Consider the following 57671-nt stretch of genomic DNA (forward strand, 5'->3'; position numbering starts at 1 on the left):
TGTCCGACTGTGAGATTTTCCGCTTTGGCAACAAATTTCTTTTTCTCATAATCATCCATTGCCTGACGGAGCAGCTTTTCAGTTCCACTTTTGCTTTCTGTTCCAACGCATTCTTTCTGAACAAGATTGCCGCTTGCGTCCTCTACATAGAAGCGGTAGTACCATTTCTTTCCTTTTTTTCTTACAGATCCTTTTGCCATAATCGTATGTCTCCTTTCGATATTAGACAATCGGAACTGATGAAATGCTTCGTGCGTGTAAGTATATCATAACTCCGGTTGTCTTACTATACCGATTCGGAATCTTCGTATAAGACTTCTGATAAAAGATTTGCAAGCCTTTGTTCTGCTGTTTTTTGTTTCTTGGAATAGAGCCTTACAATGTCTGCCATCTCATTAAAAGCATTGATGGTAGGAGTGATTTCCCTTAAGAACATAATCTCATTATATTCATCATTCGATTCAAACCCTATTGTTTTGGCAATATCCGTCTGACCAGCATTTCCCTTGAAGTTTTTGCAGGCGAACTGGAAGGAATCCAAAAACAGACCATATTGTTTTAACATCAGCAGTAATAAATCTTTTGAAAAAGCATCTTCTTCTTTGGTAAGGGCAAGCGGTAACTGTTCCAGAATATCTCCCATCGCATCACGAATCTGTAACTCTCTCTTATCCGTAATGTCGGTTTCATATTCATCTGTTTCCCCTTTGAGCCATTCCACAGATACATGGAGTGCTTCCGAAAGACCTTCCAGCACCATTTTTTTCGTATTGTCAATCGAACCATTCTCATAACGCAGGATTGTAGAAGCGGTAACACCCATCTTTTCTGCGACATAAGGCTGTGTCAGATTCAATTCCAGACGGCGCTGTTTTACTCTGCTGCCTATCAGCTTGCGTAGTTCTTTATCTTTCATGCTGACTGCCTCCTTTTTCGGTATGTATGAATTATAGCATTGTTTTTCTGTAATTGCAATATGCAACTTAAAAATTATTTTTAATATTTCGTAACGCTTGACAAAAATATATGAAAAGGATATACTTACATCACAAGAATTGCATAATGCAATTTATAAGGAGGTGATTATATGACGCAAAGAAAAATTGCATTATCCATCGAAGAAGCTGCTGACTATACGGGAATCGGCAGAAACACCTTAAGACAGCTTGTAGAATGGAAGAAACTTCCAGTATTAAAGGTTGGTCGCAAAGTCCTGATTAAAACCGATATTCTGGAAATGTTTATGGAAGCGAATGAAGGTCGTGATTTGAGGGATAGAGGAAATGTAAAAGCCGTAACAAGAACTGCGGCAAATTAAAAAGGCGGCTTCCAAAGAAACCGCCAAAGGTTCTATCAGACCGAAGCCATGATATACCTACACGCAAGAAGATTATACCATGTGCTTCTTCTGATACGCAACCGAGAACTTATGTTTGCAAAAGAAAGGGGAATGTAATCATGGCAAAATCAACAAAAAGTTATGAAGAACGAATGCTTGAAATGGAAAAGAAGGAACAGGAAAGCCTTGAAAAGGCGAAAAGATATGCAACACAGAAGAAAGAACTTCTGAAACGAAAGAAAGCCGAAGAAAGTAAAAAACGAACCCATAGGCTCTGTCAGATTGGCGGTGCAGTGGAATCCGTTCTTGGTGCACCTATTGAGGAGGAAGACATCCCAAAGCTGATTGGTTTTCTGAAAAGGCAGGAAGCCAATGGGAAGTTTTTCTCAAAGGCAATGCAGAAAGAAGCCAATACCGATATGGAGGAAGTGTAATGGCGGAGGGGATGAGTTTTTCATTCCCTTCATTGCTTTTTCATGAAGGGCGCACTTATGGACAACCAGAGGTCGTCCCAATAAGTTTGCCACAAGTGGCAACCGGTCTGCGCTCACGCTTGCCGGGCTCGTTCCGTCGGCGGGGCTTTCAGCCAGACCTGCTCATGCCGCAGGAGGCACTCTTCGCCAGAGGGGCGCATTCCATGCAGACTGCTATGCGCAGGGCACTCTTACGCAGAGGGCGTTCCGGCAATGCTGCTTTTTCTAAAATTGAAAGCAATGTTGCCGGAAATCTATGCCGGATGTGCAGAAAGGAGGAATCCAGACATGGCGATTTTTCATTACACAATCAAAATAGTCGGACGAAGTAAAGGAAAATCTGTTATCTCCGCTTCTGCATATCTCAATGGGGATGTGATGAAAAACGAAGAAACCGGGAGTATCAGTTATTACACTTCTAAAAAAGAAGTGGTCTACACCAGTCTGATGATGTGCGAAAACGCACCTTCTGAATGGCAGATAGTACCAGAGGAAAATATAAAACGCTTTCAAAAGTCTGTCCGATACAAAAGGTCAGAAGATAAAGAAGCTGCTATAAAAAAATTTAAAATCACATTTCAAAAACAGAGGTTATGGAATGAGGTATTGAAGATTGAAAAAAGTGCGGATGCCCAACTTGGCAGGTCATTTGAATTTGCCCTTCCAAAAGAATGGAGCAGACAAGAACAGATTCAATATACAGCCGACTATATCCAAAAAACATTTGTGGATAAAGGAATGTGCGCTGATTGGAGTATCCACGACAAAGGGGATGGCAATCCTCATGTCCATCTGCTTCTGACTATGCGCCCTTTTAACCCGGATCATTCTTGGGGAAAGAAAGAAGTCAAGGATTGGGAATTTGTCAGAGATAAAAACGGAAATATCGTGATTGATGAATCCCATCCGAACTGGTGGCAGGATAAGAAAAACCCTGACCGTCATGGAATCCGTATCCCTGTATTAGACGAAAACGGAATCCAGAAGATTGGTGCAAGAAACCGCTTGCAATGGAAACGGGTGCTGACCGATGCTACTGGATGGAACAATCCAAAAAACTGTGAACTATGGCGGAGTGAATGGGCAAAGGTATGTAATGAACATCTGCCTTTGCAGAATCAGGTCGATCACCGTTCTTATGAAAAACAGGGAAAACTCCAGATTCCTACCATCCATGAAGGCGCTGACGCAAGAAAGATTGAACAAAAGTTTCTTGCCGGGCAGGAAATAAAAGGTTCGTGGAAAGTAGCGGAAAATCAAATCATAAAACAACAAAACACGTTATTGCAAAAGATACTGGACACCTTTGGGAAAGTATCGGGTGCATTATCATTATGGAAGGAGCGATTAAATGACATTAGAAGAAAGCCGGGAAATTATACCCTTAATGGAATCCATGATTGGGCAAATCGAAGAACAGCAGACCTTAATGGCAGAAATGATTCTGGAAATGCAGAACCGGGACACCCAACTCTCTCTTATGCAGGAACAGAATCAGAAATTGCAAAAATTAAACAGCGAGTTATCCGGGCTGCTCAACATTTTGCCAAATACCGAGGAACTGCTTTCCAAGATGAAAGAACAGAAAACGAAGATAGAACTTTTGGAAAACGAAAATCAGCAATGGCAGAAATTGGCACAGAAGCTGAACAGCGAAAACAGTTTATTACTGAAACAGAACACCGAATTGCTGAACTGGAACAGCAGATAGAGAAAGGACGTGATATAGATGAACGAATCCAGAGAATTAAAGAACGCCGAACAGTTGGAAGAGCTTCTGCTCCTGACCGAGGAGATACAAGAAGAACTGGAACAGAAAGACCAGCTTATCGTGGAACTGAAGACGCAGCTCAACGAATCTCTGATCTTGAACGAGAAATTAAACAAAGAGAACAGAGCCGGGAATATTCAAGCATTAAAGAACGACTTGAAGCTGGCAGACAGAGCATTGCGGAACGAGAAAGAGAAGCTGCGAAGCGCAAACGTCATGATCGGGGAATATCAAAATAAAATACGCTGTTTAACACAACAACGGGATTATGCCCGGACACATCAGAAAATCGTAGAGATACCGGTAGAAAAGCCGGTACTCTATGAAAAATGTGAATCCTGTGACCGGACAGCCTATCAGAATGAAAAAGCGAAATACGGAACACAAAAAGAGCGACTTGCCGGACAGTATAAAGCAAAAACGGTAATGTTCCAAACAACCTTGTTCCTTCTTGCATGGTATTCGCTGACAACCACTCTTTTTCAGGCAGTACAGTCCGATGTGTTCCTTTCCGATTGTAAATCATTCTTCCATGATGCAGCGTCATTCCTACAAACTTTTATCGGTTGGACAATTGATGCCGGGCAATCTGTGGCACAGATTAGCACAAAAATTCCAAATCCTTTTATAGCCGGAATGGTATATTGGTTATTTCTGATATTGGTTGTCGGAATATGTGTGGCAGGGACAGGGATACTGGCGATACTGATAGAAATAAAGGTTATAGAATTATATAAGAAAAACTGTTGGGATGTTATTACTCTACTGATGATACTGACAAGTACTGCTGTCATCATTTATTTTGGAGAAGCAATTAAAAAAGCACTTTCCGTAAATCTTCTATTGCTTTTCGTACTTTCTCAGGGAGTATATCTTGGAATCAGATGTTATTTGAAAAATCGGTTAGGTACCAAGCAATATTGGTGAAAACATGCTAAAAAACGTATAATAGCAGGGGATAAAACATCGTCCCCTACTATTATATAAACAGCGAAGTTTTACCCATCTCTCTCTTTTGAAAGATTCGCTACTTGTGGAACCGAGATATAAGGTTTCGCCTGTGTTCTTTGGTGTATCACTACCACATTTCTCTGTACCGATGTAATCTTTCTGCATACGGAAGCAAGAGATACAATATTCCTTATTTTAAAACATAATTACAATTCCTGTTTGACAAGAACGATCATCATAGAAGGATTGTATTTGTCCCCACTCATAATAATATTCGACGCCTGTCATACTCTTTTTACTGGGAGTACCTAAGCATTTCCTTAAAAACCTATTATTTTCTTCTTGCAACTTTTCTAAGACTGTACCATTCATTGTCTCATATTTCGTAGAATACTTTTTGTCTGCTCGAACCAATTCAATCTTTTTTACTTTTCCATGTCTTCCATAGATTGTAACATAAAACTTCTTATAAAGCCATTTTAAAGGTTTCTTAGAAATCAATATTGTATAAGAATACTCTGTTTGAGCAATCTTAAAATCAATTTCTTTAAATAGGGAAATACTTCCTTTGGGAGTAATTTTATATCCCCCTATTTTTAACATATCTTCCTTTAGCTCATCCTTTATTTGGATAATCTCCATACTTACTATAAAAACAACATAGCCTTCACACACTACAACGGTAACTATTTTTGCCCATAGCACATCTGGAACAAACATGTTCCAAGCTATAACAGGAAGCAAAGCTACTCCTACCGCAGTCACCAGTAGAAGCACCCTCCAAATATAATTTTTCTTTCTTTTTCCTTCATTAGTTAAATTTTCATCATAATAAAGATGACCTGGGGCTTCGAATGAGTTTAATAGAAATTCCTTTAAAAATGACACCAGAACCGCTCCCCAAGAAGATTTCTTTTGTTCCTTCATATTACCCAATCTCCTCTGCTATATGATTATTTTTCATTCTATTTTTTACTTAACTTATACATTAGCAAGATTTTTAGTTATTCTTCTAACAATATTTTTATCCCCGCTTTTTCTGCTTTATGCGAAAAGTCAACAGCAAATCCCCATCCCATCTCTGCAAATTGCCATTTCTTCGTTTTTTTGTAATTTTATAGATTTCAACTGTAGACACTTTATTTAATTCAGGATATAACTTCTTAAGTGTAAGTATTTGTTTATTTCTGCTTATTTTTTCATTCCATATAATTGTTAATTTAACCTGTTTTCTTTCAAAAAAACCCACCTTACATAAATCTGCATAGCAGGCTTCTGGTATTGATATATCATTGTTTTTTAACATTTTTCTCCTTTATTTAATTTTATAAAAAACTTCTAAGCCCTATTAAAAGAAATATGAAGCCTATTAGAGGAACAGGTATCATACAAATGAGAAACACATTAAATTTTTTCCTTGCTTCATCAGTATTTTCTTCTTTTGTTACTTTTGCTTTTTTCATAACTATAAAAGGGAATATCAGTAATAATAATCCTCCAACTACTGCTAACAATATTTTCATCTTATATATTCCTTCCTTATCTTTAAATAAATATTAATCATGTATCGTACTATATTCCAATCCTAATGCACTTTTTCTTCTACAAATTCTTTTACTATCGCCTATTGATGTATTTTCATATTCACTGTTTGAAACAGTATATATTTCTCTTTTACCATTACAACTTACATATAACTCTCTATCTCTAGTTTTACCACTGCTAATCTTTTTGTCTGTTACAATTGCAATTTCATGAGTTGCCCCATCAAATGTAAATAAAAAATTTATTGGGAAGCTAATTGTAAATGCGATTATAAAAGCAGCAAATACAACTGAAAGTTTACGTCCAAATTTCTGTGGTACATCTGTTTTTAAAGATTTAATAATAAATGGCAGTGCAAGTAAAGCAGTAATAATTGCCGTAATCTTCATATAGTTTCCAAATTCATAATTAAAGAGTTTACTCGTATTCAGGGATAAAAGCATTGCTATTGCTGCACCCATAAATGGTAATTGATACGCCAGTTCTTGTCCTTTTTTTGTGGTGACTTCTATAAATATATATGGATAATATTTTATATACACTGCATATGTAATCATCAAAACCATTATAAATATAACTAACATTGTTTTGCCACCAATAAAAAATGCTACCGCATCAGCAATTATTAGAATCCAACCTAAAGCTTTTAAAAATTGCTTTGTTTTTTTACGCTTTTCTTTTTCTATTGTTTTTGACATATTTTTGATAGTTGTATTCTCATTACATATAGATTTATAGAAATTCTTTTCTATCCAGTTTAAAGCAGGTACATACTTTGATACATCTTTGTTCTGTTCAACTAACTCACCAAAATCCACAAGATCTATTTCATGTTTTATAAGTGTATCATATAAAATATCATAATTTACATACACTTGCTCCAGAGTAACAAGTCTATTGTACATCTTATCAATTAATATGACATCTGTTCTACCATTTAATGGAATCATTAAAATACAACGAATATCATTATATTTTATATGCTGAGTTTTCTTAACCAGATAGCTAAATACAATTTCATCTTCATTTACTACAATTATTTGTTTCTTGTATGCCAAAATTAAAGCAATACCTAAAAATACAAAAGGCATAAAACATATCGCAACCCCCATATTTCCTGTAACAAATGTTACCAGTACGATTATTAAAAAAAGAACTGTTGTTACTATTCCTAAATTTTTTACAAATTTACTTAATCTAATGACATTATCCATAAACTCAATCTCCCTATATGATTCACATTTTTCATTTTTTACGTTCTAATTTCTTCTTATCCTTTTTTATTTCTGCAATCTTTACTTGCAGCCAGTCCACATTTCTATTTCGGGCAGAAATTTTAGCGATTTTTTTCTGATTTTTATATAAAATAAGAGCTTCTCCAAATAAATTCTTTTTTCTTTTCATCTGGGTAATATCCGTTAATCTTATTTTACAGTTCTTCCTTAAAAATCCATTTCTATATAGCCATCCATCCTTGACAATTGTTTTGTCCATTAAAAAATAGAAAAATATACCTCCCGGTACAAGAGAGAATAAAAGGAAAACAAAAGCTGTTTCTTTTGCATTGAATACAAGTATCACACTATTGTAAACCAAATATAAAAAGAAAATGCCTGGCAGAACATAGTGGCTTTCTTTTGGTCTTATGATGCACTTTTTATCTCTACAACTCAACCATGTTTCTTGTGAAATTTTATGCTTAGACAGACTATTTGCAAACAATGATGCGCTTATGTTTTCATCAAATTTGAATATTATTTTGTCCCCTGCATATATTTCCAATGTACCATTTTCTTTATGTACACTTCTTGTTATATCTGAAAATTTATAATATTTTTTTCCAAAAAACGACCGGTATTCAATTACATCATGATTTATCTTGACTCTCCACAGGAACAAATGCAGGGTACAGATTCCAGAAAAAGCAATCAATATTCCATACGCCACTATAACTGAAAAATCCGCCTGTCCGTCTATAAAACCATACAAAAGTAATCCTGAGAAAAATATAGTTCCAACCAAAAATAAAATTCCCAGCCATCCTTCTTCCTGGATGCTATAATTATTTTCATCTATATTCTTTTCATAAAAATATTCATTTTTCAACCTCCCATTTTTTGACAGCAAAATACTTTACCAGGTGAAAAACTCCTAAGATAGAACCCAAAGAACAAAAATAGGAACAAAGGCTTGCAATTCTAATCATGGCTGTATATTCAACGCTGCTACTAAGTACTTTTGCGACACCCATTCCAAGCAATACAAAACTAGTAATACACCATCCTCCAGCCAGCTTTTTGGAAGAAGATGGATTGTAGATATCTTTTTTAATCAAAGTTATTATAAGAAAAATGTATGCAGCGATTACCAGTATGTAAATGATAACGAGTATGGTTAGATACCTCTTATAATATTCTTCTTTCATAGTTGTCAGCATGAGGATAGTTGCTGCCCAACAGAACAAAATAGAAAACGTCAGACTTTGTATTCCAATGATCCAAAAAACCTTTTTCCCTGTCACTTCTGTTCTTGAAAAACTAAGAATCACGAATCCAAGATAAACAATAACTAAAAATACTTTTGAAAAAAACGGTGATGGAGCTGATTCAGATAAAAAGAAAAATAAAAATACTAGAAACAAGATTGCTCCATCTAATTTGTAGATTTCTTTCGGCTTAATCACATCTTCTATACCGTATAGTAAAAAACTTTTTGTTTGTTCATTAATCTTTTTCATTCTCGTTTTCCCCTATCATTTCTTTATTCTTCCTCTACGGATATTTCCACATTTGCATGAAGCACCTTTTCCAGATATAATAAAACAAGCCGTCGCCCTTCTTCACATTTTCCTATCTTAGAAATATTCCTATACAGCAGATATAATGGAAACATAAATAAAATCAAACATTCTGTTAAAATCAATAAATCTCCCTGAGAAAAAAAACAATGCAAATAAAATCACTATGAGCAGAAAAAATAGTGCAGCTTTTTTTATGTATGGCAAAAGCACAAACGTACCTTCCAGCATTACATCTCCCCCATAGCTTTTTATATGTGTCTGGAGCATTTCCCAGCCACCGCCTGTCATACTTCCTGCTGCATATCCGATACATAAGGTATTATCCTCTTCTTTGTAGGCTGCAAGTGCCATATCTCTATAAGCCTGGTTTGAAATACATAATGGTTTTGTAGTCTTCTTAATCTGTTCCAATAAATATTCTTTGGAATAAGGAAAATATATTTTATAATATTCTTGCATATGCTTTCCTTTCTCATAAAAAGGTTTTCTAAAGTTCAATACAATACAAATTTTTTACATTAGTTTCCATCATTTATAAGCTGAACCATTTCCATAGAGATATTGTATTCTTTGCAAAATCTGTTTATTGTCCAATTATTAAAGAGAAGAAAACTCTTCGTCACATAAATATTTGCTTTTGAATGATGTATTAAATTGAAAATACTTTTTATATCATAACAGTTAAAACTGTAGGCAGGAGACATTCCTATCTGCCCATTGCTTATATTGATATCATATCTTTTTTGTATAACACTTGGATATGCCAAATAAATTGTAATATTGCATATATATTTTTTCTTCCCATTTTCTTTTATGTATAGGTATGGTTCTCCCAGTCCAATATCATATATTCCTTTAGGTCTGGAGGATAGTGTAAAAACTAATGAATGGATATCCGCATACAAAATTTTTCGTTCCCTAAATCCATATGTTATTTTTTGATCGAATAGTTTATAAGTACGTTGTTTTATAAAGTAATAAAACAATAATAAAAAAATCACAAAAAGTATGGTAAAAATCAGTGCTTTTTGAAAACTCACTTTAAAATCAAAGGAAAACAAAAGTTCGGTTAAACAAAACGATATTGCTGAACAACTAATAATACTAACTATAATGTTGAACCAAGTATTAAATTTTCCATTTCCAAAGATATAATCATAACTTTTATTCTTCATTATAACCTCGTATATTTTTTAATATAGAAAAACTGCATCACAATATCGAACCAAAATATAAAAATCAATTTTATCTCTTTATCATAATTATATACATCAACTAACCACATTGTAAAGCAAAAAGCAAGCCATTTTCAGACTTGCTTTCCACCAGATTACTGCACCTTATTGCCAAATCATCTCCTTATTCAAAATTCCCTTTTCACACTCTTGTATAGTATTTATTTGCTACCCATTCCATCTGTTTATCTGCCTTCAACTCTTCCTTAATCCCCTGTGTCTATTTCATTTGCTCTACAATTGACTATTATTCCAGCGATTATATAAAAACCATAACCAATACAAAATATGGAAACGGTGCTTCTAACTATACCGCTAAAGCCTTTCGCCATTATCCCGAAAATAGTACTCCAGCAGACATAAAAAACTCGACCCCCTTGTAAAATGGGCATCAGAAGTTTTCTACCCGTTATTCTTGTTCTATAATTCAAGTGAATCTTCTGAATCTATCCACATCTGTAAATTGCCATCGAGATATAATCTTGCATATTCTAAAGGCTCATCCACAGCCAATGAAGTAAGCGCACATTCTGATCCATATGTGGTTTTTAAATCTTTTTCAGCTCCCCAGCAATCAATGCGAAGCATATATCCAACACTTGTGTAAACATCAATACTATCGTGTTTTATGTTGTATTATGCATAAATTGTTCTCATCGTATCTTATCTCTATTTTCTTTTAATAATCAGTTATAGAGTTAAATATCGAAAACATTTCAATCAGTTCACCATGTCGTTATTGTTATACTGTGTTATGAAATTTTCTTTCCCTTATTTTTTCCCATATTAAGATTCATGAAAGCTAATGGGAGAATATAACACAAAGGAAAGAGTAAGGGAAAGCTCACTTGCTACAAACTTAGTATTTTCAAGGGTTTGCGAAGAATTTGATAATCAAATATAACAGTTATTAAATTTCCTAAAATAAGTGCAATATCAACTGATATTTATCGCAATCGGTCTACCCATTCTGACTGCCTGCCGGATGAGATAGTCAATCCCTTCCATCAGCTCCGTCGTCCGCGGAAAAGAATTTTCTCCTGCATTCCCCATCTTTACAACAAGCAGATCACTTTCATAGGCTACCCCGCGGTTCACGCCCTCCGATACCGTCCCATTTCCCGCCGCAATTCCGAGCACTGCCGTTCCATGTCCACTGACATCTCTGGATGGAATAAGGCGCCTGCCTTCGGTTTCCCCAAGTGCAAGCGCCTTATCAATTTCTTCTTTCGTATATTCCGTTCCTTTTGTGTAGCCTTTCGGAGGATTTCCGGGTATGCTCTGATCCCACAGATATAGTATCCTGCTGCTTCCATCCTCGTTTCGAAAATCCGGATGAAAAAAATTCACTCCCGCATCCACAATGCCGACCAGTACTCCTTTTCCGGTAAGACCATTTTTCCCTTCCTGAACCGGCAGAATGCAGCTCGCTTCTCTGCCCTGAAAGGTTTCAAAATACAGTCGTTTAGGTTTTTCAATAAATTCAATCTGCTCCCGGGCAGAATACACCTTGATTTCCGACTCCGGTAAAGTCACTACTGCATAACCTCCCAGCAGTGGCACCATCTGAATTCCCTCACCGCCAAGTCCGCTCTCCGGACCACTGTACTTCACGATCACATCCCATAATCTTTCCGATGAATCATATCCGACATTCAAATTTTCGGATTTTGCACGTTCCTCTGATGTCGCATCCATCGCAAGATTCAAAAGGTTATCTATTTTCTGATCCGGCATAACTGATCCATTCACTTAAATATTTACTTATATAATACACAATGTCTCATAATGTTGTTCTTTGCTCTGGTGGTTGCGTGGGTCTGATCATTGGATTTTTCGGCGATATCTTCTACATCTACAAAGGAGTTGTAAAACTTCTTTATGCTGTTGCTTTTTTGTCATCTGTTTTTTCAAACAGTTTCTTAACGCCCTGAATTGCAACCAGTACACCAAGGATCAGCAGTAATACCGCAAAAACAAGCTGCAGAGTATTTCCAAAATCAAGACCTGTTGTTACAAGTGCTTTGGTAAGTTTTGTGATGGTCATGCCAAGTGCTGTAAAGGTAACAGCCATCATGAATACCATCGGGATCCAGAGCATGCAGCCCTGACGTTTTGTTTTCTTTAAGAATACGGCGCAGGCTACAAGTGCAAGTACCAGAGTGATGATTGTTGCAAAGTATTTGTTTGTTACTACTTTTAAGAACGGACTCATGTTTTTCTCATCTGTATCGGAATCAAGGAAAAATTCCTGAAATGACAGACGTCCTACTCTGGCTACAGAGTCAAGAGATGTCAGTGCAAATGCTGATACTGCAAGGTTGATCAGTGTAAATACAAGTGAATGCGGCAGACCTACTACAGAAAGGAAGTTTGCGATAGCTCCTGCAAAAATCTGTGGCTGTGTTGTAAGTCCCTGTGCTGCTGCCTCTCCGTTGGCAAAAGATGCAACTGCAATCAGTGCGATAACGGCAAGCATGCTTTCCATAAGCATGGCACCGAATGAAACAGGAAGCATATTCTTTTCATTTTTGATCTGTTTGGATGCGGTACCGGAAGATACCAGTGAATGGAAACCGGAAACTGCACCACATGCGATTGTTACAAACAGGATTGGGAACATATACTGTCCGTCTACGTTAAAGCTTGTAAATGCTTTGAGGTTGCATGAAGGATTTGCTACAAATACACCGATGACCGCACCGACGATCATAAAAATCAGCAGATAGCTGTTCAGATAATCACGTGGCTGAAGCAAAGCCCATACCGGAGCGACACTGGCTACCAGAATGTATGCAAAAATGATGATATGCCATGTATCAAGGCTTACATACATCGGGAAATTAAGTCCGAGTACGATTGCAACTACAAGTAATACAATTGCAACTGCTGTATTGATCCATTTATTAAACTTTGTATATTTAAGGAAAAATCCAAGTGCAACTGCTTCCAGGATGAACAGCATGGAAGTTGTTGCAACAGCTCCGTTTGCTGCTACTCTTCCATTTCATATGCCGGAGTTTTAGCTTTTGGGACAATGCCCCATTTGTTTTGGAGATAACGGCCATACAGAAGATATGCTCCACCGAGCACTACAATGGCTATTACCATCATTAAGATTCCACTCATAATCTCTGCCCTCTTCTTTCTTATGTAATAATTTATATTTGCTTCACAGGTATCTCCTGTTCCACAAAAAAACGCCTCTGCTATCCTTTCGGATAACAAAGGCGGAATCTTCCGTGGCACCACTTTGTATTATCATATTTATCACAAAATACTTTCTGCCGCTTCTCAGCAACTGCGGCTCTCTGTAATCCGGTTTCCTTTTGTGATCTGTCCTGATCTATGCATTTCTCTTTTTTATTTATCTAGTGTTTTACTCCTTTTTTCCAAAAACATCAACCTCATTTTTAAATATATTCCACAATTTTATCCATGCCTTTTTGTTCACATTGTATGTATCTAGGCATCTGTTCAGCATCTGCTTTCACCCCAGTGCCACATCCAGGATCATCATCAGCGAAAATCCAACTGCAAAGAAAATGGTACCGATATTCGAGTGTTCTCCGGCGGACATCTCCGGAATCAGTTCCTCTACCACCACATAGATCATCGCCCCCGCCGCAAAACTTAAGAGATACGGCAGTGCCGGCACGATCAGTCCCGCGGCCATGATTGTCAGTACTGCGCCGACCGGTTCCACGATTCCAGACAAAACACCTCCCGCAAAAGCCTTCATCTTACCCATTCCCTCAGAACGAAGCGGCAGGGAGATAATTGCGCCCTCCGGGAAATTCTGGATTGCGATTCCAAGCGACAATGCAAGCGCGCCCATCAATGTGATGTGTGCATTTCCGGTCAGATACCCCGCATAGACAACACCAACTGCCATTCCCTCCGGAATGTTGTGCAGCGTTACAGCAAGAACCAGCATGGTTGTTCTCTGCAGATTACTCTTCGGTCCCTCTGCTTTATCAGTTTGTTGATGCAGGTGCGGAATAATATGATCCAGAAGAAGCAAAAAAAGCACACCCGCCCAGAATCCGGCTGCCGCAGGAATAAACGATAATTTTCCCATTCCCCCGGCCTGCTCGATTGCCGGAATCAGAAGACTCCACACAGATGCAGCTACCATAACACCTGCTGCAAAACCTGTCAGGCACCTCTGCACCCACTGGTTCAGATCCTTTTTCATAAAAAAGACGCAGGCTGCACCGGCCGATGTCCCAACGAACGGAATCAATATTCCGTAGAACATATTCATATCCATATATATCCTCCATATTTATAATATCTTATGCACAGTGACACTATTTGCTCTGTGTTAGTTTATTCTAACTTCATTTATGAACAGTATAACAATTTTATATATCTTACGCAATTGCTTATCCTTTAATGATAAAAAATATTGACAAGCCATTCTGCATTTGTTATAGTTGGAGCAATTAAGTTACGTGAGGGAGTAATTTGCACGAACGTGTGATTTGTCAACATACTGGTACCTGTACCTGGCAAATCTTAATGAATGAGACTCATGTATGTCATGTTTTATGTACAGATTCTAATCTGTATTTATTCATGGCATACGTGGGTCTTTTTGTGTATTCAGATACTTTCTTACCCAAAAGAAAAGGAGATTTTATTATGGCACTGTTTGTTGAATTATTTTTATTAGGTGTTGGGCTTTCCATGGACGCCTTTGCAGTCTCTGTCTGTAAGGGACTCGGAATGAGAAAACTCAATAAAAAGCAGGCTCTGATCATCGGTCTTTATTTCGGCGGATTTCAGGCGCTCATGCCGCTTATCGGCTGGCTTCTTGGCAGTCAGTTCCAGCAATATATCACCAGTATTGACCACTGGATCGCTTTTATTCTGCTTGGCTTCATCGGTGGCAAGATGATGGTCGAAGCTGTCCGTGAATGGAATGAAGAAGAAACCGTTGAGGTTATGGATGCACCGATCGACCACAAAAACATGTTCGTTCTGGCTGTTGCCACCAGTATCGATGCACTTGCAGTCGGAATCACATTTGCCTTCCTGAACACTCCAATTATTGAGGCGATCACAATTATCGGAATCACCACTATGGTTCTCTCTATCATCGGTGTGATCGTTGGAAACTTTTTTGGAGGCAGGTACAAAAGTAAGGCGGAATTTATCGGCGGCCTGATTCTGGTTCTTCTGGGACTGAAAATTCTCCTGGAGCATCTCGGAATCCTGACTTTCTGATAAACACGATTTTCCACCGGTCAGATTATTTAATACAATAATCTCTTCGTTTTCGTAATTTCATTTGTTCATTTCAGTCACAGCTACTTGACATTTCGATATAAAGTGTTTATTATACTAACATATTTATTTGGTATGTTTGTATGATTTATTCAGTTAAGCAGTGTGATCTCATGAATATCTTATGCTTTGGCGATTCAAACACCTGGGGATACAGACCAGACCGAAAAGGCCGTTTTGATGAGAATACAAGATGGACCGGCCTTTTGCAGCAGAAACTCGGGCCCGAATATCATATTATAGAAGAAGGACTTTGTGGAAGAACGACCATCTTTCATGCTCGGTACCAATGACTGCAAAAGTCACTATCGCGCATCTGCCAGCCTGATATCCAAAGGTCTTGATCAGGTAATCCGCAAAGCACGCCTGAATGCCTCGCAGCATTTTGACCTGCTGGTGATCTCCCCGATCCATCTCGGACATGGTGTCGGCGAACCCGACTTCGATCCGGAATTTGACGAAAATTCTGAGGTTGTTTCCAGAAATCTTGCCGCTGAATACCGCAAGGTTGCACTCCAGAATCATGCGGCTTTCCTGAATGCCGCAGATTATGCCCTGCCAAGTATTACTGACAGAGAGCATCTGGACGAAAAAGGACATGCGGCAATGGCGGACGCAATCTATGATAAAATCATCGCCCTTCAGAAAGGACTCTCGAACGTAATCTGAGGAGCTGCCAACGGCAGCTCCTCCTTTTTTAATCCTGTTTTACGTTGAATGCTTTCATTCCAGGATATACTGCGCTTGCGCCAAGTTCTTCTTCGATGCGGAGAAGCTGATTGTATTTGGCAACTCGCTCGGAACGGCTCGGCGCACCGGTCTTGATCTGGCAGGTATTGAGTGCAACTGCAAGGTCAGCGATCGTGGTATCGGCTGTTTCACCAGAACGATGTGAAGAAATTGCAGTGTATCCTGCTTTGTGTGCCATCTTGATTGCTTCCAGTGTCTCAGATACGGAACCGATCTGGTTGAGCTTGATCAGAATTGCATTACCTGCACCAAGTTCGATTCCCTTTGAAAGTCTTTCGGTATTTGTTACAAACAGGTCATCGCCGACAAGCTGTACTTTGTCGCCAAGTCTTGCGGTAAGCTTCTTCCAGCCTTCCCAGTCTTCTTCATCCAGACCGTCTTCGATGGAAATGATCGGATATTTGTCGCAGAGTTTTGCCCAGTGCTCGATCAGCTCTTCAGATGTATATTCTGTTCCGGCCTTCGGAAGTTTATAATAGCCTTTGCCTTTTTCGCTCTTCCATTCGGAGGAAGCTGCGTCCATCGCGATCTTGAAATCTTTGCCTGGTTCGTATCCTGCTTTCTTTACTGCCTCGAGAATTGTCTCGATCGCTTCCTCATCCGATTTCAATGCCGGTGCAAAGCCACCTTCATCACCAACGGATGCGGCAAGTCCGCGCTCTTTCAGGATGGATGCCAGTGCATGGAAAACTTCGGCACACCATCTTAAGCATTCTTTAAAAGAAGGTGCACCGACCGGCATGATCATAAATTCCTGCACGTCCAGTCCGGATGACAGCGCATGGCATCCGCCGTTGACAATGTTCATCATCGGTACCGGAAGACGGTTGCCGGACACTCCGCCAAGGAAACGATACAGCGGGATCTCAAGTGCGGTTGCGGCTGCTCTGCAGCATGCGATAGATACGGCAAGAATTGCGTTTGCTCCAAGTTTTGATTTGTCTTTTGTTCCGTCTGCTGCGATCATCGCTGCATCAACTGCGTAAATATCACTTGCATCCAGTCCTTCGATTGCTTCATTGATCACAGTGTTGATGTTTTCAACTGCCTTCTGCACACCTTTGCCAAGATAGCGTGCTTTATCTCCATCACGGAGTTCCAGAGCTTCGAACTCACCGGTAGATGCGCCGCTCGGTGCGGTTCCTCTGCCTACAGTTCCGTCCAGCAGATAAACTTCTGCTTCGACTGTCGGATTTCCTCTGGAATCCAGAATTTCTCTTCCTGTTACTTTTTCAATTTCAAGGTACATGACCATTCCCCTTTCTGCTGCTTTTCAGTCCGGACGCCGGTTCCTGGTCGATACCGACACCCGCTTGATTCATTTATACACGAGTTTTATCAATCTAACTCTTTTAGTTAGTATAGACTAATTTCATTAGCCATGCAAGATTTTTGTATCAATATAATTGAGAATATACTTCAATAACAGAGCAGACAAATCCACTTCAAACTCCCTGAATCCATCCCAAAATCCGACAAACTTTAAGTGGCTATCACACAAAAAAGGACACCGACATTCTCTCAGAAATACTATGAAAAAATGGGTATCCTTCTTGTAATCTGTTCTTATATCGCATATTGCAGCAGCCAGCAGATGCACGGCAAAGTTACGATTCCACAGAGCGTCGTGATAAAAACGCCCCCTAGTGCATATTCTCCATCCATTCCTGACGCGTTCGCCATCATCACAACCGCAGTCATCGTCGGCATTCCGGTAATCAGTGCCATTGCAAGTCGTATCTCCGCACTGACCGGAAAAAATCCGAGAACAAAGAACATCAGGAGCGGTGCAAGCAGCATGCGCACAAGCACAATTCCATACAGCGAAAGCTCTTTCAGATATTTTTTCAGCGGAAGCTCCGCAAAAATACCGCCTATGTAGATCATCGCCAGAGGAGATGCTGTGGCACCGATTTTTTGAAGCCCGGTATCGAGAAGTGCCGGAATCCGCACACCCGTCAGCATCAGGAGCATCCCGATCAGGATTGCCACTGTTGCCGGATTGATCAGCTTTTTCAGTTCAAAACCGCCGCTTCTGGTTGGTGTTGTGAGCTTCACACCCAGCGTCCAGAGCATAAGCTGATCAAAAACCATAAATACAGAAACGTACAGAATCCCATTTCCCGGAAAAACACTGGAAATCACCGGGACTGCCATGAATCCGATATTTCCGAACAGCATCATCGCCTGACAAATTCCGGCGCGGTCTTCGGACAGATGAAAAAATTTCATCATGCCGAAGCTGACCAGGAACATCACGGCATAAAATCCCGCCGCGATCAGCAGGATTGACCAGGAACCGGTCAGAATTTCTTTGTTTACACCATCGATGATATTGATAAAGATCATGACCGGCAATGCCATTTTGATCACAAATTTTGAAATGGGCTCCAGTGTTTCTCTGTTGAGTACCTTTGTTCTGACAAGTATCACACCCGCCAGAATATAGATTACAAACAGTCCGATCTGCTGAAGCAATATCTCAAATGTAGTCATTGGACACACTCTCTTTCTTTCTGGAAAGGATCAGGATCACGACAAACGTGAGCATCTCAGAAGCAAGGAAAGACAGCCAGACTCCGTTCATTCCAAGTATTCTGGAAAGTACGATCGCACAGAGTACAATGGCGATTACTCCACGCATCAGAGAACCGATGATCGCCGGACGCGCATTCGCTGTTGCAGAGAAATACGCGACAAGCATGATATTTACTCCGGCAAACAGAAACCCGAGGAAATACAGCTGCAGGCCGGTATGTGCGTATTGCAGCAGCATGACATTATTTTCGCTGTTAAAGATCGCAACGAGCGGATCTGTAAACAGCCAGATCAGAGCAATCATTACGATTTCTATCGTAATCGTGCTGTTCATGCCCCAGCGAAGATATTTTCTGACATGCTCACTTTCTCCCCTGCCGAAGCTTTCACTGATCAGCGGCTGCGCGCCCTGTGCAAGGCCATTGAAAATGCACATTCCGACAATGGAAAGATTTGCTACGATTCCATAAGCGGCCACACCAACGCTGCCTGCAAGTCCAAGGATCAGCATATTAAACACAAATGCGATCACGGCGGAAGAAATTTCTCCCACGAACGCGGATACACCGAGCTGACAGCATGAGATCAGATGTCGGACAGACATTTTCTTCCATTTGAATCCGATGTGACAGTTTTTTCCAAAATAATGCAGCATGCAGACGGACATCGTAACGATCGGACAGAACGCTGTTGCAAGTGCCGCTCCGGAAAATCCAAGACCTGCCGGAAAAATAAAAATATAGTCAAAAACGATATTCCAGACACTTCCGGCAAGAGAGCCGGCCATTGCAATTGATGTCGCATTGTCATTTCGGGCAAATGCCGTGACGGAATAATTCGACATAAAAAACGGTGTTCCTATGAGGATGATACGCAGATAGGTCTTGCCGAGTGCAACAAGTCCGGCATCCGCGCCGAGCAGTGCCAGACATTTATCGGGAATAAAAATTCCGAGCAGGACAAACGGGATGCTGATCAGGACGCTCCAGGCAATTGCCTGTGTAAAGTAATAATCTGCTCTTTCACCCTTTGCTTTGCTGATGCCATATCGGGTCGCGGAGCCGATACCGATCATCGAACCAATTGCATAGATAAGACCATATACCGGGAGAATCAGGTTGAGAACCGCCAGACCATCCGCCCCGGCATAGACGGAAATAAAAAAGGTGTCTGCCAGAACATAGACGGAAACACCGATCATACCCGCAACACTCTGAAATACATATTTGGAAAATCGTTTTAACATTTATAAATTCCTTTATCTTCTTTCAATTTTATTAGCTTTTCCATTATAAAGAAGATTCTGATAAAAAACAAGAAGTCCCGGGGAATAACTTATACTATTCAGTAGAGAGTATTCCGCGAGGCGTTTTGGAATGCATTTTGACTCGTAACTGTGAGGATACTGAACAGTTACGAAATGATTCTTATTTCCTTCCAAGCTCCCAGAAGGCAACTGCACTTGCAGCAGCTACATTGAGAGAATCAACACCATGAGACATCGGAATTTTCACGGTATAATCGCAGTCTGCGATTGTGTCGGATGCCAGGCCATCCCCTTCTGTGCCGAGGACGATGGCAAGTTTTTCTTCTGCATGAAGCTGCGGATCGTCAATACTGAAAGAATCATCCCGCAGTGCCATTGCCACGGTCTTAAAGCCGAGTACGCGAAGAGTCTGCATGCCTGTATCCAGCCAGAAAGTTTTTTTATCAAAATAAGTCCACGGAATCTGAAAAACCGTGCCCATGCTCACACGGGAAGCACGGCGGTAAAGCGGATCGCTGCAGCCGCCGGTCAGAAGGATTGCATCCATGTGGAGTGCTGCCGCGGAGCGAAAAATCGCACCGATATTAGTTGGATTTACGACATTTTCCAAAATTGCTATGCGTCTGGTATTCTGGCAGATTTCCTCGACAGTCGGAAGGGTGCGGCGTTTCATGACGCAGAGCAGTCCTCTAGTCAGAGCATAACCGGTCAGTTTTACAAGGATTTCATATTCTGCTGTATATACAGGGGTCTGCGAAAAACGTGCCAGAAGTTCTTTCGCCTCGCCCTCAATATCCTTATGCTCGACCAGAAATGAAACCGGTTCATAGCCTGCGCTACACGCACGCTCAATCACCTTCGGGCTTTCTGCAACAAAAAGTCCCGGAAACGGTTCGTTATACCGCCGGAGCTGTACCTCTGAAGTCCTTGCATAAATATCCAGCTCCGGTGCATTAAAATCATTGATTTCTATGATGTTGTTCACGATGCTCTCCTTTAAAATTCCCTAACTTTTACTTTTAGTTTTTCAGCAAAATCGCAGTTCATTCAGCGCTCCAGATCAGGTGACACTTTGCTGCAAGCTCCTGTTCTTTTTGCTGCGCTTTGTCCGGCTCATCCTGATAATCCCAGAGAGCAAATGCCTCTTTTATATTTTCCGGATCTACATAATAAACATTTTCGATACCGGTCGGCAATGAAGTTTCATCAGTGGCTGTATCCGGCAGGCGGTCATGTGCCTTCTGAAACTCATCAAGATCAAACATTAAATTCTCTGCATCCTGTGCAGATGGGTAATTTTTACGTATCCATGCCGTCTCGGAAAGCATGTAAAACATGTTTTTCTGGTCTACGGATAAGATAGCTGTCTTATGTCCGTCCGGATCAATTTTGCTGTAAATTTTTCCATCCCTTAAGGTCATTCCGGCATCTTCCCAGGATATATAAGTCTTTTTGTCATAATACCAGTAATGCCCGATTCCACTCGCAAGCAGCACAAGTACTGCTGCTAAAATAATGGAAATAATACGTTTCCGACGGATACGTCTGCGGATTTTTTTTAATGGTGCAATCTCAGTACGGTGGTCTGAATTCCTCTCTGCATTTTCTGAAACAGTCCGCAACTGATTCTCCTTTTTCATCTCATCCAGCATTTTGCGGCAGGCTGCACACTCTTTCAGATGTTCTTCTACAAGCTGTCTGCTGTCCTCACTGACCATATCATCAATATAAAGCGGAAGCAGATCTTCAATAATATTACAGGTGATCTTCATCGTCTAATTCCTCCCTGATTTTTTTGCAAGCACGGTGATAAGTAACTCTCGCCCAGCTTTCACTTTTGCCAAACAGATCTGATATATCACTAAATGACAGTTCTCCAAATACCCGGAGGGAAAAGACTTCTTTGTACGGTTCCGAAAGTTTATGCAGAACTTTGTGGACACGAAATGCCGTTTCTTTGTCCGAAAAATCCTGAATAAAATCCGTAGAAAATACATCTTCTGACAACTCATTCTGCGCTTCCGGTACGTATTTTTTGTTCTTTTTCAGATAGTCATAATATGTGTTTTTGGAGATCTGGCAGAGCCATATCCGAAGGTCACATTCCCCTCTGAAATCGTCGACTTTTTTCAGTGCTTTGAAGAATGTTTCCTGTGTAAGTTCCTCTGCAATGTGGGTATTGTGTGAAAGCGAGAGCAGATAGCGGTATACGACTGTGAAGTATTTTTCGTATACTTCCTGAATATTCAGCATTTGTTTCTCCTCTCTTTGTACTCTTGTCCTCCTTCACATATATGACGATATATGAGATAAAAACGTTACAGATTTTTCATAATCGTTCGGAACAGCTCTGAAATTTCAACCGGTTTCGCAACGTAATCATCCATTCCAGCGGCTAGTGCTGCTTGACGGTCTTCTTCAAAAGCATTGGCTGTCATGGCAATGATCGGAATCTTCGCCCGTTCATCTGTCAGTTTCCGGATTGCTTTCGTTGCCTCATAACCATTCATATTCGGCATCTGAATATCCATCAAAATCGCATCATAATAACCAGCCGGCACATCTTGCAGCTTATCAACCGCAATCTTCCCATCCGCAGCAAGCTCTACCTCCGCATCTGCATCCTGAAGGATCGTCATGGCGATTTCCGCATTCAATCCATTATCTTCTGCCAGAAGAAGCCTTCTTCCTGCCAGCGATACATTTTCCGGCTGTTCTTCCATCTGCTGCTGTAATTCTTCCTCCGGTATCTTTCTGCATGAAATTTCGACAGTAAAACAGGTACCTTTCCCGGGTTCACTTTTTACAGAAATGTCGCCATTCATAAGATCTACAAATGATTTCACGATACGAAGTCCCAGACCTGTTCCAATAATGCCGCTCTCAGAGGAGCTCCGCTCACGCGTAAATGCATCAAAAATATATGGTACATATTCTTTGCTGATACCGATGCCATTGTCTGACACACGGATTTGCAAAGTCATAAAACCATCCAGAGCTGACGGTTTTTCTTCAATATCAAGAACTATCTTGCCACCCTCCGATGTATATTTCACTGCGTTACTCAAAAGGTTCATAATGATCTCTCGGATTTTCAGGGCATCGCAGTATACGTTTGCATGCCGAATATTTACATTTCTGTTTACAGTCAGCTGCTTACGTGAAATCTCTCCGTCAAGAAGGATGTCCAGTGTCTCCTCAAGCTTCATCAGATTCCACGGTGCTTCATTCAGTGTTTCTTTACCACTTTCAATACGTGCGATCTCAAGCACATTGCCGATCAGCGCAAGCAAAAACTGGCTTGCGCCTTTCAGCTTTTGCAGATAGTTTGTTGTTACTTCTTTTTCGCCCCAGTGTGCTTCCATCAGCTCCGCATAACCAATGATCGCATTCATTGGTGTACGCAGATCATGGGACATTGCAAACAGAAAAGACGATTTCGCACGGCTTCCCTCCTCCGCACGGTGAAGGGCATTTTTGAGCATCACCATATCAGACACATCCACAAACGTAGTAAGTACTGCCCTCTCACCCGTCGGAATGTGGACAACTTTCGTTTTGGCAAGTGCATGACATTCGTTTGCCTTACCCTTACCGATAATGCACTCATAATCCACCATATCATCTTCATTTCGAAGCTTTTTCAGTTGATTGAGCACCTCCGAATCCGGATAATAAACCTGCCTCAGAAGCGGCCCGAGCTCCCTCTGTGCAGCTTCGACACTCTCAATCCCATACATTCTCAGCGCCTCTGCATTCATATGTATGACCTTGTGTCCCGGCATTGTATATGCAAGGACACCGCAGTTTTCTATATCAAGCAATTCTTTATAATAAATATCCTGACGCAGTTTTTCTTTGCGCAGAGAATCATTCAGTTCTGCCAGGCGTCGCTCCGCCTCTTTTTCTTTTTCAATACGTACTGTCTCAGAAATATCCTGATGTATCCCGGTGACAGCCACGTATTCTGTCACCGATGTGTCTCTCGCACCACCGCAACGTACAAACCTCTCTCCGGATACCGGATGAATATAACGATAAACGATTTCCGTCCTTGCCTCTGTAAGCTTATCTGAATACTCCTGAAACAGCCGCACGTCTTCCGGATGTATACGCGAACGATGAAAGACAAATCTCTCTTCCGGTGTGATCTCTCTGTCGATTCCAAGCAGTTCATCCATCACTTCATCCGCATAAAATCTCGGTGGCTTTCCTTCTTCCATTTCCACACGCCACATTCCCATTCGGGATGCACGCAGAATTGCTTTTATATTTACCTCTTCCCGCTGCTCCATAAACAGCCCTCCCATATCTACTTTCCGACTCATTTTTTCAGAATCTGTGCCATTACCTTAAACAGCATATTCATATCTACCGGTTTGGAAACATGTGCATTCATGCCGCTTTCCAGAGCTTTCTGCCTGTCTTCTTCAAATGCATTGGCAGTCATGGCTACGATCGGAATGTCAGCCCGCGCATCATCAAGATGACGAATCAGCTTTGTTGCTTCATATCCGTCCATCTCCGGCATCTGAATATCCATGAGTATCATATCATAATAATCCTCCGGCATCTTTTTCAGCATTTCTATACATTGTTTTCCATTCGCAGCGCGTTCTGCTTTCAGACCATTTTCTTTCAGAACTGTCATTGCTATTTCGGCATTCAGCTCATTATCCTCGGCAAGCAGCACTCTTTTTCCCAGAATACTGTCTGAAATCTTCTCTTTTTCTTTTTGCTTCTCTTCCAGGATCTGTTTCTCTGAAGCAAGCTCAAATGGCAGAACAACGTTCATCTTTGTTCCGCATCCAAGCTGACTTTCAACTTCAATCGTACCTCCCATCATATCGATCAAAGATTTTACAATTGGCAGTCCGAGACCGGTACCTGTCACTTTGCTTTCTGTGCTTGTATGCTCACGTGAAAACTCTTCAAAAATATGAGGAAGATATTCTTTACTCATGCCGATGCCATTGTCCTCTACAATAATCCTGTAAGCTATATAATTTTCTTTTTCAAATGGTTCTTCTTTAACACTTACGGAGATCTTTCCGCCTTCCGAAGTATATTTCACAGAATTTCCGATGATATTGATAAAAATCTCCCGGACTTTTGTCTCATCACCAATCACATATTTATGTTGTATATCTGTTTCACATGAATATGTAATGAACTTCTTTTTCACTCCCGGCTCAAAAACATCTGTCAGAGATTCTATCAGCTCCGTCACACATCCGACTTCTTTTTTCAGAGCCAGTTTGCCACTTTCGATCCGTGCCATCTCCAGCACATAGTTGATCAGTGACAGAAGGAAATTGCTCGAACTTTTGATCTTGCCAAGATAAGCAATTGCTTTGTCCTTTTCATCTATATGTTTTTCCAGAAGCTCCGAAAAGCCAATGATTGCATTCATCGGAGTGCGGATATCATGGCTCATATTAAAAAGGAACCGTGTCTTTGCCTCGTTCGCATTTTTTGCTTCGAGAACAGCTTTTTCCAGTTCTTTTTCATGAAGCGCATCTCTGTAGCGTCTCATTTTGAATTGCAGATATATGATCATTACAATGAAAGCTGTCAGCACCGAAATGAACAGTCCCCAGAGTTTCTGAGTCATTGTCACCCATCCGTTTTCTGGTACGATCTCAAAATACCAGGTATCATTCGGAACTGTACATGCAACCTCCAATGTGTCTGTTTCCTGTAAATTGTCACACTGCACAATTACGATTTTTTCATCGTCCGTTCCTTTTTTCCATATCTGATAGTGATATCCGGCATTTTCCAGTTGATCCAGCTCCATTTTTTTGATAAATTTCTGCCAGTCTATAACAAGAATAGAAAATCCCCAGAACTTCTTACAGCCTTTGTCATCCGTTCTGTATACCGGGTCAAAAAGCAGCACACCGTTTCCTCCCTGCACCAGTTCAAACGGACCGGCAATCGTATATTCTCCGCTGTCTCTTGCCAGACGCGCTTCCGTTTTTCTTTCCGGATTTTCAATCAAGTTCAGCCCGATCACATCCTCATTTCCCTCCATAGGATATATCTGCGAAACGATTCCGTCTTTTGCAATTTCATGGACTTTTATGATATTATCTTCATCCTGCATCAGCCTGGATAATGTCGCAAACTGTTTATCACTTATCGTCAGACCTTCTTCTATACTCTTTTTGACCAGATCTGATTCCGCAAGATAACGGTTCAGCTGAACTTCAATCCTGCTTATTGTGGATTCAGCCGTATATACAGCCTTTAGTTTCTCCCTTTTTTGCTGATTCTGATTTACCAGAAACGTACAGCCAAGCATCAGAAGCAGGGTAACCAGAAAAACAAACCCGGCTCTGATTCTTATAATTTTTTTATCTTTCTTTTTATCCATAAATAGTTCCCTGATATTGTTTAATTTCAGACAGATGTATGTTTCTCCACACAATAGTCCGATGAATTCATTTTATCCTAATATCTGCACTTTTGATTGTAAAACCACAGAAAAATAATAAAGTTGTGTATTTTATTCAGTTTCTATATTTTTATGCAGTGCTGATAAAATCTTTTCTTCATTGATCGGCTTTGCAATATGTCCGTCCATTCCCGCATCCAGGCACTTGTGAATGCTGTCCTCTGATGTCTGGGCTGTCATCGCCACGATCCGGACAGTCTGTGTATCCGGACGTTTCAATGCGCGTATCCGCTGTGTTGCCTCATGACCATCCATCTCCGGCATCATCACATCCATCAGAATGACATCATAGCTTTCTGGTTCTGACGCTTCAAATAATTCAAGCGCTTCTTTTCCGTTCCATGCTTTGCTGACAGTCGCACCGAGGTCTGTCAGATAAAACTCTGCAATCTCCATGTTGATCTCATTATCTTCTGCCAGAAGGAAATGCATACCTGCCAGCGGTTTTTCTGTGCTTTCAGCTCTTTCTTCTTTCTCAGGAAGCATATCATTTACTTTGAACGGGATACGGAACACAAAGGTGCTGCCCTCACCAAGTTCACTCTCTGCCTCAATGCTTCCACCCATTTTTTCCAGCAGTGCTTTCACGATCGACATACCAAGCCCGGTGCCTTTGTAAAGGGTTCGCGCATCATTTTTTTCCTGTGTAAATGGCTGGAAAAGATGATCTCTGACAAACTCTTCACTCATTCCGATTCCGGTATCCACAAGCTTGAATTCATACCATACAGTCGTGCCATCACAGGAAAGCTCCTCGGCATACGTATCAATCCTTCCATTTGGTTTGTTGTATTTGATCGCATTGCTCAGAAGATTCAGCATAATACGACGTAGCTGCAGGGAGCTTCCACACAGTGCGGTATGTTGAATGTTTTTTCTGTATTTGTGATGTGTGATTCCCGATTCAATCAGCTGTGCATCTACCAGTGCAGCAACCTCATCCATCAGTTCACTCATATCAAAAGTATCTTCTTCAATTTCAAACATACCGGCTTCCAGCTTGCTCATATCCAGTACATCGCTTACCAGTTCCAACAGATGTTTCGTCGAAAGCCGGATCTTTTCGAGGCTGTCATCAACCTTTTCCCAGTCATTGCGGTTTTTGCGGATGATATCCACCATACCCATGATACCATTGATCGGAGTGCGGATATCATGACTCATACGGTTCATAAATTCCGTTTTTGCTTTGTTTTCAGCATCTGCTTCTTCAAACGCTATCTGCAGACGCTCTTTTTCCTGCTGCTCCTTCTCGTGGAAATCTGAAGTATTTTTGAACAGGATGATTCCATGCACAACCTTACTTTCTTTATCTGTCTTCGCATCGTATACGGTATCTCTGGACATCAGGACAGTCTTTTGTAACCATATCGGATGACCGTTTTTCCCTGTCTCACAGTATTCCACCGTAATCTGTCTCGATCCGGTCGCAAAACGCTTCAGGATTTTAAACGAAGAATCCACGATTCTGTAATTCTCCAGCGTATCTTCCGTAACGTACCGGCTTCGTCCGCTGCAGTAATCACTGTAAGAGCATGGAGTCTGCACATCATTGTCAAATTCTTTCGCCGATGTATTATAATAAACACTTTCCAGACGGTCATTTGTCAGATCAACCGTATAAACCGCATTCGCCGTCTGCAAAAGTGCCTCCGCATAGTTACCGTTCTCAACAATAGATTGCTTCAGCTGTTCATAATAACGGTTCAGGCGCATTTTCTCAACCGCAGAGTTCTCATTCTTTGTCTGAAATGGCTCAAATCCCAGAATAAAATGATGCAGTCTGCCGTCCTCAGTTCTGTTACCGGGTAGTACTGTCATTCTTCCCCGTCGAATATTTTTGTCTTTTTCATACTGATACAGCAGTTCAATTTTCTCGTCTTCCTTCAGATGTTCTGCCAGATATGCAGTCTGAAGTTCCATCCGCATTGTCTTACGGTTCTCATCTGTCCCCAGTTCCTGAATGATCTGCTCAACCGCACCTGAATAACTTCCATCCCCTGCAAGGAAAAAGTGCGAACTTGCTCTCAGCACATAATACTGATCCAAAAGCGCGTCACAGTAAATACAGTCAGAAAACTGATATCCCTTCTCTGTGATTTCCTCAAGAATACGGATATTCATCTTTTGTTTCTCAGCCGCCTCTTCTATCTTGGCACGGTTCTTGTCGATGTACATATTTTTGTCGGCAAAGCGAAACAGCTCCCGCATCGTGCTTCCCTCAAAATCACTGGAAAGCGCGTATCCCGCCGCATAGCTGATTGGCATCTCCGGATGCTGTCTGGAATACTCAGCCGACTGCTCGCGGATCTTCTTAAGACACTCACGCACTCCTGCATGATCCAGTCCCTTCAAGACAGCAATAAATTCATCACCGCCGTCACGTCCTGCAAAAAATTCATCCGGAACTGCCTTTCGGAGCTGTATCGCAAATGAACAGATGTACTCGTCTCCCTTATCATGACCAAGTGTATTGTTGATCGTTCGGAGATTATTCATGTCAAATACACACATGGCAACCTGTTCTCCATCCGGAATCGGATTTGGATCGTTGAGGATCTCCTCACATTTGTTTTTGTTCGGAAGTCCGGTCGCCTCGTCGAAGTATACCTTTTTCTGTAAGACTTTATTCTGGGCAGCAAAACGGACCGCTTTGATAAGTTCTGCACCGATGATCAGCACCAGCCCGAGGATATCCACTATAACAACTTTTTCGAGGTAATCCAGCGCCGTTGCCTTACGCTGTGAATATTCCTCAGAAAGCCCGACTGCCTCATCACAAATCTGAAAAAAACGCTCACTTTTTTCGATAATATCTGTATTTTCGTATCCCTTTTCACGGACAAGAAGTATCTCATCCCGAAGCTCTTCAAAATATCCTGCCAGTTCGTCCATTTTGCTCTGAAACTTCTGATCATCCAGACGGATAAAATTAAGCTCATCACTGCCATTTCGAAGTCCTTCTATATAAGAAGAAATCTTCTGATACATTTTGTCCTGCGGTGTCCCTGAAATTTCAAATTTTACCATTTGCTGCGTGCCACCGCGCACCAGCCCCGCATAATTTACAACTCGCGCAGTTCCCTGAATCTTGCCTACCATGGACATAATCGCAAAAAACAATACGATCAAAATGGTCGTCAGTACCATCATTGCCGCACGCAAGAAGAAAGTCTGCTTTTTCCCTTTTTTCTTCATTCTGTACCCATCCTGCCAGTATACAATTATTGCTTCCTGCAACTGATCCACAATTAATTTGCAGTTCATTTCTCATTTTCACACTTATGTTCATTATAGCCGATTTATCTTCTTTTCTCAACCTCGTCCTGCCTGTCGCTGCATACTCTATTTGACTACAAAAATCCACAGCTTTTCAGTATCTGCAGCTTCAAAATCTGCATATATATTTTATATAATTTTCATCCTCTTTTACGGCTTTTTCATTGCTTTTTGCACAACGACCTTTTATAATAAAAATTATCAATTACCACATAAATTTTTATGGAGGGAACATTATGAACGAAGAACTTTTTAACGAAGCAGCGAAATCAAACGTCCTGACAAAGAAGCTGATTGATCAACTTCAGGAAAGCATGACCTACAGCAGTATCTCCTTTATCAACTGGACTATTGAGGTTCTGACACTGATCAAAAATCGCCTGGAGCGCGGTGACCGGATCACAGATGAAGTATCCGGAAAAGTTTATACCGCAAAAACCTTCCAGAAATTTGTAAAAGAGAATTTCTCTTCCTACATCACCAGCCAGGTTTTTAAAGAAGTGGTAAAACCGGAGAAAATCTACTTCTCACTGAAGGCGTGCGACGGCGGCTACAGCCTGATTGCCGCTGATTCCGACAGTGAAAAAACTTATGCCTGGATCTCCAGCCTGAGCAAACGTTTCTCTCTTGTTGAGATGATCGCAACCGGTATCGTTTATGTCAAAGATATACGTACCGATACATATCAGCCGTTTATTTCCGGCAATGGCAAATACTGCCGCTATGACAAAGAAAAAGGAATTCTTGTAGAGATCTGATCTCCACAGGAATTCCTGCTGTAAATCAATATTTACAAAATATAATCTCAGTCGGAGTCTGAACCCTGGCTGAGATATTTTAATTTCAGATTTTTCATATCCCCGATAAAATTCTCGGATTATCCTTTCTTCTACCTGCCCGTAATTCTCCCAATCCCGTAGGAAACAAGAAATACTGCAATGTCCACTGCTACGATCGTAGAGCCAACCGGTGTTCCGGCAAGAATGGAAATCAGAATTCCCGCTGTTGCGCTAAGTACGGACATCACTGCCGCACTGACCGTAACGGAGCGGAAGGATTTAAAAAGTCTCATTGCGGACAGCGCCGGAAAGATCACAAGCGCTGAAATCAGAAGCGAACCGACCAGATTCATCGCAAGTACAATGATCACTGCGATCACAACCGCGATCAGCAGATTGTATGCATTGGCTCTCGTCCCCGCTGCTCTCGCAAAATTCTCATCAAATGTCACTGCGAAAATCTTATTGTAAAACAGAATAAAAATCGCAACAACCACAACGGAAAGAATCGCACACAGCCATACTTCGCCTTTTGTCAGGGTCAGAATAGAAGTCGAACCAAACAGCGTACTGCAAACATCCCCTGAGATATTCGGGCTTGTCGAAAAAAGGTTCATCAGAAGATAACCGATTGCAAGCGCTCCGACGGAAATCATCGCGATTGCCGCATCGCCTTTGATCCTGGTATTCTGTCCAGCACGAAGAAGAAAAATCGCACATACTACCGTCACCGGAAGAATAAACAGCATATTGTTTGTAATATTTAAGACAGATGCAATCGCCATCGCACCAAATGCCACATGAGAAAGTCCGTCACCGATAAAGGAAAATCGTTTCAGTACCAGCGTCACACCAAGAAGCGAGGAACAAAGCGCGATCAGAACACCGACGATCAGTGCATACCGAACGAACGGATACTGAAAATACATATGCAGTGTTTCAAACATCTTACTCATCCTCTCCTTCCTGTCCTGTGAATGCTTTGCCCAGACTGCTCTGCAGATACTGTTTCTTCGTTCCGAAGAAGCAGTGTTCCCCGATATGAAGAATATGTGTCGCATATTTAACTGCTGCTGCAACATCATGCGAGATCATGATGATCGTAATTCCGTCTTTTTTATTCAGGTCTTTGATCAACTGATACATTTCTGCGGTCACACGTGGATCAAGACCGGACACCGGCTCATCGAGAAGTAGGATCTTCTGTGCAGCGCAAAGTGCTCTTGCAAGAAGTACCCTCTGCTGCTGCCCGCCGGAAAGTTCACGATAACACTGATCTGCAAGATCCTGAATCATCATTTTTTCCATTGCTTTCTGTGCGACCATTTTTTCTTCTTTGTTATAGAAAGGACGCAATCCGCACCGACTCTGACACCCGGAAAGCACGATCTCACGTACCGATGCTGGAAAATCTCTCTGTACCAGTGTCTGCTGCGGCAGATAACCGATCTCGTTTTTCTTTAATCCATCACCAAGTTCAATACTTCCGCTGATTGGCGGCTGCAAATGAAGTAATGTTTTCATCAAAGTAGACTTACCGGAACCGTTTTCACCGACGATACAGAGGTAATCACCTGCATCAATGGAGAAATTCAAATCTTCCTGAATCGCCCGGTTGTCATATCCCAGTGTAAGGTTTTTGCATGTAAGCTGTGCCATTCTTGTCCCTCTTTCTTAGTTCAGTGCTTCCTTTAGAACCCCCAGATTATCTTCCATCACAGAAAGATACGTTGCTCCATCTGCAATTTCTTCTGATGTGATCGACTGCATGGAATTAAGCTGTAAAATCTTCTGATCTTTGGCTTTGGTATTCTCAATAACAGTCTGTGCAATCCGGTCATCCGATTTTTCCATCGTCAACACACTCTTAACTCCGAGTTCATCCACCTTTCCCGCAAGAAAAGTAACTGTCTTAAAACTTGCCTCGGATTCTGCGGAACATCCGGAAAATGCCGCATAATAACTGAGGTCATAATCGTCTACCAGATAACGGAATGGAAAGCGATCCGCAAACACCAGTGTTTTCTGATTTGCATTGTTAACAGTTTCCTTATATTCTTCGTCCAGCGCAGAAAGTTTTTCTTTGTAAACTTCAGCATTGGACTGATAGATTTCTTTATTCTCCGGATCCATTTCTTCAAGAGTTTCCGCAATCGCATCGCAAATCACTTCGGCATTTCTCATAGACGTCCAGACATGCTCGTCATATTCCTTTTCTTCTTCATCTTCATGATCATGGTCGTGGTCGTGATCGCTTTCCTGCATACCCTCAACTGTTTCCTCTTCTTTGATCGAATCACCAAGGACTTCCATCAGATTGATGGTCTTCATATCTTTGTTCTGCGCGGATTCCAGAGCATCCTCGATCCACTGGTCAGATTCACCGCCTACATAGATCAGAAGGTCACAGCTTGAAACCTTCATAATATCCTTGACTGCCGGCTGAAAGCTGTGGAGATCCGTACCGTTATCAAGGAGCATAGTCAGGTTCACATCATCTGCCCGGTCACCCAAAATGACTCTTGTCCAGTCATACTCCGGAAAAATGGTTGTTACAATGTTCAGTTTTTTGTCTGTTTCTTCTGTCGTCTTTGCTTCCGCTGTGTGTATTCCCGCAAAAGGAATACTGATGCTCATCACGCCCAGCAGAATTGCCAGCGAACCCATGATCCATTTTTTCATTTTCTGCTCTCTTTCTTCTATTTTTTACTTTATTGGAACATTACGGAGTAATTTCCTATAAAGTAAAGACACTTCTGCTGAATCGAATCAGCAGGTACAAATCTATCTACATACCATTCTGTCACATTATCGTGCTTTCATATGTACAGTCTCTGATGCTTCATCTTCCACACTTCTGCACTCTTCACAGATACCGTAAAAAACAGTCCTGCACGGATCCATCCGAAATCCGTGTCTGTCCATCAGATGCTGCTCCAGTTTAACCACATCCTCACAGTGAAGATGGATCAGTTTTCCACATTTTTCACATTTGCAGTGAAAACAGGAGGTCTTGTGGCAATGTTCCTCTGCCCCGAGATATTCAAAACAGGCACTGCTCGTTCCATCTACGTTGTACTTCGCAACCATCCCCTGCTCTACCATCTTTTCAAGGTTGCGGTAGACAGTCGTTGTCCCAATCGTAATCCCCTGCCCTTTAAAAAAGCAACAGACATCTGCAACCGTTACATGTGTCCCTTCTACGGTCTGCAGATAGGACAGGATCTGTTTCATCTGCTTTGTCTGATACGGCGCTTTCGTTCCCATAATATCTTCCTTCCACCGGAGTTTCCGGCAAATAAATCTATATTTTATACTTTATACAAATTGAAAACCGTTTTCATATTATAGCACATTCTGATTTTGTGTCAATATGAAAACGGTTTTCATTTTACTGTTTTTCAAAAAAATCTGCCCGACACAAAAATGCTTATACACACTTTCATATCGGACAGATATTATTTATCCACTATATTCTTATTCTTCCACATTCATCTCTCTTACAATCTTACGAAGCTTCAGAACCATGGACGGCGCTACGGAAAGCTCATCCAGTCCCATGCGTACAAACTGCTCTGTCAGAGTCGGATCTGCACCGAGTTCTCCACAGATACCTGCCCATTTGCCACACTTATGCGCATTGTCCACAACCATCTGGATCATGCGGAGAAGTGCCTCATGATGCGGGTTATAAAACTCGTCGAGTTTTTCATTCTGACGGTCGATCGCCAGAGTATACTGTGTCAGATCGTTGGTTCCGATACTGAAGAAATCAACCATCTCTGCAAGTCTGTCACTGATGATCGCTGCTGCCGGAGTTTCGATCATGATTCCCTGTTCCGGAATCTTATACTGAATTTCCTGTGCTTTCAGTTCTTCTTCCACTTCTGCAACGATCTCGTAGATACGTTTTACTTCTTCTGTAGAAGTGATCATCGGATACATGATAGAAAGATTTCCATATACAGCGGCACGGAGAAGTGCACGAAGCTGTGTCTTAAAAATCTCAGGCTGTTTCAGACAGATACGGATCGCACGGTAACCCATTGCAGGGTTGTCTTCATTTCCGAGGTTAAAATAATCTACCTGCTTGTCAGCTCCAATATCCAGTGTACGGATGATAACTTTCTTTCCTGCCATCATCTGCACTGCCTGCTTGTATGCCTGGAACTGTTCTTCCTCTGTCGGGAAATCATTTCTTCCGAGATACAGGAATTCACTTCGGAACAGTCCGATTCCGCCGGCATCGTTTTCCATTACATAACCGATATCGCCAACACTTCCGATATTTGCATAGATATTAATCTTACGGCCATCCGGAGTAATGTTTTCTTTGCCTTTGAGTTCCTGAAGAAGTTTCAGTTTTTCTTCTTCTTCCTGCATTCTGGCTTCAGTCTGTGCTTTGAGTTCTTCATCCGGCTCAAAAGTCACTTTTCCCCCAAAACCATCTACAACAGCAGTCATTCCGGTCTGAAGTTCTTCGAGATCCATCTTCACACCAATCAGTGCCGGAATGTTCATCATACGTGCAAGGATTGCGGTATGAGAGTTTGTAGAACCATGAACTGTTACAAATGCAAGGATCTTGTCCTTATCCATCTGTACAGTCTCACTCGGGCTTAAATCATCTGCAACGATCACAGACGGTTCGATCGAGCTTAAGTCCACATCTCCCTGACCACTTAAGTTGCGGACAAGACGCTCGGAAATGTCCTTAATGTCCGCGGAACGTGCTTTCATGTAATCATCATCCATGGAAGCAAACATTTCTGCAAAGTTATCGCCGGTAACTGCAACCGCATACTCGGCATTGACCTGTTCGGTGCGGATCATGTTCTGGATTGCTTCCAGATAATCCTCATCCTCCAGCATCATCTGATGTACTTCGAAGATTGCCGCGCTGGCTTCTCCGACTTCTTTGACTGCTTTGTCGTAGAGTTTCTGAAGCTGCTCCTGAGAAGCTTTCAGTGCCACGTCCACACGTGCAGCTTCTGCCTCTGCATCTTCGATTCTGGTACGTTTTACCTGATAATCATTTTTCTTAAGAACCACAACCGGTCCCATTGCGATTCCCTTATATACAGATTTTCCCTGAAAACACTGCATTTCTTACTTCCTCCCTGAATTCACATCTGCAAATAAAGTAAATATGAGTATTCCGGTGAATTATAAGTTGTTTTCAAAGAATTCCTTCAGTGATGCAACTGCTGCATCTTCATCAGCGCCGTCTACGGATACTGTTACAGTATCGCCCTGTTTTACACCAAGGGACATCAGCATCATAAGCTGTGTCAGTTTCTTAGTTTTGCCATCTTTTGTGATGGTGCATTCAGACTCGAATTTTTTGGCTTCTTTTACAAGAAGTCCTGCCGGTCTTGCGTGGATTCCCAGTTCATCTTTTATTGTGTACTCGAATGTTTTCATAATTTTATCTCCTTTTATATTATATTTTATTTTTACTCATTTACATTAGTCTCAAGCATTCTCTCAAGATGCATGGCGAGGTATCCGATCTCTATATCCGGTACCGGAAGTTTCAGGCTTTTTTCCATCTGACGGCAGATACGTTCTGCTGCCATATACGGTCCCGGAAACTTCACAGACATATATTCATTTAGATTCATTTTGAGTTTCTCACCATGAATCGCTCTTGCAACCATGTATCGTACATGGTTCATCAGACGATTATAGCCGAGAGACATGACATCGATGGAATTTCCTGTTTCCTTCTCGACCAGGGAAATACATTCTCGGACGGTTCTTGCGATTTCCATTGCCTGAGAGACATTTTCGTCTACAACTGCGGCATGTACATGAAGGGCAATATATCCGATCTCATGGTCATCGATCTCTATCTGCAGTTTTTCCTTAAGAAGCTCCCGGATACAGGATGCCACCTTATATTCTTTATAAAACATGACACGGATGTCATCTGTCAGAGGATTGCTGATCTGCTCACCATTCTGCACACGGCGGATTGCAAAATCAAGATGATCTGCCATGGTAAAAAGTATCGTGCGGTCTACTTTTTCGAATTCTTTTTCTGCCCGACTCAACACTTCATTCGCAAGCTCGAGACAGAGCGGCGAAACGGATTTGATGATATCTTTGGCGTCACCTCTCTCCGTCATCTCCTTCAGTGAATAAACCTTTGCTTCTGTGGCAACCGGCACGGTCTGTCCGACCTTTTTGCCAAAAGCCACACCTTTTCCCATAACCAGACATTCCTGATTATTTTCGTCCGAAATTCCCATAAAGGAATTGTGATTTAAAATCTTTGCTATCCTGTACAACATCCGTATCTTTTCCCCATCCGGGCGGTTCTTACTGAAGAACCTCGATCTCGAAAAGTGGCTCTCCGGCTTTGACCTGACCCTCATTCAACAGATGGATTCTCTGGTTATCCTCCAGTTCTGTACAAAGAACAGGAGAAACAATAGAAGGTGCATTTTTGCTCAGATAGTCGAGATCCAGTTTCAGCATCGGATCTCCCTTCTTCACTTCCTGACCACTTTCTACCAGTGCCTCAAATCCCTCACCATTTAATTTAACAGTATCAATTCCAACATGAATCAGCAGACTGATTCCGGATTCTGTTACAAATCCAATTGCATGTCTGGTATCAAAGACAAAGGCAACTTCTCCATCTTCCGGAGCGCGTACATACGGATCTTCCGGTGTAACCACTGCGCCGTCACCCATCATTTTCTGGGCAAAAGCCTCATCCGGTGCAGTTGCAAGATCTGCTGCCACACCTGTGATCGGGCTTGAGATCACAATGCGGTCAATGACTTTACGCTCAGCTTCTTCTTTCTGTTCACTTTCCGGTGCTGTCTCAGAAGTTTCTGCCGGTGTTTCCAGAGTGTCTGGTGCTGTTTCCAGATAATCTTCCAGATTTGATTTGATCACGGTTACATTCGGTCCGTAAATGACCTGCACACCAAGTCCCTTGTGTACGACACCGGATGCACCTGTTGCCTTTAAGATACCATCATTTACCAGAGATGCATCCTTCACTGTGCAGCGAAGACGTGTTGCACAGCAGTCTACATCGTTGATATTTTTCTTACCGCCAAGACCTCGTGTGATTGCCTCGCTGACAGGATCGGAAATCGCATCTCCGCCCTCGCCGTTCTGTGCTTCTCTGCGGGCATTTACATCAGCCTTTGTATAAAGCTTGGTTTCTACATCATCATCTTCACGACCAGGAGTTTTGAAATCGAACTTTTTGATCATGAATTTAAAAATGAAATAATATAAGAAGAAATAAATAATACCAACCGGGATAACTCTTATCCAGCTTGTCTTTGCATTTCCCTGAAGAATACCAAACAGGAAAAAGTCGAGGAGACCGCCGGAGAAAGTCAGTCCTACGGCAATATTTAACATATGTGCGATCATGTATGCCGTACCTGCCAGAACAACCTGAACAACAAACAATGCCGGAGCCACGAAAAGGAAAGAAAATTCCAGCGGCTCGGTAATTCCGGTTGCCATACATGCAAGTGCTGCAGACAGAAGAAGACCGCCTGCTGCTTTTTTCTTCTCAGGTTTTGCACACTGATACATAGCAAGTGCCGCACCCGGAAGACCGAAGATCATGAAAATGAACTCTCCGGAGAAGTATCTTGTCGCATCTGCGCTGAAATGTGCAATATTTGCAGAGTCAGCAAGCTGCGCAAAGAAAATATTCTGACCGCCCTGTACCATCTGTCCTGCTACTTCCATCGTACCGCCAACGGCTGTCTGCCAGAATGGCATATAGAATACGTGGTGCAGACCGAACGGAATCAGTGCACGTTTGATCAGGCCAAAAATCAGCGTTCCCACATAGCCGGAGCCTGTTACCAGACCGCCCAGAGCGTAAATTCCTGTCTGAACTACCGGCCATACAAAGTAAAGAAGGATTCCGACAAACATATACACGATTGTGGAAATGATCGGTACGAAACGGGTTCCTCCAAAGAATGACAGCGCATTCGGAAGCTGTATCTTGTAGAATCTGTTATGCAGGGCTGCAACTCCCAGACCTACGATAATACCGCCAAACACACCCATCTGTAAGGACTGAATACCGCAGACAGAAGTGATTGTTCCTTCCAGAACGTTTTCTGCGATCTCGCCATTATCAAGGATCTGTCCTGTGATCGTCAGCATCGCATTGATCGCAGTATTCATTACGAAAAATGCAATTACTGAGGACAAAGCTGCAACTTCTTTTTCTTTTTGTGCCATACCAATAGCAACACCAACTGCAAAGATCAGCGGAAGGTTATTAAATACTGCACTTCCGACACTGTTCATGATCACCAGCAGGGAATGAAGCAGTGTTCCGTCGCCCAGGATCTTTGTCAGTCCGTATGTCTCGATCGTCGTTGCATTTGTGAAAGAACTTCCGATACCAAGAAGAAGTCCGGCTACCGGAAGGATTGCGATCGGGAGCATAAAGCTTCTTCCTACTCGCTGTAAAACACTAAAAATCTTGTCTTTCATTTGAGACTCTCCTTCTGTATATTTTTCCAGAAGTGAGTACATATAAAAGCGCTTTTTAACCGGTTTTTGTACAAAAAAAGGCACTAATATACATAAACACTCCTTGTTATGTATAGTTAATGCCTCCTAAATCGAGTTACACACTACAACCAAACAAAATATAACATGGTCATTGAGTTTTTGTCAACCCGCTCTTTTTGTAATTTTATAGTTTTTATGATGTTTTTTATACCTTTTATGCATCAGTATATTTCGACTGCAATCCGTAATTTTCACCGGTATAATATGCAGTCTGACCTCAGTCTTCGAGGAATGCAAATGGTTCTTCGTCTTTAAGAAAGTGCATCAGCATATAGGCACACATGATCGCCACGCGTTCTTCTTTGAGGATTCGTTTTACTTCATTGCGGTCTGCCAGGACGACTTCAATTTCTTCGGTATCTTCCTGTGCTTCCTTGCTGATCTCACCGCTTGCATATCCATAAACTGTCGCGCATGATTCGTCAGTCATACCAACCGTTGTAAAGTATGGCTTTTCAAATGCCGGATTGACTTTCAGAGGTTCGAATTTCAGTCCGGTTTCTTCATACATCTCACGGACAGCCCCCTCATGAAAATCTTCGTTCGGCTCGACAAGCCCTGCCGGGAATTCATAGATGTAGTCCCCGAGTGTGTAGCGATACTGGCGCACCAGAACGACTTTGTCTCTTTTTTCTCCGTAAATGCTGTAGATAATTACACCGTCCGGATCATTGCGCCCGGTCTTAAGTTTCAATGAAGGTACATCATTTGCCCTGGATGCCACATAATATGATACCGGAGTATTGTGTATGCTGGTCGCATCTACATGATACAGATTGACAAAACAGTTGTCGGTCATTTTTTCTACATTATGAATCTTTCCCATAGGTTCCCTCTTTTCTGCATGAAGTATACCATGCATCTTTGTAAAACAGCCTGCAGCCATATGATGATACGGCCTGCAGGCTGACATGATCAGTCTCCCTTAAGGATAACACGGATTCTCTTATAAATAAAGAATACGATTACGGAAGTGAGGGTATATTTAAATAAGTTAAACGGAACGATGATCAGTACCACAAATCCAAGAAGGCTGTGTACGGAAGAATTGACTGCAGCTCCCATTTCAATAAATGCTTCGATCGGCATTCCAAATGCTTTGCCATATGCCGGAAGAAGTACAAAGGCATTCATCAGGCAGGCTGCAGCTGTTGTAAGGAGCGTTCCTGCTGCCATTCCGAGTACAGCATGTTTGCGGCTCTTTGTGTGATGCAGTCTGTAAATCAGTCCTGCCGGTACTACAAATGCGCATCCGAAAATGAAGTTTGCAAAATCACCAACTCCTGCTGTTACTGTCCCCATTGTTACAAGGTGTACCAGAACCTTTACAACTTCAATCAGAATACCTGCTACAGGTCCCATGGCAAATGTCCCAACCAGTACCGGAATCTCTGAGAAATCCAACTGGTAAAAAGATGGTGCCAGGAACGGGATCGGAAACTCAATATTCATTAATACTCCTGCCAGCGCGCCCAGCATTGCGATCTGTGTGATCGTTCTGGTGCGGCTTCTTTCCATTACGTTTCCATTTCTTAAAACCTGTTCACTCATACTTGTCTCTCCTTTGAATTGTTCTTTTTTTAAAAGAAAATTCTACGTTATGCCTTAGAAAGGTTCTGTTGGTTGGCTTTCTCATGCATAAAAAATCCCCGGAGATTTCTTCCCGGGGTAATGAGCACGTATGAATTATTCGTGTTCTTCTCTCATCCAGACTTTACTGTCGGTTCCGGAATTCTGACTTATGATCAGTCACCGGATCAGCCGCCTTACGCGGGTCGCGGACTTTACCGCCGGTAGGGAATTCTGATTTGTATTCAGTCACCCTGCCCCGAAGAATTTTCTTTTACATGACTGTATTATATATCTAACTTTATGAGATTGCAATATAAAATTGAAGATTTGTTGAGATATGACGGAAGGGGAAAACTGGCTGTTAAACATATCGGACACAGAAACGGCTGTGGGATGTTACGGAAGGCGGCATCTCATGTACAGGGACATTAAATGGTGCTACGTTTTCTATGACGTGCACGCGCCTATTTGCCGCCAGTCGCCCAAACTCGGCGGCGCCTCAAACAGTGGGCTTGATGGCGACAGCTTGCCTGCACGTCATAACGAAAGCCTCGCAAACATTTCCTGTCCTCTGCACATGAGTGCCCTTCTTCCTGATATCTCCGACAATAACGTTCCGTATCCGATATGTTTATAGCCAGCTACTCCCTTCCTGCATATTTCTGTCGTTCATCTTCCATTTTATATTGCAATGGTGCCCACCGGGGCGCGCCCCCACGGGAATCCCCAGCTTCACCCGCGGCTTCGCCGCTACCTCAGATAAAGTACGGTAAAGGGAGAAAATGAAAAACTCCGGCTGAAGATTTTCGTGAAGGTTCTCCGGTACGATCTCGCCTGAAGAACTTCGCGAAGATTCCTGATCGTACAGGTTTTTGCGTTGATACAGAAAATGCTGCTGTCTGAGCGTCAGCGAGTTCAGCATTTTCCGTATCGTTTTTAGCAAAGTTCTGTACATCATGGAATCTCAGAAGTTCTGAACTGAGTCGTATCCGGAGAAACCTTCATCGAAAATCCCACCGAAGTTTTCTCAATAATTATCCCACGTTACCGGGAATCCTTTATCCTTATCGTTCCTCTCTGAAATACGGTAATCCCAGCGCTGCCGGCGGCTGGTGTTCTTTCTTCTTTCGGAAGCTTGTAAATACAAGCACAATGATCGTTACCACATACGGCAATGCCTTAAATACCTCCTGCATGCTTCGTCCCAGTCCCGGGATATAAAGATACAGAATATACAGTGCTCCGAAAAGGAATGCACCCCAGATTGCATTCAACGGTTTCCACAATGCAAAGATTACCAACGCAACAGCCAGCCATCCGCGGTCACCGAATCCATTGTCTGTCCATGTTCCACCGGAATATTCCATTACGAAATAGAGTCCGCCAAGACCTGCAAGACCTGCGCCGATACACGTAGACAGATATTTATATTTGATAACATTAATACCTGCTGCATCCGCAGTTCCCGGATTTTCCCCAATTGCACGAAGGTTCAGTCCCGCTCTTGTTTTAAACAAGAAGAAAGACAGTACAACCGCTGCAATCACACAAAGATATGTCATAAAACCATAATTAAATAAAATATCACCGATCACCGGAATCTTTGAAAGTCCCGGAATTTTGGCTGTATAGGCACTTCCGGTCACTTTTACGGAAATCTGTCCGACACCACCTGCAAGTTTGGAAATTGAACCACCGAAGAAGTTACCAAACCCTGTACCAAAGATGGTCAGTGCAAGACCGGTTACATTCTGATTTACACGAAGCGTGATCGTCAGGATACTGTAGATCAGACCTCCGATCATAGCGCATGCAAATGCGCATACAAAAGAAATCAGTACACCTATAAAAGCATTTGGATCCGGATTGTCTTTTTCATAAAGAAAAGCTCCCATCAGTCCGGCAATACCGCCCATATACATAATTCCCGGAATACCAAGATTCAGGTTACCGGATTTTTCTGTCATAATCTCCCCAAGCGCACCATACAGAATACAGATGCCCTGGACAATAGCTTTTTGAATAAAAATTATCAGTACACTCATTGCATCTACCTCCTATTTTTTCGCACGCTTAACTCTGTAATTGATAAAGAATTCTGCACCGATCAAGAAAAACAGAATGATACCGAGGATAACATCGGATGCATTCTCATTCAAACCATACTGTGTTGCAATCTGTACCGCACCCTGATTCATAAATACAATACCGAAAGAAACAGCTACCATAATAAAAGTATTAAATTTGGAAAGCCATGCAACAATGATTGCCGTAAATCCACGACCGCCAGCTGTCGCAGTGGAAATTGTATGACTTGCACCACTGACAATAACAAATCCGGCAATACCACAGATTGCACCGGAGATTGCCATAGTACGGATAATGACTTTCTTTACATGGATACCTGCATATTTTGCAGTGTTTTCGCTCTCTCCGACTACTGCGATCTCATAACCCTGTTTGCAGTATTTCAGATAGATAAACATACCAACAGTCAGAATCAGAACAATAAGTACATTCCATCCATATTTCTGACCAAACAGCTCCGGAAGCCATCCGGCCTGGGTTGTCTGGTTGATAATACCAACCGTGTTGGAACCTTTGGGGTTCTCCCAGAAAACGATGCAGTATGTAACAACCTGCATGGCAACATAGTTCAGCATCAGGGTAAACAGAGTTTCATTTGTATTCCAGTATGCTTTGAACACTGCCGGGATCATTCCCCAGATCATACCACCAAGCGCACTTGCAACAAACATCACGATCAGAAGCACTACCGGAGACATTTTATCCCCTGCATAAATCATCACTGCTGCAGAACATGCTCCACCAATCAGAATCTGACCTTCTGCACCGATATTCCAGAATTTCATTTTGAATGCCGGTGCCAGACCGATTGCGATACACAGAAGCACCATCGTATCACGGATCGTCTGCCAGATACGGCGCTCGGAACCCATTGCTCCGTCCCAGATTGCCTTATATACATCCACTGGATTCATTTTGACCAGTGCTACGATTACTGCTCCACACACAATCAGTGCAAGAATCAGTGCTATAAAGCGAATCAGAAGTCTTTCCTGCCATCCGGCCTTATTTCTTCTTTTGCTTACCTGTAAGAAAGGTTCTTTATTCATTGACAGCCCCTCCTTTTTCATGTTTCGTCATGAGAAGACCGATTCTCTCTTTTGTTGCAGTCCTTCCGTCAACCACTCCGCTGATTCTGCCTCCACAAAGTACGGCAATACGGTCGCAAAGTTCGAGTACCACATCCAGATCCTCGATTACGCAGACTACAGCAACACCTTTTTTCTTCTGCTCATTGAGAAGCTGATAGATGACATGAGAAGTATTGATATCCACACCACGTGTCGGGAATGCAACAAGAAGTACCTTCGGGCTCTGTGCGATCTCACGGCCAACCAGAACTTTCTGCACATTTCCACCGGACATCTGACGAACCGGAGCAGAAATACTCGGAGTCATAACTTCGAGCTGATCTTTAATCCTTGTGGCCAGTTCTCTCGGTCCTTTACGTTCCAGGAAAGGTCCCTTTCCATTGCGGTAGCTTCGAAGCATCATATTGTCGGTCATATCCATGTCTCCGACAAGTCCCATACCGATACGGTCTTCCGGGACAAACGCAAGACTGATTCCCGCTTCATTAATAGAAATGGAATCCATTTTGGAAAGCTCCATACTTCCGCCATTGTCATCCAGCAGACGGATTGAACCACTTTCCACATCCTGTAATCCGGCAATTGCTTCCAGAAGTTCCTTCTGTCCGCTTCCTGAAATACCTGCAATACCGAGAATCTCGCCTGTATTGACCGAAAGATCAACATCATCCAGCGTCTTTACATCATCTTTATCTTTGCAGTTCAGCCCCTCGATCACCAGACGTTTCTTAACATTTTCCGGTTTCGGACGCTCAATATTCAGATCGACCTTAGCGCCTACCATCATCTCGGAAAGGCTCTGCACATTTGCTTTTGCGGTCTCCACAGTATCAATGTACTGTCCTTTTCGAAGAATTGCCACACGATCCGATAAAGCCAGCACTTCCTGCAGTTTATGTGTGATAATGATGATCGCACATCCGTCATCACGCATATTTCGCAAAATATCAAACAGACGGTCGGCTTCCTGCGGTGTCAACACCGCGGTCGGCTCGTCAAGAATCAGTATTTTCGCACCGCGGTACAACATTTTTACGATTTCTACAGTCTGTTTTTCCGAAACAGACATCTCGTATATTTTTTTTGAAAGATCCAGATCAAAACCATATTTATTTACCAGTTTCTGAATATCTTCCGTGATTTTTTTCATATTGAGTCTTGCCTTACCCGGCAGTCCCAATACGATATTCTCGGCTGCTGTCAACACATCTACAAGCTTAAAGTGCTGATGTACCATACCGATTCCCAGTTCGTAGGAATCTTTTGGTGAACGGATCGTTACTTCTTTACCATTTACAAAAATATGTCCCTCATCCGGATAATAAATTCCGTAAATCATATTCATCAGAGTCGTCTTGCCGCTTCCGTTTTCACCTAAGATTGCAAGAATCTCCGATTTTCTCAGCGTGAGATTTACATGATCATTCGCCTGGACTGATCCAAAACGCTTGGAAATATCTTTAAGTTCAAGTGCATAAGTTTCTCCCACTGTCATTCCCTCCTTTTATCCCAGTCATAAAGTCATCCCTTTATGACCTGATTTCCATATCACAAATTGTCATATGTGCAAAAGGAACCTCCATATCCAATCGGAGATTTCCTTTACACATATAACAAAAACCAGCATACGCGCCACCTTGATGTGCAAAGTAAAAAAGCAGAGCTGCTGGCAAGCAGCTCCGCCTGTTCAAAAGTCTTATTCTGTGATGGATGTAATTCCGTCGATTGCTATATCAAATGCCGGTGCAGAACCATATTCTGATTCATGGAAGTATCCGTCAGAAATGTATTCTGTATCACTGCCGTCTTTCTTATAGGTAGTAAGTTCTTTGCCATCTACAGTAAATGTAGAAGTATCAAATACATGAAGGGATCCATCTGCAAGTGCATCTTCAACTTCTTTTACTTTTTCATCTGTTCCTTCTGCTACAACTTTCTCATTGAGAGGTGTGATCTTGTCAGCACCCTCGGAGAAGCCTTTGCACCAGTCAGTGTCGATTGCTGTTCCATCAAGCATGCACTGTACTGCATATGTGTAATATACACCCCAGTCCATAGATGCGGATGTAAGTGCTTCATTCGGAGCAACGGATGTCATGTCGATGTTATATCCAACGCAAGGAACACCTGCTGTTTCACAAGCTGTAGGAGCACCTGTAGTATCTGCATGCTGGCTGATCAGGACACATCCGTCAGAGATCAGTGCATCTGCACATTCTTTTTCGAGGTCAAAGCTTGCCCAGCTGTTTGTGTATTTAACTTCCATAGTTACGGATGGGCATACGCTCTTAGCACCAAGATAGAAAGAAGTATATCCGGAAATAACCTCTGCATATGGGAATGCACCAACATAACCCATCTTGCAGTTATCTTCTGTAATTGTGCCGTCTTTGATCATCTCATTCAGTTTGAGACCGGCAACAACACCGGATACATAACGAGCTTCATAAATATTTGTAAAATAGTTGTGCATATTGGAAAGTCCGCTTGCTGCTGCCTGAGTTCCTGTTGCATGGCAGAACTGTACGTCCGGATACTCTCCTGCTGCTTCAAGGATATAGGTCTCATGACCGAAGCTGTTTGCAAAAATAATCTGACATCCCTGATCTGCAAGGTCTGCTGCTGCATCATAGCATCCTTCGTCTTCACCGATCAGTGTTTTCTCGATAACCTGTGAATCATCAAGTCCAAGATTTTCTACCATTTCATCAATACCAGCCATATGTGCAGCTGTATAGCCTTCGTTTTCATCACCGATGTAAATCGCACCAATCTTTAAATCTTCTTTTGCAATGCCTGCACCACTTTCACTGTCGTCACTTGCATATACAGGTGCTGTCATCGTAACTGCCATTGCTGCTGCAAGTCCAATTGCCAATGCTTTTTTCATCTTTCTTTCCTCCATTTCTCCTCTTACTCCTGTTACCGAACAAAAGAGGCACAACAATTTCTGTTACGCCTCTTTGCAAGTGCTTTTACTATACATTCCATTTTGTGAATTGTCAATAAATTCAAGCAAAAACGCATTATTTATTTGACACCCTAATTTTTTTTGTATACTTATAAGAAAGGAATCAGCAAAATACATTCACTTTATTTATTTTTTCATTCCGCTTTGGTTGATTTTTATTTATTGCTTCTTGACTTCTTCGCGTTAAAGCGTTATACTTTAAAAAGTTAATTCGATTCGGAACGTGAATCAACAATACAGGAGGACTTAAAATATGAAAAAGCAGATTTTAGCAGGCGTTCTGTCTGCAACAATGGTAGTTGGCATGGGTGGTGTCAGCGTATTTGCAGCAGATGGTGCCGACGATAAAACTTATAACATCGGTATCTGCCAGCTCGTACAGCACGAGGCTCTGGATGCTGCAACACAGGGATTCAAAGATGCCATTACAGAAGAACTTGGCGACAAAGTGACATTTGATGAACAGAACGCACAGGGTGATTCCAATACCTGTTCTACTATCATCACAGACTTTGTTTCCGATAATGTAGACCTGATTCTTGCAAACGCAACTCCTGCTCTTCAGGCAGCTGCAGCAGGTACTGCAGATATCCCGATTCTCGGAACCTCTGTTACAGAATACGGTGTAGCACTTGACCTTGACGATTTTGACGGAACTGTTGGAAATAATATTTCCGGTACATCAGACCTTGCTCCACTTGAAGATCAGGCAGCAATGCTTAACGAGCTCTTCCCGGATGCCAAAAATGTCGGACTTGTTTACTGCTCCGCAGAAGCAAACTCCCAGTATCAGGTAGATACAGTAAAAGCAGCTCTTGAAAAATTGGGTTACACCTGTGAATACTATGCATTCTCAGATTCCAACGATCTTTCTTCCGTAGCTACAACAGCTGCTACAGAAAGTGATGTTATCTACTTACCAACAGATAACACCGTTGCATCCAACACAGAAATCATCAACAACATCTGCCTTCCGGAGAAAGTTCCGGTAATCGCCGGTGAAGAAGGTATCTGCGAGGGATGCGGTGTTGCCACTCTTTCCATCAGCTATTATGACCTCGGTGTTGCTACCGGTAAGATGGCTCTGAAAGTTCTGGTAGACGGCGAAGATATTTCCAAAATGCCGATCGAGTATGCACCACAGTTCACAAAAGAATACAATCCGGAAATCTGTAAAGAACTCGGAATCGAAGTTCCGGATGACTATGTTGCAATCGGTGCAGACGCAGAAGAAGAAACTTCTGAGGACGATGCAGATGCTGCAGACGATACAGCAGAAGAAACAACTGAAGAAGCTGAATAATTTTTCTCATAATTAAGCCCAAAACACAAATTTATACAGACAGCGGGAGAGGAATATCCTTTCTCGCTTTCTGTGTCGTCAGGAGGAATCACAAAATGAATATTCTTAGCTTAGTAAACGCACTCCCGGGTGCAGCCGCGCAGGGGCTGATCTGGGGAATCATGGCGATCGGTGTCTATCTTACCTTTCGTATTCTGGATGTTGCCGATCTGACTGTTGACGGTACCATGTGTACCGGCGGTGCTGTCTGTGTCATGATGTTGATGAGCGGGCATAATATCTGGGTGTCCATGCTTGCCGCTACCGGAGCCGGAATGCTTGCAGGACTCGCAACCGGAATCTTTCACACCTTCATGGGAATCCCGGCAATCCTCGCCGGAATCCTGACACAGCTTGGTCTCTACTCTGCCAACCTCAAGATCATGGGTAAGGCAAATCAGGCAGTCAACGGAAACAAATACAATCTTCTTGTTTCCCTTCGTAATGTAAAAGGTGTTCCATTTTATCAGAATACCATTCTGATCGTTGCCATTTTTATCGTCGTGCTGATTGCAATTCTCTACTGGTTCTTCGGAACAGAACTCGGATGTTCACTCCGTTCTACCGGATGTAATCCGAATATGTCCCGTGCACAGGGAATCAATACCAATGTATGTAAAGTACTCGGCCTGATGATCTCCAACGGTCTGGTTGCACTTTCCAGTGCACTTCTGGCACAGTATCAGGGATTTGCCGATGTTAACATGGGACGTGGAGCAATCGTTATCGGTCTTGCTGCAGTCATCATCGGCGAAGCGATCTTCGGACGTATTTTCCGCAATTTTGCACTTCGTCTTCTGAGTGTTGCATTCGGTTCTATTCTCTACTATCTGGTACTTCAGACAGTTATCTGGCTCGGAATCGACACTGACCTTCTGAAGATGCTGTCTGCACTTGTTGTAGCTGTCTTCCTTGCAGTACCTTACTGGAAAACAAAATATTTTACAAAACCTACGAAACGTGGAGGTAACAACTGATGCTTGAGCTGAAAAACATATATAAAACATTTAATCCGGGAACCATCAATGAAAAAGTGGCTCTGAACGGTCTGAACCTCACACTGAATGAAGGTGATTTTGTTACTGTTATCGGTGGTAACGGAGCCGGTAAATCTACCATGCTGAATGCAGTTGCCGGCACATGGCAGGTCGATGAAGGACAGATCATTATCGATGGTATCGATGTCACCAAATTATCCGAACACAAAAGAGCCGCATATCTCGGTCGTGTATTTCAGGATCCTATGACCGGAACTGCTGCTACTATGGGAATCGAAGAAAACCTTGCTCTTGCAAAACGCCGTGGCAAAACACGTTTACTGAAACCGGGAATCACAAAGAAAGAACGTGAAGAATATAAAGAACTGCTGAAAGTTTTAGGTCTCGGACTGGAAGACCGTCTTACTTCCAAGGTCGGACTTCTCTCCGGTGGACAGCGTCAGGCACTGACACTTCTGATGGCTACACTGCAGAAACCAAAGCTTCTGCTTCTGGATGAGCATACTGCTGCCCTCGACCCGAAGACCGCAGCCAAAGTACTTGAAATCACAGAAATGATCGTCAACCGTGACCATCTGACAACTATGATGATCACTCATAATATGCAGGATGCGATCACACATGGAAATCGTCTGATCATGATGATGGAAGGTAAGATCATTCTGGATATTCAGGGCGAGGAGAAAAAGAAACTCACCGTGAGAAATCTGCTGGATCAGTTTGAGAAAGCAAGCGGACAGGAGTTTAGTAATGATTCTGCTCTGCTGAGCTAGGATGGGAAATAAGTAAATTTATTGTTTTCACGCATCCTATAAAAATTATATGATTCTTTATGTTATATATGAAATATAAAAAGATATGATTTCGTCAACAGCTTCGAAATCCGGAAGTGCTAAGGAATAATCCGAATGCTAATTGCATTCATAAAAATCACAAACTCGCTGACGCTCAGACAGTGTGATTTTTATGAATAACGCATCCGGAACATTCCTAAGAACTTCTCGGATTTCTGCAGAGGCTGACGAACCATATCTTTTTTAATTACAGGTAGTTGTCGAATGAATCATCTATGTTTTTGTTGCTGAAATTCGATGCTTTTCTAATCCCTACACAAGCATTTCCCTTAATTTTATTATTTTCAATAACTTCTTATATTTCCCCTTCCATCCGGTGCTCAGCTACCTCCTGCCCGGAGGGTACCCGGACCACGCGCCGTTCAAAGCAATCTATAATAGGATAATTTCGATGGCGCGCTACACTGCTTCCTTCCCACGCACCACTAGCAATAGCGCTGTCCAGGACGATGGGGATTGCTGTAAAAAACGACAAGGCAAAAAAGGATCGGCTGATATTCGCTCTATGACCTATTGTGGTGAGAGAATACTCGTGCAGGTGCATGTGTATTAAGTTCCGAAACATCTGCAAGAGTCCACAGAAATACTTGATTATATCCTGGCTGTGTTATGGATCATAAAGTGCAATGTCTGAGCCGTCAGGCGAGTTTTGCACTTTTGATCCATGTATTTAACAGACAGGGAATAATCTTAGTATTTCTGGACGATGAAGCCGTTTCTGAACTCGATACACATTCATCCTGCACACATCATCCTCACATTTAGTCATTGGCAGCGAATATCTGCCGATCCTTTATATACTATTTACTTTATTTTACTTAATCCCCTTCATGGACAAGCTGATTCTCTTCTTCTTCATATCCACTCCAAGTACTCTTACATCCACCACATCCCCGACAGAAACTGCCTCAAGCGGATGTTTAATATATCTCTCACTCATCTCGGAGATATGCACCAGTCCATCCTGATGAACACCGATATCCACAAATGCCCCGAAATCAATGACATTACGGACAGTTCCCTTAAGGATCATACCTTCTTTGAGGTCTTTCATATCAAGTACATCTGTACGAAGTACCGGTTTCGGCATCTCATCACGTGGATCTCGTGCCGGTTTTTCCAGTTCTTTTACAATATCGCGAAGTGTCGGCTCACCGACTCCCAGCTCTTCTGCAAGCTTCTTATAGTTCTTAATCTGTTTTGAAATACCACTCAGCTTACCGCCCGTAATATCTTCCGGTGTGTATCCAAGCTTTTCAAGAACTTTCTTTGCTGCATCATAGCTTTCCGGATGCACACTTGTCGCATCAAGCGGATTCTTGCCTCCGGTGATACGCGCAAAACCTGCACACTGCTCAAACGCTTTCGGTCCGAGTTTCGCTACTTTGAGAAGCTCACGACGGCTTTCAAATCTGCCGTTTTCTTCACGGTATGCAACAATATTTTTCGCGATCACTTTACTGATGCCGGAAATGTATTCCAGAAGGGACGCGGAGGCTGTATTCAGGTCCACACCGACTTTATTTACACAGTCCTCTACAACACCACTTAAAGCTTCGCCAAGCTTCTTCTGGTTCATATCATGCTGATACTGACCGACACCGATAGACTGCGGTGTGATCTTAACCAGCTCTGCAAGCGGGTCCTGCAGACGTCTTGCGATTGAAGCCGCGCTTCTCTGTCCTACATCAAAATTCGGGAACTCTTCCGTTGCCAGTTTACTTGCAGAATATACGGACGCACCTGCCTCATTTGTGATCACATACTGTACTTTTTCCGGAATCTCTTTGAGAAGTTCTACAATGATCTGTTCAGATTCTCTGGATGCAGTTCCGTTTCCAAGAGAAATCAGAGATACATTATATTTTTTGATCAGTTTTTTCAGGGTTTCTTTTGCCGCACGTATCTTTGCATCATTTGTCGGTGCAGTCGGATAAATAACTGTTGTATCAAGAACCTTTCCTGTCTCATCTACAACTGCCAGCTTACAGCCTGTACGGAACGCCGGGTCCCATCCGAGTACCACTTTGCCAACGATTGGAGGCTGCATCAGAAGCTGTTCCAGATTCTTGCCAAATACATGAATTGCTCCGTCCTCTGCCTTTTCAGTCAGGTCACTTCGGATCTCACGCTCGATTGCCGGCGCGATCAGACGTTTGTAACTGTCCTCTACAACTTCACGGAGAACTGGCTTTGTGACCGGATTATCTCTGGTGATCACCTGTTTCTGAAGCCATCCCATTGCCTCGTCTTCCGGTGCACTGATCTTGACAGTGAGCATTTTTTCTTTTTCACCACGGTTCAGCGCAAGCACACGATGTCCTGCAAGTTTTTTGATCGGTTCTTCAAATTCATAGTACATCTCATAAACAGAAGATTCCTCAGGATTTTTTGCTGCAGATACTACAGTTCCTTTGTCCATGGTAAGTTTACGGAGATAGATACGGTAATCCGCTTCATCAGAAATATGCTCTGCGATAATATCTTTTGCGCCATTAATCGCATCTTCTATCGTTTCCACACTTTTTTCTTCAGATAAAAATGCCTTTGCTTCTTCTTCAAGAGATTTATTTGTCATCTGAAGCATGATGATATTTGCCAGTGGCTCCAGACCTTTTTCTTTTGCTATGATTGCACGTGTACGACGTTTCGGACGATAAGGACGATAAAGATCCTCAACGACCACAAGTGTCTGCGCATCCAGAATCTGTTTTTTCAGTTCCGGGGTCAGCTTTCCCTGTTCCTCGATGCTTCCAAGCACCTGATTTTTCTTGTCTTCCAGATTTCGAAGATAAGTCAGTCTTTCGTGAAGTGTACGAAGCTGTTCATCATTCAGAGAACCTGTAGCTTCTTTACGATAACGGGAAATAAAAGGAATTGTGCAGCCCTCATCAATAAGTTTGACAGCTGCCTCCACCTGCCATTTTTCTACTTTAAGTTCTCTGGTTATGACCTGAATAATGTCCATTATGTTCTCCTTTATGTCTCACTGTAAAATGTATTATTTTGCGGCTCTGTACCAGCCAGTTCCATATAAAAGACTGTCTCACTCATATAAATATAAGGGAAGAGCCAGAGAAGACCGATATACATCGAAAAAAGTGATAAAATCGCCAGCGGAATAAAACTGAGCATCATCAACCAGTATTTCAGGATATGTCCTCTCATCAAACATGCACTTGTTTTCAGTGCTTCTATTCCGCCCATTTCCGGACTGTCTGCAATCAGACAGAAAGTCAGCATAAACGGGCTCGTCAGGATTACCTCCAGAACAACTCCGACCAGAAGCATCACAAGACACAGCTCGAGCCATGCAATCTGCTCTGCTTCCGTGTTTCCTGCTTTCACTATAAATGACACGTAGTAAAATGGCAGCTGCGCCACAGTATTCAGAAGTGAAAGAATAAATCCTGCCACCAGCACCCGATCCGGTCCGTTGTGAAACAGATAAAGAAGGTTTCCTAAGGAAACCTCCCTGTCACGAGCCATATTCAGAAGCATGTAGCTGTATCCTGCCCGAAAGACCATGGCAATCAGTGAAAAGACAAATACAAAGACCTGTCCTGCCACCATTGGCCATAGTGTGCTTCCGGGAAATAATTGTATGGAAAGTATATTTCCGATAAAAGTTACCGCGCCAACTGCGAGTACACCGGCAATTGCAGAACCCCAGTGTCCACTGAGGTTCATTTTTGCCTGTTTTTTCCAGTATTTTATACTGCCGTTCATAAAAACTCCTTTTCAGCAGTTTTGAAAAAAGTACTTCCGGTTTTATTCATGATGAGCTGTTACGGAAGCAGCTTTGTTGCTGTCCTCATCTTTGTTAAACCAGAATTCCACATAGTTTCTGATCTTTGAATCTTTATTCGGATAAATTCTTAAATAATCATCATTTTCTTCGGAAATGTAGCCTTTTTCATCTGCCATTTTTATAAGTTCTGTCTTGTCCGCTCCAAGTGTAATGTCTCCGGAGAGTTTCATTGCAATACTTTCCGGATCATAAGTTGCGAAAGACAGTTCTCTGACAAAACAGTTCTCAAGAGCCGTTGCATTTTCTATCTCGTTATAAACAGAAAAATGAATGCTCTGATTGTTTTTCATCATATCGATAAATGCAATTCCGCCACCCTCTACATACGGAGTGTCCTCTGCATCCTGGATTTCCCATCCGTTTGCTGTAAAAGCAGATACCGGTGCCGGAAGACTGTAAAGATCTCCCATGTATTCGACAGCTGTATCCAGCATATCACTTCCCAGTGCGTCCGGTGCTTTATATGCGGTAACGATATCCGGAACCTCATCGCTGACTGCTCCCTTATCGTATTCTTCCGGTTCCTCAAGGTTTTCCATATCTACTTTTTTGAGTGTATTATCATCTTTAAATACAGACAACTCAACTTCCTGATACGTATCCTTCTCATAGGTCACCTTTGTATAAAGATCGCCCTCATACGTATCGCTCGGATCTCCATATGCTGCCTTAATATCATCCAGAGTAGATTTTCCAAGCTCAATTCCGCCCGGAAGCTTTACGGAAACGGATGTCAGATCAATGTCATAGCTTCCATCTACTGTAATTCCACCGATCAGGCTGTCTTCCAGTCCCACTTCATTGATTCCAAGATTCATGACCTCTGCACTGACACTGTTCTTGCCTTTGTTGAAAGATACAAAGCCATAAGAATTTGTTGATATTTTCATATCTGGGTCTTCTCTGGAGCTTAACTCCCATCCCATACCGACAAAATCCTGATAGGTCATAGGAAATTTCATTATCTGACCGTCAAACTCCATGCTGAAACTGTAAATATCATCCCCCAGCCCCTCTGCGATCTCAGAATCAGTCGCTTCTCCTGCTGCTTCTGTTGTTTCGGCAGCCGCTTCTTCTGTCGCATCTGCTGCAAATGCAGATACCGGTGCCATCATCATGCATGCTGTCAGTACCATCGCTAATGTTTTCTTTCTCATAAGTAATTACCCCCTGTGCTTTTTATTTATTTAATCTGCAGGATCAGTCCGCAAGATTAAAAGCATCATGTACAGCGTTCATTGCCCTTACGCCGTCTTTTTCGTTGATCAGAACGGTGACACGGATCTCGGAAGTAGAGATCATGTTGATGTTGACCCCTTCATTATAAAGGCTTTCAAACATCTTAGCTGCAACACCCGGATTGCTCATCATTCCGGCGCCAACAATGGAAAGTTTCGCAATATTTCTTTCGGCATGCAGTTCCTGATAGCCAAGACGCGTCTTATGTTCTTCCAGTGCTGCCATCGCATCATCCAGATCTTTGCCGTCAACAGTAAAGGAAATATCCTTCGTGCCGGCACGTCCGATAGACTGCAGGATCACATCTACGTTGATATGTTTTTTGGCAAGTACATCAAATAATTTAAACGCCACACCCGGCACATCTCTAAGTCCGATCACGGCAATTCGTACAGCGTCTGTGTCAAGAGCCACTCCGCTGATCAGCATTCTTTCCACTGTTACTTCCTCCTTTACGACAGTTCCTTCACTGTTATTCAGACTGGAACGTACCACCAGCGGTACGCCATATTTTTTCGCCATTTCGACAGAACGGTTATGAAGCACACCGGCTCCAAGCGTTGCCAGATCCAGCATCTCATCATAAGTGATTTCTTTCAGTTTGCGTGCATTCGGCACTTTTCGCGGATCAGCAGTATAAACTCCATCCACATCCGTGTAGATCTCACATGCGTCTGCATGAAGAGCTGCTGCCAGTGCAACGGCTGTCGTATCAGAACCGCCCCTTCCAAGCGTTGTATAGTCGTCATATTTGTTGATTCCCTGAAAACCTGTAACAACTACGATCTTGCGGTTTTCCAGTTCTCTGCGAATACGCTCTGTATCAATTCTTTTCAGGCGTGCATTTCCATGTACACTGGTCGTATGCATGGATACCTGAAATGCATTCAGGGACACTGCCGGTACTCCCAGTTTGTCCAGTGCCATTGCCATCAATGATACAGACATCTGCTCTCCGATAGTGAAAAGCATATCCATTTCTCTTTTTGGCGGTTTTTCGTTGATATCTTCTGCCATGGTGATCAGCTCATCAGTGTATTTTCCCATTGCAGAAAGTACAACCACCACGTCATTGCCTTTTTTGTATTCTTCTACGCATCGGTTCGCAACATTGTAAATTCTTTCTTTATTCGCTACAGATGTGCCGCCGAATTTCTTTACTATTAACATAGCTTCCTCCCGGAATTATATTTTCAATCCTTTACACGGATCATGGTAATTACATTACCATTTAATTTATGTACCTTTTCTTCGTATGTGCCCTGCTTCATGCATTCTGTGATAAATCCAAATTCGCCCGGAAGATTTTTAAGGTTTACGATCTGCACATTGTCAAACACAGCTTCCACCTGCTCTACAGTCGTACCTTTGACACGTACAAAGAATCTTCCTTCGACTTCATCCATTGTCATAAGCTTCAGAGGACGGCTGGACCAGTTTGTCATGATATTTCTGTGAAGATGTTTTGCTTCATCCACAACATCGGCAACAACGGCACTTGCTGTAGGAAGCTTTCCGGCTCCGCTGCCGTAAAACATCGCATCACCAAGCACGTTGCCATGTACGAAAACTGCATTGAATACATCATTTACACTGTAGAGTGGACTGGTCTGACCTACAAGGAACGGCGCAACCATTGCATAAAAAGAATCGTCCCCAATCTTGCGGCTTGTACCGAGAAGTTTGATCGTCATGCCAAGTTCTTCGGCATACTCCATATCTTCCGGTGTGATCTTTGTAATTCCCTCTGTATAAATATCCTCATAATTGAGAAACCTGCCATATGCCAGTGAAGACAGGATTGCGATCTTACGGCATGCATCATATCCTTCAACATCTGCAGTCGGATCTGCCTCTGCATAGCCTTTCTGCTGTGCTTCTTTCAGAACTGCGTCAAATTCTGATCCTTCTGTCGCCATTTTGTACATCATGTAGTTGGTTGTTCCATTCAGAATACCGGTGATCTCGTCGATCTCATCCGCAGTCAGTGATGAATTGAGTGCACGGATAATCGGAATTCCGCCTCCACAGCTTGCTTCAAATAAGAAGTTGATGTTCTTTGCGCTTGCAATCTCCATCAGTTCCGGACCGTGCTTTGCAACCAGCGCTTTGTTTGATGTGCAGACACTCTTGCCGGATTCAAGTGCACGCTTCACAAAAGTATATGCCGGCTCGATTCCGCCCATAACTTCGACTACAATATCTACTTCCGGATCATTTGCAATGATCTCATAATCATGTACAAGAACTTTTTCGACCGGATCTCCCGGGAAATCTCTCAGATCCAGAACATATTTTACGTTAATCTCTGCACCTGCGCGCTTATTGATGCTTTTGTGGTTTGTATTAATAACTTCCACTACACCGCTTCCAACTGTACCGTATCCTAATACCGCAATATTTACCATGTCTTCCTCCTGTGTAATATGTTACAGTTCATAAATTTTATCTATTCTCTACCGAGTATCTTCAGATAATGGATTCCTTCCTGACTCTCGATTTCTTCTATCATGGCTTCCGCGTCACCCTCGCCCGGCAGAATGTCCACACTGAGCGTAAGAGTCGCGATTCCATTGATCGGAATACTCTGGTGAATCGTAAGAATATTTCCATGGAAATGCGCTATGGTCTGAAGTACTACAGACAAAATTC

The 57671-nt window shown here is 42.2% G+C and carries 51 protein-coding genes, 2 pseudogenes and 1 riboswitch (1 of these 54 cut by a window edge); of the genes and pseudogenes, 10 read left to right on the plus strand and 43 right to left on the minus strand.

Annotation, left to right across the window (positions count from 1 at the left end):
• Window positions 1-200: pseudogene (locus BQ7344_RS07760) on the minus strand (site-specific integrase); the annotation flags it as partial.
• A gap of 86 nt (window positions 201-286) precedes the next feature.
• Window positions 287-916 carry a helix-turn-helix domain-containing protein gene (locus BQ7344_RS07765; RefSeq protein ID WP_072522125.1) on the minus strand — a complete coding sequence of 210 codons (630 nt, stop codon included), beginning with the start codon at window positions 914-916 and terminating at the stop codon, window positions 287-289.
• 171 nt (window positions 917-1087) lie between these two features.
• Between BQ7344_RS07765 and BQ7344_RS07770 the strand changes: the two genes are divergently transcribed.
• The 4 genes from BQ7344_RS07770 (at window position 1088) to BQ7344_RS07790 (ending at window position 4510) form a co-directional block, all read left to right on the plus strand.
• Entirely contained in the window at window positions 1088-1318 is a 231-nt protein-coding gene (locus tag BQ7344_RS07770; RefSeq protein ID WP_004843519.1) for a helix-turn-helix domain-containing protein, read from the plus strand.
• Between the two features lie 140 nt (window positions 1319-1458).
• Window positions 1459-1773: a relaxasome subunit MobC gene (locus BQ7344_RS07775; RefSeq protein WP_072522126.1), complete on the plus strand. Its 315-nt coding sequence runs from the start codon at window positions 1459-1461 to the stop codon at window positions 1771-1773.
• A 327-nt stretch (window positions 1774-2100) separates the two neighbouring features.
• Complete coding sequence (locus BQ7344_RS07785; RefSeq protein WP_181985380.1) at window positions 2101-3822, plus strand: MobA/MobL family protein; 1722 nt, start codon at window positions 2101-2103, stop codon at window positions 3820-3822.
• A complete protein-coding gene (locus BQ7344_RS07790; RefSeq protein WP_008369915.1) occupies window positions 3800-4510 on the plus strand; it encodes a DUF6040 family protein in 711 nt (236 codons plus the stop codon). Before BQ7344_RS07785 ends, BQ7344_RS07790 begins: the two co-directional genes overlap by 23 nt.
• A gap of 219 nt (window positions 4511-4729) precedes the next feature.
• Here BQ7344_RS07790 and BQ7344_RS07800 read toward each other — a convergent pair whose 3' ends face one another.
• The 12 genes and pseudogenes from BQ7344_RS07800 to BQ7344_RS07860 all read right to left on the minus strand — a co-directional run bounded on the left by BQ7344_RS07800 (window position 4730) and on the right by BQ7344_RS07860 (window position 14387).
• Complete coding sequence (locus BQ7344_RS07800; protein WP_005334769.1) at window positions 4730-5461, minus strand: hypothetical protein; 732 nt, start codon at window positions 5459-5461, stop codon at window positions 4730-4732.
• Window positions 5462-5558: 97 nt separating this feature from the next.
• Complete coding sequence (locus tag BQ7344_RS07805) at window positions 5559-5840, minus strand: hypothetical protein (protein ID WP_005334771.1); 282 nt, start codon at window positions 5838-5840, stop codon at window positions 5559-5561.
• A 19-nt stretch (window positions 5841-5859) separates the two neighbouring features.
• Window positions 5860-6057 carry a hypothetical protein gene (locus BQ7344_RS07810; RefSeq protein ID WP_005334773.1) on the minus strand — a complete coding sequence of 66 codons (198 nt, stop codon included), beginning with the start codon at window positions 6055-6057 and terminating at the stop codon, window positions 5860-5862.
• Window positions 6058-6090: 33 nt separating this feature from the next.
• Window positions 6091-7293 carry a hypothetical protein gene (locus BQ7344_RS07815; protein ID WP_005334774.1) on the minus strand — a complete coding sequence of 401 codons (1203 nt, stop codon included), beginning with the start codon at window positions 7291-7293 and terminating at the stop codon, window positions 6091-6093.
• 31 nt (window positions 7294-7324) lie between these two features.
• Window positions 7325-8185 carry a DUF6560 family protein gene (locus tag BQ7344_RS16495; RefSeq protein ID WP_235816073.1) on the minus strand — a complete coding sequence of 287 codons (861 nt, stop codon included), beginning with the start codon at window positions 8183-8185 and terminating at the stop codon, window positions 7325-7327.
• Complete coding sequence (locus tag BQ7344_RS16500; protein ID WP_029471593.1) at window positions 8175-8816, minus strand: hypothetical protein; 642 nt, start codon at window positions 8814-8816, stop codon at window positions 8175-8177. Before BQ7344_RS16500 ends, BQ7344_RS16495 begins: the two co-directional genes overlap by 11 nt.
• Before the next feature lie 129 nt (window positions 8817-8945).
• Entirely contained in the window at window positions 8946-9338 is a 393-nt protein-coding gene (locus BQ7344_RS07835; RefSeq protein ID WP_235816074.1) for a hypothetical protein, read from the minus strand.
• A 59-nt stretch (window positions 9339-9397) separates the two neighbouring features.
• Window positions 9398-10054 (minus strand): hypothetical protein, encoded by a 657-nt coding sequence (locus BQ7344_RS07840; protein ID WP_019161966.1) that lies wholly within the window; start codon window positions 10052-10054, stop codon window positions 9398-9400.
• Between the two features lie 480 nt (window positions 10055-10534).
• Window positions 10535-10744, minus strand: coding sequence for a DUF6061 family protein (locus tag BQ7344_RS07845; protein ID WP_176815408.1), 210 nt, complete (start codon window positions 10742-10744; stop codon window positions 10535-10537).
• A 306-nt stretch (window positions 10745-11050) separates the two neighbouring features.
• Window positions 11051-11866: a S8 family serine peptidase gene (locus tag BQ7344_RS07850; RefSeq protein WP_235816075.1), complete on the minus strand. Its 816-nt coding sequence runs from the start codon at window positions 11864-11866 to the stop codon at window positions 11051-11053.
• Between the two features lie 127 nt (window positions 11867-11993).
• Window positions 11994-13243, minus strand: a pseudogene (locus tag BQ7344_RS16795) (carbon starvation CstA family protein).
• Between the two features lie 361 nt (window positions 13244-13604).
• Window positions 13605-14387 (minus strand): ZIP family metal transporter, encoded by a 783-nt coding sequence (locus tag BQ7344_RS07860; protein WP_072522130.1) that lies wholly within the window; start codon window positions 14385-14387, stop codon window positions 13605-13607.
• A gap of 374 nt (window positions 14388-14761) precedes the next feature.
• Between BQ7344_RS07860 and BQ7344_RS07865 the strand changes: the two genes are divergently transcribed.
• Both BQ7344_RS07865 and BQ7344_RS07870 read left to right on the plus strand, forming a co-directional pair.
• Window positions 14762-15346, plus strand: a complete 585-nt coding sequence (locus BQ7344_RS07865) for a manganese efflux pump MntP (protein ID WP_072522131.1) — start codon at window positions 14762-14764, stop codon at window positions 15344-15346.
• 315 nt (window positions 15347-15661) lie between these two features.
• Complete coding sequence (locus BQ7344_RS07870; protein ID WP_330392827.1) at window positions 15662-16075, plus strand: SGNH/GDSL hydrolase family protein; 414 nt, start codon at window positions 15662-15664, stop codon at window positions 16073-16075.
• 28 nt (window positions 16076-16103) lie between these two features.
• Here the strand turns inward: BQ7344_RS07870 and eno are convergent, their stop codons facing one another.
• The 9 genes from eno to BQ7344_RS07915 all read right to left on the minus strand — a co-directional run bounded on the left by eno (window position 16104) and on the right by BQ7344_RS07915 (window position 29619).
• Window positions 16104-17411 (minus strand): phosphopyruvate hydratase, encoded by a 1308-nt coding sequence (gene eno, locus BQ7344_RS07875; RefSeq protein WP_200793038.1) that lies wholly within the window; start codon window positions 17409-17411, stop codon window positions 16104-16106.
• A gap of 311 nt (window positions 17412-17722) precedes the next feature.
• The gene (locus BQ7344_RS07880; protein WP_072522132.1) at window positions 17723-18652 is read right to left on the minus strand and encodes an AEC family transporter; all 930 of its coding nucleotides are present in this window, start codon (window positions 18650-18652) and stop codon (window positions 17723-17725) included.
• Window positions 18639-19940, minus strand: coding sequence for an MATE family efflux transporter (locus tag BQ7344_RS07885; protein WP_072522133.1), 1302 nt, complete (start codon window positions 19938-19940; stop codon window positions 18639-18641). Before BQ7344_RS07885 ends, BQ7344_RS07880 begins: the two co-directional genes overlap by 14 nt.
• 181 nt (window positions 19941-20121) lie before the next feature.
• Entirely contained in the window at window positions 20122-20946 is an 825-nt protein-coding gene (locus tag BQ7344_RS07890) for a TrmH family RNA methyltransferase (protein WP_072522134.1), read from the minus strand.
• 58 nt (window positions 20947-21004) lie between these two features.
• The gene (locus BQ7344_RS07895; protein ID WP_072522135.1) at window positions 21005-21733 is read right to left on the minus strand and encodes an anti-sigma factor family protein; all 729 of its coding nucleotides are present in this window, start codon (window positions 21731-21733) and stop codon (window positions 21005-21007) included.
• Window positions 21717-22214, minus strand: coding sequence for an RNA polymerase sigma factor (locus BQ7344_RS07900; RefSeq protein ID WP_072522136.1), 498 nt, complete (start codon window positions 22212-22214; stop codon window positions 21717-21719). The genes BQ7344_RS07895 and BQ7344_RS07900 overlap by 17 nt, the downstream gene beginning before the upstream one ends.
• Before the next feature lie 65 nt (window positions 22215-22279).
• Window positions 22280-24256, minus strand: coding sequence for a hybrid sensor histidine kinase/response regulator (locus BQ7344_RS07905; RefSeq protein ID WP_072522137.1), 1977 nt, complete (start codon window positions 24254-24256; stop codon window positions 22280-22282).
• A 29-nt stretch (window positions 24257-24285) separates the two neighbouring features.
• Window positions 24286-26340 (minus strand): ATP-binding protein, encoded by a 2055-nt coding sequence (locus BQ7344_RS07910; protein WP_072522138.1) that lies wholly within the window; start codon window positions 26338-26340, stop codon window positions 24286-24288.
• 132 nt (window positions 26341-26472) lie between these two features.
• On the minus strand, window positions 26473-29619 hold the full coding sequence (locus BQ7344_RS07915) for a response regulator (RefSeq protein ID WP_072523389.1): 3147 nt from the start codon (window positions 29617-29619) through the stop codon (window positions 26473-26475).
• Between the two features lie 317 nt (window positions 29620-29936).
• On the opposite strand from BQ7344_RS07915, the gene BQ7344_RS07920 reads away from it, so the two are divergent.
• Window positions 29937-30458, plus strand: a complete 522-nt coding sequence (locus BQ7344_RS07920; RefSeq protein ID WP_072522139.1) for a hypothetical protein — start codon at window positions 29937-29939, stop codon at window positions 30456-30458.
• 131 nt (window positions 30459-30589) lie between these two features.
• Here BQ7344_RS07920 and BQ7344_RS07925 read toward each other — a convergent pair whose 3' ends face one another.
• The 14 genes from BQ7344_RS07925 to BQ7344_RS07995 all read right to left on the minus strand — a co-directional run bounded on the left by BQ7344_RS07925 (window position 30590) and on the right by BQ7344_RS07995 (window position 46694).
• Window positions 30590-31426, minus strand: a complete 837-nt coding sequence (locus tag BQ7344_RS07925) for a metal ABC transporter permease (RefSeq protein ID WP_072522140.1) — start codon at window positions 31424-31426, stop codon at window positions 30590-30592.
• A gap of 1 nt (window position 31427) precedes the next feature.
• Window positions 31428-32138: a metal ABC transporter ATP-binding protein gene (locus BQ7344_RS07930; protein ID WP_072522141.1), complete on the minus strand. Its 711-nt coding sequence runs from the start codon at window positions 32136-32138 to the stop codon at window positions 31428-31430.
• A 15-nt stretch (window positions 32139-32153) separates the two neighbouring features.
• Window positions 32154-33161, minus strand: coding sequence for a metal ABC transporter substrate-binding protein (locus BQ7344_RS07935; RefSeq protein ID WP_072522142.1), 1008 nt, complete (start codon window positions 33159-33161; stop codon window positions 32154-32156).
• Window positions 33162-33287: 126 nt separating this feature from the next.
• Window positions 33288-33746 carry a Fur family transcriptional regulator gene (locus tag BQ7344_RS07940; protein ID WP_072522143.1) on the minus strand — a complete coding sequence of 153 codons (459 nt, stop codon included), beginning with the start codon at window positions 33744-33746 and terminating at the stop codon, window positions 33288-33290.
• Window positions 33747-33956: 210 nt separating this feature from the next.
• Window positions 33957-35585, minus strand: coding sequence for a phosphoenolpyruvate--protein phosphotransferase (gene ptsP / locus BQ7344_RS07945; RefSeq protein WP_072522144.1), 1629 nt, complete (start codon window positions 35583-35585; stop codon window positions 33957-33959).
• 60 nt (window positions 35586-35645) lie between these two features.
• Complete coding sequence (locus tag BQ7344_RS07950) at window positions 35646-35903, minus strand: HPr family phosphocarrier protein (protein WP_015541834.1); 258 nt, start codon at window positions 35901-35903, stop codon at window positions 35646-35648.
• Window positions 35904-35935: 32 nt separating this feature from the next.
• Window positions 35936-36775 carry a PRD domain-containing protein gene (locus BQ7344_RS07955; protein WP_072522145.1) on the minus strand — a complete coding sequence of 280 codons (840 nt, stop codon included), beginning with the start codon at window positions 36773-36775 and terminating at the stop codon, window positions 35936-35938.
• A gap of 28 nt (window positions 36776-36803) precedes the next feature.
• The gene (locus BQ7344_RS07960; RefSeq protein WP_072522146.1) at window positions 36804-38972 is read right to left on the minus strand and encodes a PTS sugar transporter subunit IIABC; all 2169 of its coding nucleotides are present in this window, start codon (window positions 38970-38972) and stop codon (window positions 36804-36806) included.
• 298 nt (window positions 38973-39270) lie between these two features.
• Window positions 39271-39879 carry an NUDIX hydrolase gene (locus BQ7344_RS07965; RefSeq protein ID WP_072523390.1) on the minus strand — a complete coding sequence of 203 codons (609 nt, stop codon included), beginning with the start codon at window positions 39877-39879 and terminating at the stop codon, window positions 39271-39273.
• Between the two features lie 89 nt (window positions 39880-39968).
• Window positions 39969-40604: an ECF transporter S component gene (locus BQ7344_RS07970; RefSeq protein ID WP_072522147.1), complete on the minus strand. Its 636-nt coding sequence runs from the start codon at window positions 40602-40604 to the stop codon at window positions 39969-39971.
• Window positions 40605-40744: 140 nt separating this feature from the next.
• Window positions 40745-40893: riboswitch (FMN riboswitch) on the minus strand.
• 796 nt (window positions 40894-41689) lie between these two features.
• Window positions 41690-42670, minus strand: coding sequence for an ABC transporter permease (locus tag BQ7344_RS07980; protein WP_015541830.1), 981 nt, complete (start codon window positions 42668-42670; stop codon window positions 41690-41692).
• 12 nt (window positions 42671-42682) lie between these two features.
• The gene (locus tag BQ7344_RS07985) at window positions 42683-43783 is read right to left on the minus strand and encodes an ABC transporter permease (RefSeq protein ID WP_072522149.1); all 1101 of its coding nucleotides are present in this window, start codon (window positions 43781-43783) and stop codon (window positions 42683-42685) included.
• Window positions 43755-45293, minus strand: a complete 1539-nt coding sequence (locus BQ7344_RS07990) for an ABC transporter ATP-binding protein (RefSeq protein WP_072522150.1) — start codon at window positions 45291-45293, stop codon at window positions 43755-43757. Before BQ7344_RS07990 ends, BQ7344_RS07985 begins: the two co-directional genes overlap by 29 nt.
• Before the next feature lie 207 nt (window positions 45294-45500).
• Window positions 45501-46694: a BMP family ABC transporter substrate-binding protein gene (locus BQ7344_RS07995; protein ID WP_227196328.1), complete on the minus strand. Its 1194-nt coding sequence runs from the start codon at window positions 46692-46694 to the stop codon at window positions 45501-45503.
• A gap of 334 nt (window positions 46695-47028) precedes the next feature.
• Between BQ7344_RS07995 and BQ7344_RS08000 the strand changes: the two genes are divergently transcribed.
• The 3 genes from BQ7344_RS08000 to BQ7344_RS08010 all read left to right on the plus strand — a co-directional run bounded on the left by BQ7344_RS08000 (window position 47029) and on the right by BQ7344_RS08010 (window position 49888).
• A complete protein-coding gene (locus tag BQ7344_RS08000) occupies window positions 47029-48078 on the plus strand; it encodes an ABC transporter substrate-binding protein (RefSeq protein ID WP_072522152.1) in 1050 nt (349 codons plus the stop codon).
• Between the two features lie 95 nt (window positions 48079-48173).
• Window positions 48174-49094: an ABC transporter permease gene (locus BQ7344_RS08005; RefSeq protein WP_072522153.1), complete on the plus strand. Its 921-nt coding sequence runs from the start codon at window positions 48174-48176 to the stop codon at window positions 49092-49094.
• The gene (locus BQ7344_RS08010) at window positions 49094-49888 is read left to right on the plus strand and encodes an ABC transporter ATP-binding protein (RefSeq protein ID WP_015541825.1); all 795 of its coding nucleotides are present in this window, start codon (window positions 49094-49096) and stop codon (window positions 49886-49888) included. The genes BQ7344_RS08005 and BQ7344_RS08010 overlap by 1 nt, the downstream gene beginning before the upstream one ends.
• An 895-nt stretch (window positions 49889-50783) precedes the next feature.
• On the opposite strand, the gene BQ7344_RS08015 is transcribed toward BQ7344_RS08010, so the two are convergent.
• The 6 genes in view from BQ7344_RS08015 to BQ7344_RS08040 are tightly spaced (at most 43 nt apart) and all read right to left on the minus strand, a layout consistent with a single transcriptional unit that may run on beyond the window.
• On the minus strand, window positions 50784-52937 hold the full coding sequence (locus BQ7344_RS08015; RefSeq protein WP_072522154.1) for a Tex family protein: 2154 nt from the start codon (window positions 52935-52937) through the stop codon (window positions 50784-50786).
• Window positions 52938-52948: 11 nt separating this feature from the next.
• A complete protein-coding gene (locus BQ7344_RS08020) occupies window positions 52949-53698 on the minus strand; it encodes a DUF975 family protein (protein ID WP_072522155.1) in 750 nt (249 codons plus the stop codon).
• A gap of 42 nt (window positions 53699-53740) precedes the next feature.
• The gene (locus tag BQ7344_RS08025; RefSeq protein ID WP_072522156.1) at window positions 53741-54937 is read right to left on the minus strand and encodes a hypothetical protein; all 1197 of its coding nucleotides are present in this window, start codon (window positions 54935-54937) and stop codon (window positions 53741-53743) included.
• Window positions 54938-54980: 43 nt separating this feature from the next.
• Window positions 54981-56189, minus strand: a complete 1209-nt coding sequence (locus tag BQ7344_RS08030) for an aspartate kinase (protein WP_072522157.1) — start codon at window positions 56187-56189, stop codon at window positions 54981-54983.
• Between the two features lie 23 nt (window positions 56190-56212).
• Window positions 56213-57427, minus strand: coding sequence for a homoserine dehydrogenase (locus tag BQ7344_RS08035; RefSeq protein WP_072522158.1), 1215 nt, complete (start codon window positions 57425-57427; stop codon window positions 56213-56215).
• 41 nt (window positions 57428-57468) lie between these two features.
• Window positions 57469-57671, minus strand: partial view of an ACT domain-containing protein gene (locus BQ7344_RS08040; RefSeq protein ID WP_072522159.1) — the 3' portion only. 250 nt of this gene lie beyond the right edge of the window; only the last 203 of its 453 coding nucleotides appear in the window; its start codon lies off the right edge, out of view — the gene reads right to left on this strand; it ends in the stop codon at window positions 57469-57471.

It is taken from the genome of Blautia sp. Marseille-P3087 (assembly GCF_900120195.1).
GTDB lineage: Bacteria > Bacillota > Clostridia > Lachnospirales > Lachnospiraceae > Blautia_A.

Coding starts and splice junctions, on each gene's coding strand:
- BQ7344_RS07765 (WP_072522125.1), bottom strand. CDS start 916: ATGAAAGATAAAGAACTACGCAAGCTGATAGGCAGCAGAGTAAAACAG.
- BQ7344_RS07770 (WP_004843519.1), top strand. CDS start 1,088: ATGACGCAAAGAAAAATTGCATTATCCATCGAAGAAGCTGCTGACTAT.
- BQ7344_RS07775 (WP_072522126.1), top strand. CDS start 1,459: ATGGCAAAATCAACAAAAAGTTATGAAGAACGAATGCTTGAAATGGAA.
- BQ7344_RS07785 (WP_181985380.1), top strand. CDS start 2,101: ATGGCGATTTTTCATTACACAATCAAAATAGTCGGACGAAGTAAAGGA.
- BQ7344_RS07790 (WP_008369915.1), top strand. CDS start 3,800: ATGATCGGGGAATATCAAAATAAAATACGCTGTTTAACACAACAACGG.
- BQ7344_RS07800 (WP_005334769.1), bottom strand. CDS start 5,461: ATGAAGGAACAAAAGAAATCTTCTTGGGGAGCGGTTCTGGTGTCATTT.
- BQ7344_RS07805 (WP_005334771.1), bottom strand. CDS start 5,840: ATGTTAAAAAACAATGATATATCAATACCAGAAGCCTGCTATGCAGAT.
- BQ7344_RS07810 (WP_005334773.1), bottom strand. CDS start 6,057: ATGAAAATATTGTTAGCAGTAGTTGGAGGATTATTATTACTGATATTC.
- BQ7344_RS07815 (WP_005334774.1), bottom strand. CDS start 7,293: ATGGATAATGTCATTAGATTAAGTAAATTTGTAAAAAATTTAGGAATA.
- BQ7344_RS16500 (WP_029471593.1), bottom strand. CDS start 8,816: ATGAAAAAGATTAATGAACAAACAAAAAGTTTTTTACTATACGGTATA.
- BQ7344_RS07835 (WP_235816074.1), bottom strand. CDS start 9,338: ATGCAAGAATATTATAAAATATATTTTCCTTATTCCAAAGAATATTTA.
- BQ7344_RS07840 (WP_019161966.1), bottom strand. CDS start 10,054: ATGAAGAATAAAAGTTATGATTATATCTTTGGAAATGGAAAATTTAAT.
- BQ7344_RS07860 (WP_072522130.1), bottom strand. CDS start 14,387: ATGGATATGAATATGTTCTACGGAATATTGATTCCGTTCGTTGGGACA.
- BQ7344_RS07865 (WP_072522131.1), top strand. CDS start 14,762: ATGGCACTGTTTGTTGAATTATTTTTATTAGGTGTTGGGCTTTCCATG.
- eno (WP_200793038.1), bottom strand. CDS start 17,411: ATGGTCATGTACCTTGAAATTGAAAAAGTAACAGGAAGAGAAATTCTG.
- BQ7344_RS07880 (WP_072522132.1), bottom strand. CDS start 18,652: ATGACTACATTTGAGATATTGCTTCAGCAGATCGGACTGTTTGTAATC.
- BQ7344_RS07885 (WP_072522133.1), bottom strand. CDS start 19,940: ATGTTAAAACGATTTTCCAAATATGTATTTCAGAGTGTTGCGGGTATG.
- BQ7344_RS07895 (WP_072522135.1), bottom strand. CDS start 21,733: ATGAAGATCACCTGTAATATTATTGAAGATCTGCTTCCGCTTTATATT.
- BQ7344_RS07900 (WP_072522136.1), bottom strand. CDS start 22,214: ATGCTGAATATTCAGGAAGTATACGAAAAATACTTCACAGTCGTATAC.
- BQ7344_RS07905 (WP_072522137.1), bottom strand. CDS start 24,256: ATGGAGCAGCGGGAAGAGGTAAATATAAAAGCAATTCTGCGTGCATCC.
- BQ7344_RS07910 (WP_072522138.1), bottom strand. CDS start 26,340: ATGGATAAAAAGAAAGATAAAAAAATTATAAGAATCAGAGCCGGGTTT.
- BQ7344_RS07915 (WP_072523389.1), bottom strand. CDS start 29,619: ATGAAGAAAAAAGGGAAAAAGCAGACTTTCTTCTTGCGTGCGGCAATG.
- BQ7344_RS07920 (WP_072522139.1), top strand. CDS start 29,937: ATGAACGAAGAACTTTTTAACGAAGCAGCGAAATCAAACGTCCTGACA.
- BQ7344_RS07925 (WP_072522140.1), bottom strand. CDS start 31,426: ATGTTTGAAACACTGCATATGTATTTTCAGTATCCGTTCGTTCGGTAT.
- BQ7344_RS07930 (WP_072522141.1), bottom strand. CDS start 32,138: ATGGCACAGCTTACATGCAAAAACCTTACACTGGGATATGACAACCGG.
- BQ7344_RS07935 (WP_072522142.1), bottom strand. CDS start 33,161: ATGAAAAAATGGATCATGGGTTCGCTGGCAATTCTGCTGGGCGTGATG.
- BQ7344_RS07940 (WP_072522143.1), bottom strand. CDS start 33,746: ATGGGAACGAAAGCGCCGTATCAGACAAAGCAGATGAAACAGATCCTG.
- ptsP (WP_072522144.1), bottom strand. CDS start 35,585: ATGCAGTGTTTTCAGGGAAAATCTGTATATAAGGGAATCGCAATGGGA.
- BQ7344_RS07950 (WP_015541834.1), bottom strand. CDS start 35,903: ATGAAAACATTCGAGTACACAATAAAAGATGAACTGGGAATCCACGCA.
- BQ7344_RS07955 (WP_072522145.1), bottom strand. CDS start 36,775: ATGTTGTACAGGATAGCAAAGATTTTAAATCACAATTCCTTTATGGGA.
- BQ7344_RS07960 (WP_072522146.1), bottom strand. CDS start 38,972: ATGAAAGACAAGATTTTTAGTGTTTTACAGCGAGTAGGAAGAAGCTTT.
- BQ7344_RS07965 (WP_072523390.1), bottom strand. CDS start 39,879: ATGGGAAAGATTCATAATGTAGAAAAAATGACCGACAACTGTTTTGTC.
- BQ7344_RS07970 (WP_072522147.1), bottom strand. CDS start 40,604: ATGAGTGAACAGGTTTTAAGAAATGGAAACGTAATGGAAAGAAGCCGC.
- BQ7344_RS07980 (WP_015541830.1), bottom strand. CDS start 42,670: ATGAGTGTACTGATAATTTTTATTCAAAAAGCTATTGTCCAGGGCATC.
- BQ7344_RS07985 (WP_072522149.1), bottom strand. CDS start 43,783: ATGAAAAAGGAGGGGCTGTCAATGAATAAAGAACCTTTCTTACAGGTA.
- BQ7344_RS07995 (WP_227196328.1), bottom strand. CDS start 46,694: ATGAAAAAAGCATTGGCAATTGGACTTGCAGCAGCAATGGCAGTTACG.
- BQ7344_RS08000 (WP_072522152.1), top strand. CDS start 47,029: ATGAAAAAGCAGATTTTAGCAGGCGTTCTGTCTGCAACAATGGTAGTT.
- BQ7344_RS08005 (WP_072522153.1), top strand. CDS start 48,174: ATGAATATTCTTAGCTTAGTAAACGCACTCCCGGGTGCAGCCGCGCAG.
- BQ7344_RS08010 (WP_015541825.1), top strand. CDS start 49,094: ATGCTTGAGCTGAAAAACATATATAAAACATTTAATCCGGGAACCATC.
- BQ7344_RS08015 (WP_072522154.1), bottom strand. CDS start 52,937: ATGGACATTATTCAGGTCATAACCAGAGAACTTAAAGTAGAAAAATGG.
- BQ7344_RS08020 (WP_072522155.1), bottom strand. CDS start 53,698: ATGAACGGCAGTATAAAATACTGGAAAAAACAGGCAAAAATGAACCTC.
- BQ7344_RS08025 (WP_072522156.1), bottom strand. CDS start 54,937: ATGAGAAAGAAAACATTAGCGATGGTACTGACAGCATGCATGATGATG.
- BQ7344_RS08030 (WP_072522157.1), bottom strand. CDS start 56,189: ATGTTAATAGTAAAGAAATTCGGCGGCACATCTGTAGCGAATAAAGAA.
- BQ7344_RS08035 (WP_072522158.1), bottom strand. CDS start 57,427: ATGGTAAATATTGCGGTATTAGGATACGGTACAGTTGGAAGCGGTGTA.